The sequence below is a fragment of the Terrabacter sp. Soil811 genome (assembly GCF_001429655.1).
In the GTDB taxonomy this organism is placed as follows: domain Bacteria; phylum Actinomycetota; class Actinomycetes; order Actinomycetales; family Dermatophilaceae; genus Terrabacter.
In genome coordinates this window covers 115,825-173,495 of the sequence record NZ_LMSX01000008.1, presented here as the reverse complement: position 1 = coordinate 173,495, position 57,671 = coordinate 115,825, and the positions used below count along the sequence as shown (strand labels likewise).

Sequence of the window (57,671 nt, the reverse complement as noted above, 5' to 3'; positions counted from 1 at the left end):
AGCAAGTCGGGCAACCGCAACGGCTACGTCCTCGAGCTCACCGAGCTCGGGAACGACCACACCGCAATGACGTTCACGTGGGACCTCTTCCTCGTCTGCGGAGACCCCGCAGCGCCGGAGACGTACTTCGCGGGCTACGACAAGTCCAAGGTGAGCCCGATCAGCTGCCCCGACAACGTCGCCTTCGACGCCGTCGGCAACCTCTGGATCTCGACCGACGGCAACGTCCTCGGCTCCAACGACGGCCTCTTCCGGGTGCCGGTCTCCGGACCCGACCGCGGACGCGTCGAGCAGTTCCTCACCGTGCCGTTCGGCGCCGAGACGTGCGGCCCACTTGTCACCGAGGACCAGCGCTCGGTCTTCGTCGCCGTGCAGCACCCCGGTGAGACGGACGGCGCGACCTTCGAGACGCCGTCGAGCACCTGGCCGCACACCGACGGCTTCCCGCGCCCGAGCGTGGTCGTCTCCTACCGCCGCTGACCGAGCGGCACGACGCACGAAGGCCCGGCACCGTCAGGGGTGCCGGGCCGTCGTGCGTGACACGTCGTGACCACGAGTTGGTATGCCGTCCGGCGTCGCTCAGCGGGTGCGCGTCGGCAGGTGCGTGCGTGGGGCCATCCGCGGCCCGCGGCGCGGCCGGTGGTGCCCCGCGAGACCGAGCAGGTGCTGCACGCGGTAGCGGTGCCCGCGGTAGGGCTCGAGCAGCTCGGCGAGGCCGTCGTCGTCCACCGGGGTCCCGGTCAGAGCCCACCCGATGTCCTTGGCCACGTGGTAGTCGCCGAAGGACACGGAGTCGGGGTCGCCCAGCGCTCGCTGCGCCACCTCGGCGGCGGTCCACACCCCGACGCCCGGCAGGGCCCGCAGGCGACGGTGTGCCTCCGCGACGGACACGGACGCCCCCTGCTCGAGCCGGCCGGCATACCCCGCCGCCCGCACGACGGTGCGCGAGCGCGCGCCGTCGACGGACGCCTGCAGCCACGCCCACGACGGGACCGCCGCCCACCCGGCTGCCGTCGGCGGGGCCATGAGCCCCGGGAAGGGTCCGGGGGCCGGCTCGCCGAAGCGACGCACGAGCACGCGGTAGCCCGAGAACGCCTCCTGACCGGTCACCTTCTGCTCGATGACCGCCGGAGCGAGCGCGTCGAAGACGAGACCCGAGCGTGGCACCCGCCAGTGGGAGAAGCGCCGCCACGCCTCGGCGACGAGGTCGTGGTGGGGCTCGAAGCCCGAGGGGTCGTCGTCGTCGCCGAGGAGACCCGGCACGGCGTCGAGCAGCCACGCCGCTCCCGGACCCCACGCCTGGGCCTGCACCTCGGAGTCCCCGGGACGGCACACGAGGTGGAGGGTGCCGACGCCGTCGGGCGTCTGCGCCGCCCGCGTCACCGTGCCGTCGCGTCCGAAGCGTGAGGTCGGGTCACCCGAGCCCCGGCGGAAGACGCCGAGCTGGGCACGCAGCGCGATCTCGCGGTCGCTGCGCCACAGGCGGGTCGGGGCTTCGGGCACCACAACATCCTCGCCTACACTCGGCACCGTCGCCGCACGGGACGACCCGTCCGTCGACGAGCGACTCACACCCCCGCCCCACCGGCCCCACCGGCCGCCGCCGACAGACCGACAGGAACGAGGAACGATGGCCCGCGAGACGAGCCGAGACCGCCGCGAGCGCGTCGCCGAGATGCAGGCCGCCCAGAAGAAGGCCGAGCGCCGTCGCCTCTTCGTCGTGATCGGCGCCTGCGTGGCCGTCATCGCCATCATCGGCGCGGCCGTCGCCTGGGCGATCATCGGTGAGCAGAACAAGAAGGACGAGGCGCTCCAGAACATCAGCGGCGACGTCGCCGCCGCCTCGTGCGACCCCATCACCAACGACCCCGCGAGCGGCTCGAGCGACCACGTCGGCCCGGGCACCAACCAGCCGGACGTCACGAAGATCACGTACTCCACGGTCCCGCCGTCGAGCGGCAAGCACTTCGCCGTCCCGGCCGTCGACGGGCGTCGCGTCTACACCGTCGCGGACGCCCCGCAGATCGAGACGCTGGTGCACAACCTCGAGCACGGCTACACGATCCTCTGGTACGACCGCTCCGTCGAGAAGGAGCAGGCAGCCGCGTTCCAGGCCCTGTCGACCAAGGTCAACGCCATGAAGGAGTCGGCCAACAAGTTCCTCATCAGCCCGTGGGACCCCGCCCACGGCGCCTTCCCCGCGGGCAAGAAGTACGCCCTGTCCCACTGGGCCGCCGACGTCGACCAGGCCAGCGGCAAGGTCGGGGCCCAGATGGGTCACCGTCAGCTGTGCGGAGGACTCAACACGACGGTCGTCGAGGACTTCGTCAAGAAGTACCCGTGGAGCTCTGCCCCGGAGCCCGGCGCCGCCTGAGCCCTCCCCCGTTCGCCTCCCAGCCCCCGGTGACCCACCGGGGGCTGGGTGCGTGTGCAGCGGGTTACCCTGCCGTCATGACGATCACCGGCGAGTACGTCCCCAGCCCCAGCGAGTGGGTCCGCAAGCAGGTCGAGACGATCGAGAGCACGGGCACCACCGAATCGGTCGACATCATGGGCCTGCCCGTGGTCATGCTGACGATGCGCGGCGCGAAGACCGCGGCGATCCGCAAGGTGCCGCTCATGCGCGTCGAGCACGACGGGTCGTTCGCCGCGGTGGCGAGCCAGGGCGGGGCACCGGCGCACCCGAACTGGTACCACAACCTCCTCGCCCACCCCGACATCGACCTCCAGGCCGGCACCGAGACGTTCCCCGTGCACGCCCGCGAGCTCGAGGGCGAGGAGCGCGAGCAGTGGTGGCAGCGGTGCGTCGCGGCCTACCCGCCCTACGCGGAGTACCAGACGAGGACGGACCGCCTCATCCCCGTCTTCGTGCTCGAGCGCCGCTGAGCGTCCGCGCGCGACGGGTCGGACCGCGACGGGTCAGACGCTGACGTCGCTCTCGGCGGCGGCGTGCCGCTCGGTGATGAGGTGGTGCGAGCGGGCGTAGAGCCACCCGCCGAGCGCTGCGACGACGTCGACGATCGTGACGATGAAGCGCGACATGATCGCGACGGCGGCCGCCGCCGGCGTCGGCATGGCCGTGGACAGGATGAGGGTGAGCAGTCCCTCGCGCGCACCCAGTCCGGCCGGCAGGACGATCGTCAGCATGCCGAGCGACACCGACAGGGCGTAGCCCGTCATCGCCGCCGTCGTGAGGTCGGGGTGCGGCGAGGCGTCCCCGGCGACCGCCCGGGCGAGCAGCAGGGTGTGCACGCCGAAGGCGACCCACACGAGGACGAAGATGACGACCGCGCGCATCACGGCACCCGCCGAGAGGCCGTGCTCGAGGGGCTCGCGCTTGATGGTGCGCAGCATCTTGTCGATGATCGCGTTGAGCAGCTTGGGCACGCAGAGCACGACGAGGATCGGGATGCCGAGGAGCAGCCACCAGTCGAAGCCCGACGAGGTGCTCGTGAGCAGGAACGACGCCGCCGGGAGCCCGACGAGCAGGCCCGTGAGCAGGGCCAGCCCGAGCGCGAGCAGGCCGGTCACGGCGGTGCGCCGACGCGGCACCTTGAGGTGGCTCGCGATGTCCGCCTGCACGAGCACCGACCACAGCGAGCCCGGGAGGTACTTGCCGAGCTGGCCGACGAAGTAGACGCCGGACGCGGGCGCGAGGTGCAGGTCGGAGCCGAGGTCGCGCAGCAGCGTCTTCCAGCCGATCATCGTCAGCCACGTGCCGATGCCTGCCGCGAGCGTCGACCACAGGAACGTCGTCCACGAGATCTTGTCGAGGTGGACGGACACGTCGGCCCAGTTGTGGACGACTGCGTAGACCACGGCTGCGAGCGTGATGAGCGCGATGGCCACGCGCAGGACGGTGAGGATCTTCTTACGGGTCATGTCGCACCCATCATCGCAGCGTCATCCGGGTGCTCAGCGCCGTCGCAGCGTGAGACGCACGAGGCCGTATGCCGCGTCGTCGGCCCGGGCGCGTGACGCCGCTTCCCGCATCCGGGCGTTGACATCGCCGTCGAGGTCGCCGATGAGCACGAACCCGAGGTCGTGGGCGCGGGCCAGGATGCCACGCACGTCGGCGGGTCCGACGGCCCCCTCGGCCGCGCGCGGGCCGATCGGGACCGTGACGACGAGGAGGCCGCCGGAGCGCAGCGCCCACGAGGCCTGCTCGAGCACGTGGTCGACGTCGTCGGCGTCGCAGCCATGGGGGTGGATGCGGACGATGACGTCGAGGGATCCGGTGTCGACGTCGAGCGCCGCCACGCTCGGGTGCGAGCCGGTGAAGTCGATCTCGACGGGGGCGAAGCCGACCGCGCGGGCCCACCGGGAGAGGAGGGAGCGCGTGCCGCCCTCGTCGACGATCACGGCGCTCCGGCGGCCGTCGTCGCGCACCCGCAGGATCGCGGCGAGACTGCCGAGGGCCGCCCACGCCGAGACGCTGTCGAGGGATCGCGGCAGGCCGAGGATGCGTGAGAGCCGGCGGGCGTCGTCGGCCTCGTCGGGCTCGCCCAGCACGTCGGTCGCGAGCACCCACTCGGGAAGGTCGTCGGGACGGAGCGAGACGAGCGGACGCCGCGCCGCCACGGCCCGGGTCGCGGTGCGACGGGCCCGGCCGGCGACGCTGCGAGCCCCGCGACCCAGGACGCGGCGGGCGTGTGGGAGCAGGCCCTGCTCCGCCGGCCCGTCGTCGTCCCTGGGGTGGAGGTCGTCGGGGTCGTCTGGGTCGTCGGGGTCGTCGGGGTCGTCGGGGTCGTCGGGGTCCTCTGCAGGCACGCCGGGCTCGTCGACGGGGAAGCCCGGGTCGCCGAGCAGCACGCTCTCGTCGACGGAGAGCGCCTCGAGGGTTCCGAGGTAGTGCGCCCACGGTCCCGACAGGTCGGGGGTCTGCACGCCCTCGGCGAGGCGGCGGCGGACGTCGGGGTCGCCGAGACGGCGCAGCGCACCCGCGAGCGCTCGCTCGTCCTCAGGCGGGACGAGGATCCCGTTGACGCCGTCGGCCACCTGCTGGGAGAAGGGGGCGATGTCGGAGGCGAGGACGGGCAGCCCGTGGGCGTGGCCGAGGATGACGTTCTGCGAGGCCGTCGCCGAGCGGTAGGGCAGCGCGAGCACGTCGTGGTCGGCGAGGAGCGAGGCGAGCGCGTCGGCGGGGACGTAGCCGTCGCGGATCTCGACCCGCCCGGCGAGCGCCGGGTCCGAGGCGAGGCGGCTGATCACGCCGCGGTTGGCGCCCCAGATCTCACCGGCGATCGTGAGGGTGACCTCGGGCACGGTCCGCATGGCGCGCAGGAGCACGTCGATGCCTTTGTACTCCCGGATCAGGCCGAGGGCGAGCAGGCGGGTGGGACCGGGCCGCGGTCCGCGGTGGATCGGGTCGCCCCCGGGGAGGTGGGGCGGGAGGTCGGCGACGGAGACTCGTCGGGCCCCCAGCTCGTGGGCCACCGTGGCCTGGTCGGCGCTGTGCACGAGCACGGAGTCGACGCGCGAGAAGAGCACTGACATGAGCCGGGCATCACCCGGGTGCGGCTCGTGCGGCAGGACGTTGTGGCAGACGACGACCGACTGAGGGCGCGGACCATCACCACCCGGCACGGCGCCAGCGGCCCGCAGCAGCGCCAGGTGGGCTGGGACGACGGGAGGCATGACGTGGACGACGAGGATCGCGTCGACATCGCGCAGCCGCCGACCGGCCCGCACCCACGTGTCGGGCCGAGCCCAGCTGAGCGCCCGGATCGTCCGCGGGAACGGAGGCACCTCGGGCACCCCGTCGGGCACGGACGCATCGGCGTGGTGCAGCTTCGAGGGGTAGAGGTGTGCCCACGACACGAGCGTGACGTCGTGCCCGGCGTCCGCGAGGTGGTGGGCGAGCATCGTCGTGTGCGCGGCGACGCCGCCCTTGTGCGGGTGGGTCGGGCCGACGATCGCGATGCGGAGCGCGGCCGAGCCCGTCGAGTCGTCCGTCATGGTGCCCCGACTCTAGTTCCCGGCCCCGGCTCCCGGGCGTGCTGCCGCGCGCGCCTCGCGTGTCGGTCAGGGCACCGACGGCGCTCTACGCTGGGCGCATGCAGAACGAGGACGTATGGCTGGTCGTGCCGCTCTACGACGAGGCAGCCGTCATCGCCGACGTCGTGCGCGAGGCCCGCGCCGTCTTCCCCAACATCGTGTGCGTCGACGACGGGTCGCACGACGGGTCGGCCGACCGTGCCGAGCAGGCGGGTGCGGCCGTCGTGCGCCACCCCGTCAACCTCGGGCAGGGCGCGGCCCTGCAGACGGGCTTCGACTACGCCCTGGGCGACCCGGCCATGCGCTACGTCGTCACCTACGACGCCGACGGCCAGCACCAGATCCACGACGTCGAGGTCATGGTCGACCGCATCCGGCAGGGCGACGTGCGTGTCGTGTTCGGCTCACGCTTCCTCGACGAGCGCACCGACGCCTCGGCCTCGAAGCGGCTCGTCCTGCGGGCCGCGGTCGCCTACACGAACTTCACGACGGGCACCCGACTGACCGATGCGCACAACGGCCTGCGCGTCCTGCACCGTGACGTCGTGCAGCGCCTCGACATCACCCAGAACCGGATGGCGCACGCCTCCGAGATCGTCGCCCAGATCGGCTCGATGCGCTTCGACGGCGCGAAGGTCGCCTACGCGGAGGAGCCCGTGCACATCCTCTACACCGACTACTCCAAGGCCAAGGGCCAGTCGCTCTGGAACGCCGTCAACATCCTCGCGGAGCTGATCTGGCGATGAGTCGACAGAGTGTCATCCAGATCCTGCTCATCGCCGCGGTCCTCGCGATCGCCTGGCGGCTGCTCATCGGCTCGGGACAGCGCACGCAGGCGCTGCGTCGCCTGGGGCTGCTCTTCCTGCTCGGCCTCGTCATCTACTCGATCATCGACCCGAGCAAGACGTGGACCAACCTCGCCAAGGCGTTGGGGATCGGACGCGGCGCCGACCTGATCCTCTACGGGCTGGTCGTGGCCTTCCTCGGCTTCGTCGTGACGACCTACAAGCGCTTCCGTGCGATGGAGACGCGCTACACCCGCCTGGCGCGCCGCATCGCCCTCGACGAGGCGGGGTCCGCAGCCGAGCACGTGAAGTCGACAGGAACGGCTGTCACACTGTCCGGCGAAGTTCCCCCGTCCCCGAGCGTGAAGGCAGCCGATGCCGACTGATCCGAGCACTCCGCGTCGTCCCGGCCATGACGACGCCTACGTCGTCGACACCCGGCGTGGCCCCAAGCGACCCGGCGGCGCGGCCGTCGCCGCTTCGCGCATCGACGAGAGGGACGCCGGACCGGACACCCCGGCGCGTGAGCCCCGCTACCGCTGGCGCCGAGGACGCATCGCGCTCGTCGTGCTGCTCGTGCTGCTCCTGGCCTGGATCGGCTTCATGGTCTGGGTGCCGATGCAGGCGTGGGGGGCCGTCAACAAGGTCGACAACATCCCCGCTGGCGAGCGGCCCACCGACACGTCGGGCTACAACTACCTCCTCGTGGGCTCCGACAGCCGTGAGGGGTTGACCAAGGAGCAGCGCAAGAAGTACGCGACGGGCAACGCGGCCGGCAACCGCACCGACACGATCATGCTCGTCCACGTCTCCGAGAGCGGCGGCAAGCCGGTCATGGTCTCGCTCCCCCGCGACTCCTACGTGCCCATCCCGGGGCACGGCTCCAACAAGATCAACGCCGCGTACTCCATCGGCGGACCCAAGCTGCTGACCGACACCGTCGAGCAGGTCACCGGCATCCACGTTGACGGCTACATCGAGATCGGCCTGGGTGGCTTCGCCGCCGTCGTCGACAGCGTCGGCGGCGTCGACCTCTGCGTGCCGCGCGACATGAAGGACAAGAAGGCCGGCATCGACCTCAAGAAGGGCTGCCAGACCCTCGACGGTGGCAATGCCCTCGGCTACGTCCGCTCCCGCTACGAGGACCCGCTGGGCGACATCGGGCGCGCCGCCCGGCAGCGCCAGTTCCTCGGCGCGCTCATGAAGAAGGCCGCGACGCCCTCGACCGTGCTCATCCCCTGGCGCTACAAGAGCTTCGCCGACGCCTCCGCAGCGGGCCTCGCGGTCGGCCAGGACACGGGGATCGTGGACGCCGTCCGGGTGCTCCAGGCCATGCGTGCCGTCAGCAACGACGAGGGCCTCTCCCTGTCCGTGCCGACCTCCGACCTCGCCTACCGCACGAGCGCCGGCGCCCTCGCCGTCAAGTGGGACACCGAGCGCGCCAAGGCGCTCTTCAAGGCCCTCAAGGACGACGAGCCATTGACCGAGCCGCCAGCCGGCACCACCGTCGAAGGAGCGAAGAACAGCTGATGGCCGACCTGCTGCCCGCCGACGTGCTCGCGCGGATGGTCGCCGCGGACCCGGGCCGGCCGCGCCTGACGTGGTACGACGACGAGCCGGGACCGACCGCGGGCGAGCGCATCGAGCTCAGCGCCCGCGTCCTGGCCAACTGGGTCGCCAAGGCTGCGAACCTCCTCCAGGACGACGCCGCGGCGGGCCCCGGCACGACGGTCGGCATCGACCTCCCGGCGCACTGGCGCTCGCTCTACTGGGCCCTCGCGGCGTGGTCGGTCGGCGCGACGGTCGTCGTCGGCGACGCGGCCACCGGGGCCGACGTGCTCGTCACCGGCTCCCCCGCTGCCGCCGCCGGCCACGGAGGTGACGCGGTGCTCGTCTCGCTGCCGGCCCTGGCCCGTCGGCACCCGGAGGCCGACGATGCGGGTGGCGCCGTCGACGAGGCCCGCGAGCTGGCCACCCACGGCGACCTCTTCTCGCCGATGTCCGACGCCGAGCCCGGCGACGTCGCGCTGGCGGCGGACGGCGTCGACACGGCATACGGCGCCGTCGTCGCGCCCGAGGACGGCTGGGGCACGTCCCCGCGCGTCGTGCTCGGCGGCGCCCTCGAGCCGGTGCTGCGCCGGGCGCTCGCCGCCTGGGCGGTCGACGGGTCGGTCGTGCTCGTGCGCGGTCAGCGCGACGACCTCGCAGACCGCTTCGCCTCGGAGGGCGTCACCGTCGACGCCCGCGAGAGCGCCTGAGCGACAAGGCTCTACGCCGACAGCCGGTCGAAGAGCGACCAGGTCCGGGACGCGACGACCCCGGTGCTGGCGAGGCCCGCCCGCGCCTGCACGGCCTTGACGGCCTCGCGCGTCGCCAGGTCGAAGACGCCCGTCTGACGGACGCCGAGCAGGCGCTGCACGGCGACGACCTGAGGTCCCGTGTCACCCGCGCGCAGCACCGTCGAACGGTCGGCCACGAAGGGGAAGTCACGGGCCTCGAGGACGTCCCAGAGCTCGGGGGTCATGACCCCGGTCTGTGGCAGCGCGAGCGAGCGCTGCAACGAGACGACCTTGTCGCGTGTGACGGAGCCGAAGACACCGTCGACGGCGAGGCCGCCGAGCGCCCGTTGGAGGACGCGCACCGCGGCGCCGCGCGACCCGGTCGCGAGCGTCAGGCTCTTGTATGCCGTGTAGCTCGTGGCGATGTCGACGCTGGCGACCCCGGCGCTGCTGCGTGACGACGTGCTGGCATAGGTGGTCATGGCGAGGTCCCTCCCGGCCGTGGTGGTGCTGGTGACGAGCGCGACGGTGCTCGTCGTCGCCGACCAGCCGCGCGTGTAGAGCCGCTGTTGCGTGGCCGAGTCGGCGACACCGGTCTGCGGCAGCCCGGCGAAGCGCTGGTAGGCCGTCACCCGGGCGCGCGTCAGCGTGCCGTAGTAGCCGGTCGTCGGCAGCGAGCCGAGCCTGGCCTGGAGCGTCTTGACCGCCGCCGACGTCATCCCGAACCGCAGGGTCGGGTAGGCCTTCGTCGTCGTGCCGGACGCCGCCGCGGTCCCGGTCCAGCCGCGCACCCAGAGTCGGGCCTGCGTCACCGGGTCGGCGACTCCGGTCTGCGGCAGGCCGACGAACTTCTGGTACGCCGTCACCCGAGCCTGGGTCAGGCTGCCGTAGTAGCCGGTGGTCGGCAGCGAGCCGAGCTTGCCCTGGAGGGTCCTGACGGCGGCCGAGGTCGTCCCCGGCTTCAGCGTCGGGTAGGCCGCGGTCACGCTCCGCCACCCGCGGGCCGCGAGGATCTCCTGTGTCCGCAGGTCGGCGACGCCGGTCCGCGGCAGCCCGACGAAGGTCTGGTAGGCGACGACACGGGCCTTGGTCTGGTCGCCGAAGTAGCCGGTCGTGGGCAGGTTGCCGAGCCGGACCTGCAGCTGGCGCACCGCCTCGGAGCGCATGCCGTAGGAGAGCAGCACGGGCTTCGTCGTCACGGGCGTCGACGGCGTCGGGGTGCTGGGCGGGGTCGTCGGCAGCGTCGTCGCCGCCGGCGGGAGCGAGGTGAGGTAGCTGCGGGTCGCGACCCCCGTCCACCACGACGTGCGGCCGGCCGCCCCGTCGTAGTTGAAGCTGAAGTGCACGTGGTCCGTGTGCGGCGATGAGCCGTAGTACGGCGCCCAGCCCCGCTCCGTCGCGTAGGAGCGCCACATCTTGCGGTCGTGGATGATGTACATGATCCCGAAGCGACGGGCCATGGCGCCCTTGACGCCGTTCTTGTCGGGGGCGGTCAGCCACGCGAGCACCGACTGGGCGACGGCCTCCTGCGAGGGGTTGTCGACGTTGAGCATCCAGTCCCAGGCCCGCCCGTCGTAGTGCTCCGACGGACCGCTGCCGCAGGCGCGCCCGATGAGTCCCGTCGAGCCCATCCCGTAGTGAGAGGTCATGAGCCGGGCGAACGCGAGCACGCCAGGACGCGCCACGGGGTCGCAGACCGTCTGCTCCTGGTAGGGCACGTACACGTCGAGGGTGCTCGGGAGCGTCCGGGTCGGCGGCGCCTGGACCGCCGCAGCCGGGCTCGCCGTCATGGGCACGGTCAGCGCGGGAAGAGCGAGGACGAGGCCCAGTCGGTGTCGGCGCAAGGCCATGGTGAACCTCTTGTCAGGGGAGGGAGCGGGTTTACTCCCGCACCATTTATGCACTCCAGTCACACCCATCACAAGGCGGTTCGACGAATTACAGACGTGTTCTTCGCTGGGGGTCTCAAATGACACGACTGTCATTCCCTCCCCCGCACGCCGTACGGCATACGTGCTCGGCGACCACAGGTCGGCGCGCTCGTGTGGGACGACCCCACGGCACCCGGGCGCGACGGCGCGGATAGAGTCCGACCCATGGACAAAGTCGTCTCCACCCCCCAGGAGGCCATCGCCGGGATCAGCGACGGAATGTCGCTCTCGGTCGGCGGTTTCGGTCTCTGCGGCATCCCATCCGTCCTCATCGCGGCGATCCACGACGCCGGCCTCACCGACCTCGAGGCCGTCTCGAACAACTGTGGCGTCGACGACTGGGGCCTCGGCATCCTGCTGCGCGACAAGAGGATCCGCCGCATGGTCAGCTCGTACGTCGGTGAGAACAAGGAGTTCGAGCGGCAGTACCTCTCCGGCGAGCTCGAGGTCGAGCTGACGCCGCAGGGCACGCTCGCCGAGCGCCTGCGCGCCGGCGGGTCCGGCATCGGCGCGTTCTTCACGATGACGGGCGTCGGCACCCAGATCGCCGACGGCGGACTGCCCTGGCGCTACGACGACTCCGGCACCATCGCCGTGGCGTCCCCGCCGAAGCAGACCCAGGACTTCGATTGGATGGGCGAGACGAGGACGTTCGTCCTCGAGCAGGCCATCACGACCGACTTCGGGCTCGTGCGGGCCGCGAAGGGCGACCGCCACGGCAACCTCGTCTTCAACCAGTCCGCCCGCAACTTCAACCCGCTGTGCGCCATGGCCGGCCGCGTCACCGTTGCCGAGGTCGAGGAGCTCGTCGAGCCCGGCCAGCTCGACCCCGACGAGATCCACCTGCCCGGCATCTTCGTGCAGCGCGTCCTCCCGCTGACCCCCGAGCAGGCCGCTGACAAGCGCATCGAGCGCCGCACCGTCCGCCCGCGCACGACCACCGAGCAGGAGGCCTGAGATGGCTCTGACCCGTGAGCAGATGGCGGCCCGCGCCGCCGCCGAGCTGGCCGACGGTGCCTACGTCAACCTTGGCATCGGCTTGCCGACGCTCGTGCCCAACTACGTCCCCGACGACGTCGAGATCGTGCTCCAGTCCGAGAACGGCATCCTCGGCGTCGGCGCCTACCCGATCGACGGCGAGGAGGACCCCGACCTCATCAACGCCGGCAAGGAGACCGTCACCCTGCGCAAGGGCGCGGCCTTCTTCGACTCGGCGACGAGCTTCGGGATGATCCGCGGCGGCAAGGTCGACGCCGCCATCCTCGGCGCCATGCAGGTCTCGCAGGGCGGCGACATCGCCAACTGGATGATCCCCGGCAAGATGGTCAAGGGCATGGGCGGCGCGATGGACCTCGTGCACGGTGCCAAGAAGGTCATCGTGCTCATGGAGCACAACGCCAAGGACGGCTCCTACAAGATCGTCAAGGAGTGCTCGCTGCCCTACACGGGGCGCGGCGTCGTCCAGCGCATCATCACCGACCTCTGCGTCCTCGACGTCACCGAGACCGGGCTCGTGCTGCGTGAGCTCGCGCCCGGGGTCACCGAGGCCGAGGTGCGCGAGAAGACCGAGCCCGAGCTCACGGTCGACCTCCAGCCGGCGCCGTCGCACGGCTGAGCCCCGGCCTCCGGACCACCGGGAAAGGCGCGGTCACGAAGGTCGTGACCGCGCCTTTTCCCATTCACCGGCAGGCGCCGGAATTTACCGTCCGCTGTCATTCACGGGACAGGCGATGCCGCATTTCCTGTGAATTCGGCTGGCACGGTCACGAATTGGCCACCAAGGCCTTGCGTTCACTCCGATAAATGGGACATTTGGGACCATTGCGTCTTCCGACCCAGGAGTGACTCCCGTGCGCCCCATCCCCACCTCGTTCGCCGTCGTCGCGCTGACCGCCACCTTCATGGTGGTCCCCACCGTGACATCCGGCGCCACGCCGCGCCCCGTCTCACCGGTCGTCCACGACGTCGCCGTCCCGGCCGTCGCGGGCGTCGGCACGGGCACCGCGAAACGGTCCGCGACCGTTTCCGGGACCGCCGCCGCCACCGGTGACCGACACGGCGCGGGCGACCCCGTCGTGGCCACGAAGCAGGTCCAGGGTGTCGACTTCGACCTCGCCGGCGTCACCTTCGACACGACGCCACCCGCCGGTACCCACGTCGAGGTGCGCACCCACGGGGAGAGCGGGTGGTCGGGCTGGACCGACCTCGGCCTCGACGGCGACGGGCCCGACCCCGGCTCGGCCGACGCCCGCCACGCGCGCCCGGGCACCGAGGCCGTGGCCGCGGCGGGCTCGGACGGGATCGACATCCGGGTCACCACCCCCGACGGCACCCTCCCGCGCGGTCTCCGGGCGAGTCTCGTCGACGGCGGCCGGTCGAGCGCGGACGACGCACTCTCCGCCCCCGCTGGTTCGGCCGTCGCGGCCGTCACCCGACCGACGATCATCTCGCGCGCGCAGTGGGGCGCAGACGAGAGCCTGCGCACGTGCGACGCCGAGCGCCTCCCCGGCTTCAAGGCCGTCGTCGTGCACCACACGGTCAACTCGAACACCTACACCGCCGACCAGGCGCCCGCCATCATCCGCTCGATCTACGCGTACCACACGGAGAGCCAGGGCTGGTGCGACATCGGCTACCAGATCCTCGTCGACCGTTTCGGCCGTGCCTACGAGGGCCGCAAGGGCAGCCCGGCCGGCTTCGTCCAGGGCGCCCAGGCCGGCGGCTTCAACGCCGAGACGACGGGCATCTCGGTCATCGGCGACTTCACGTCGGTCCCCTTCCCGGCCGCCACCCAGAGCACCGTGACCAAGCTCGTCGCCTGGGAGGCCGACCGGTCCCTCTTCGACCCGACGTCGTCGGTGACGCTGACCTCCAGCGGCAACTCGAAGTTCGACCCGGGCCAGAAGGTGACGCTGCCGCGGACCATCGGACACCGCGACCTCAGCCTGACCGGCTGCCCGGGCGACACGGCATACGCCAAGCAGCTGCCGACGATCCGCAGCAACGCCGGCGCGATCTGGCGTGACGGGCAATGGAACCCGATGGCCCCGCGGGCCGCGTCCGAGACCTACCCTCGCCCCACGAACGGTGTCCTGACGTTGGCGGGCCACGGATTCGGCCACGGCGTCGGCCTCTCACAGTGGGGTGCCTACGGCGCGGCCACGAAGGCCCTGACGTGGCAGCAGATCGTCGGCTTCTACTACCCCGGCACGACGCGCACCGCCCAGGCCGACCCGACGCTGCGCGTGTGGCTCTCGGCCGTCGGCACGTCGGGCACCCAGTTCTCGAAGGTCAGCGGCATGGTCATCTCGGACGGCAAGCGGCAGTCCACCCTCTCGAGCGCGTACCGATGGCGCATCGTCCCGGAAGGCTCGGCCCTGACGCTGCAGGCGAACTCGGGCGCGGGCTGGTCCACCGTGACGACATGGCGGGGCTCGACGCTGCCGCTCACGGTGAGCCGCCCCTCCACGTCGTCGGTCCGGGTGCTGCTGCCGAGCGGCACCCAACGGGAGTACGCAGGGTCGGTCCGCGTCGTGCCCGTCTCCGGGAAGGCATACGCCGTCAACCTCGTCGGCTCCGAGCGCTACACACGCGCCGTGGTGCCCGTCGAGATGTCGGCGAGCTGGCCCGCAGCAGCCCTGTCGGCGCAGGCCGTGGCCGCCCGCACGTATGCCGCCCACTCGCGTGCCGCTGCCGGCTCCCGCGTCTACGACATCTGCGACGTGTCGTGCCAGGCGTACAACGGCATCGCCGACTACAGCTCGGCAGGCACCCTCGTGCGCCGCTACGAGGACACGCGCTCGACGAACGCCACGACGGCCACGGCCGGGACCGTCCTGACCTACGGAGGCAAGCCCACCTTCACCCAGTACTCCGCGTCGAACGGTGGGCGCACGGTCAGTGGCGGCACGGCCTACCTCCCGGGCAAGACCGACCCCTACGACGGCGCGGTCGCCTCGTCGTCCAACCCGCACTCGTGGACTGCCACGCTCCCGGTCGGTTCGGTGGAGCGCGCCTACCCGACGATCGGACGGTTCGTCCGCCTGACGGTCGGTCCCCGGGTCGGTGGCGGCGGCAGCGGGACATGGGGAGGACGTGTCGCCTCCGTCACGCTGACGGGGTCGGCATCGACAGTGACGGTGTCGGCGGACGCCTTCCGCACCTCGCAGAAGCTGCGGAGCACGTGGTGGGTCGTGACATCGACACCCCCGTGGTCGACGAACTTCTCCCCTCGTGACGTCACGGGCGACTCCCTCGCGGATGTACTTCTGCCATCGGGCGGCGCGATGAAGACCCTCTCGTACACCGGGTCCCTGAGCTTCACCGTGAGACAGATCGCGGGGAGCGGCTTCGCCGACATGCGAGCGACTGCCCTGATCGGACCGTGGACCCAGGACAACCTCGGCGATGTCGCCGCCATCGACAAGGCGGGACAGGTGTGGGTCTATCCGGGCCTGGGCCGCAGCAACCTCAATGCGGGGCGCACGCTGCTCGCGTCGGGATGGACCGGCGCCAGCCACATCCTGCCCGTGGGCGACTTCGACGAGGACGGCTACACGGACTTCGTCACGCGGTGGACCGACGGCAGAGTCGTGCTGCACCGAGGGAACGGAGCCGGCGGCATCCGGAGCAGTTCGACCATCGCGTCGGGCTGGAGCCGGCTGACGCAGCTCAGTGCCGGCGAGTTCACGGGTGACGGACATCCGGATCTCCTGTGCGTCCGGGCGTCCGACGGCGCCCTGGTGCTCTACCCGGGCTCGGGATCCGGAACCCTCGGTGCTGCACAGGTCATCGGTCTGGGCGGGTGGAACGCCATGAGCGCGGTCCGCGGCGCGGGTGACATCACCGGTGACGGCCGCGACGACATCCTGGCCCGACGCGCGAGCGACGGGAGGCTGCTCGTCTACCGCGTCCAGGGAGCGGCTCGGCTCACGTCTCCGCTCTCCGCGGGGACCTACGCGTCGACGGCCGCCTGGGGGCAGTAAGGCTGCCGTCGGCGGGGGCCCGGGACCGGGTGCATCGGTCCCGGGCCCCTTCCGTGGCGGTGTGCGAGCGCCTCAGCCGAGGCTGGCGATGTGCTCGATGAGGCCGGTCGTCGACACCGACGGCGTGCGCGGCAGGTAGACGACCTCGCACACGTCGCCGACCCAGTCGAACTTGCCGGCCCAGTCGTCGCCCATGACGAGGACGTCGGCACCGTGCTCGACGATGTAGTCGCGCTTGAGCTCGAGGGACTCCTCGACGAAGACCTCGTCGACGACCTTGAGCGCCGAGATGATCTCGAGGCGCTCGTCCTGGTTGAAGACGGGCGGGCGACCCTTCTTCGCGATGTTGAGCGCGTCGGCCGAGACGCCGACGACGAGGCGGTCGCCGAGCTCGGCAGCTCGCTGGAGCACTCGGACGTGCCCGACGTGGAAGACGTCGAAGGTCCCGAAGGTGATGACGGTCCGGTGGGTCACTCTTCTCCTAGGGCAGGTGGACGGGGTGGGAGACCCAACGCGTCGTCAGCGAGGGTACCGGTCCGGGTGCTCAGCGACGAGTCGCCGCGGACTCGGCGGAGCGCACCGCGTCGGCCAGGGTCGTCTGGGCGAGACCACTGCCGTCGCTCACGGGTCCCCCGTCGGTGACGGCTGCCGCGAGCGCCTCGGCATCGAGAGCGGCGAGCACGACGCCGGCCGGCCGGGGCGCGGTGTCACTGGCGACGACGGTGGCTCCGGCCGCCTGGGCCTCCCGGACGATGACGGAGTCACCGTCCCAGCTCGTGGGCCGCAGGAACGTGCCGACGCGGGACAGGACGGCCGACACCTCGTCGGCGCTGGAGTCGAAGGCCACGGTCAGCCACGGCTCCACCTCGCCGAGACGACGCAGCGCCTCGACCTCCGGGGATTCGTGGCCGTAGGCGAGGACCGTGAGCGTCGCGTCGCTCCAGCGCTCACGCACGCGACGGACCGTGTCGATGCCGAGCTGGGCGTTGTAGTGCGCCAGACCGGCGTTCGTCGCGAGGGCGAGTGCGTGGGGCTGCCGCTCGTACGGGCTCGGCACCGGAGCCGCGGACGAGTCGAAGGGCGTCACGACGGTGATCCGCGCACGCAGCGCGGCGGGGAGGATGGCCCCGATCTCGTCGTTGACCGCCCAGATCTCGTCATAGGCGTAGAGCGCGAGCACCAGGGCCCGACGGCGCCAGGCGGTCATCCGCGCGACCTGCCCCCCGGTCGAGCCGGAGTGGAGCACGAGGACGGTGCGGCCCGACAGCAGTGCGAAGACGGGTGCGAGCAGCATGGCCCGCCACAGGCGGGTCAGGTGCAGCAGGTGAAGCGACCGGTGGGTGAGCCGCGGCAGCATCGAGGCAGCGCGCCGCGCCGATCCCGTGTCGACGTAGGACACCGGGATGCCCTCTGCCCGAAGGACGCTCGTCAGCTGGGCGTGGCTCGTGCGCACCCCGCCGACCTCGCCGTGCTCCTGGGCCCACTGGAGCACCGGAAGCGGCGCGACCGACGCCTCGCTGCCGGTCATCAGTCGAGCCTCGAGCTGGACAGCACGCCCAGCAGATGGCCCCCGGCCGTGATGACGATGAGCGGCACCATCGCGATGACGAGGACCTGCGTGCCGAGCAGGTCGCCGTGGACGGCGTCGACGACGGCAGCGACGAGCGCGAGGATCGAGGCCTCGACGGCGACGAAGGCCCTGAAGATCGGCACGTAGTCGAAGGCGCGTCGCAGGCGCGCCATGCCCGACGCCTTGGGGCGGGCCGTGCCCTCGACGTCCTCGAGCGGCGGGCGTCCGGTCTTGGCGCGGGCCACGTGGACGAGGTCGGTGAAGGCCTTGTTGAGCAGGACGCCGAGCGCCACGAGCATGCCGAGCGCCGTCCAGCCCCCGACGTCGCCGGGCGCCGACAGGCTCCACCCGTCGGCTCGGAGGCCGATCGCGACGGGGATCGCCCCCTCGGTGACGTAGTGCCCGATGCGGTCGAGGTAGATGCCGGCGGGCGAGAACCGCTGGCGCCACCGGGCGACCTCACCGTCGGAGCAGTCGAGCAGGATCTGCAGCTGCATGGCGAGGACCGCGACGATCGGCCCGACGAGACCGCCGAACGGGATGGCGAGCGCACCGACGAGGCCGGTGAGGATCATCAGCCACGTCACGCCGTTGGGCGAGATGTGCGTCGGGAGGAGGGCGCGCGTCGCGTAGATCGAGAGGTGACGGATGTAGAGCGCGCCGGCCCAGTGCTCCGCGTTGTAGCGGGCGATGTGCTCGGGCGGCTGCGCGACGGCCTTGAGCTCGGCGATGCTCGGACGGTCGTTCGTCGGGTCGTGCGTCGGGTCGTGCGTCACGAGGAGCCATCCTGCCGTGTCGACCCGTCCGCTGCCGCATCGGTGGCCCCACCGGAGGGGGCCGACCCGATGACCGCGCGCCACGCGCGGGCGGACTCGGCGGCATACGCCACGATGAGCAGGACCGCGCCGACGAGCAGCGGCACGGCCGGCCGGTCGGTGAAGCCGCCGATGATCGCGAGGACGACGACGCGGCCCTCGACCCCGAGGGTGGCGCGGACGAGGGCGTGCGGCGTGCCGCGGCCGGTCTCGCGCAGCCGGTAGACGTTGTCGTAGACGTGCCAGCACACGGCCGCCAGCCACGCGTACGCGGCGGCGCGGGCGACCGGGTCACCGCCGGCGGCGAGGAGCAGGGCCGCCGCCTCGACGGCGACGAGCAGGCCGGGCAGCTGCCAGGCGAGCCGCCCGCGCCCGGTCGGTCGCGGCACGATGGCGAGGTCGACGAGGTGCGGCAGCGTGGGGTCGGGCTGGTCGGCGCGGAAGTGGTCCCGCCCGGTCAGGGCCTTGCCGAGGCGCCCCACCTGGGTCCACGCGAACGCGATGGCTGACGCGACCCCGAGCGCCCACAGCAGGAGGGCAGGGCTGTAGAGGAGGAGCCCCACCGACATGACGAGGTAGCGCTCGGCGATGGGCAGGTGCAGCACCTGCTTGACGTCGCGGACGAGACGGGCGCGGCCCGTCGGCGCGGCCGGCACGTCGGTGCGGGCCCCCTGCGCTCCCCCGTCGCCGGGCACGTCGAGCGCCCGTGGCACGACGGGTCGGGCTGAGAGGGCACGGTGGCGGGTCGCGTAGGCGAAGTCCTCGGCGTGACGGACGGCGAGGAGGGCCAGCACGACGATGGCGAGCCACCACAGGTCGTCGCCCCGGCGCGCTGCGACCCACGCCACGGCCGCCACGAGCGTGAACTCCTTGATGCGGTCGCTGACCGCGTCGAGCCACCCGCCGAGGGGGCTGTAGCGACGCGTGAACCGGGCGAGCTCGCCGTCCACGCAGTCGACGACGAGCGAGGCCTGGAGCAGGACGGCGGCGAGCACCCACGTCCAACGCGTGTCGACGGCGGCGAGGGCGCACGCCGCCAGGCCGAGCAGGAGGCTGACGAACGTCACGACGTTGGGCGTCCAGCCGCGCCCGAGGCCGTATGCCGTGAGGCGACGTGAGAGCGGACGGATCGCGTGCGTCGAGAAGACGCCGTCATTGCCGCGCGAGGCGGCGCGGAGGCGCTGCTGCCACGCGGAGCCGACGACGCCGGGACGCTGCTCGTGGCCGCGCTCGACGGTGACGTGGGCCAGGGGTGTCGCGGCGACCGGGACCACGGCGTCGCGGACGACGGCGAGCACCGCCAGGTCGAAGACCTGGATGCCGGGCTCCCCTGCCGACTCGCTCGTCGCTGCCGCCCGAAGGACCTCGGCCACGCGGATGCGGTCGGACGCGGCGACGCGCAGGATGCCGGCGGCATACGTCGTCGGTCCGCTCACGACGTGCCGCACGGTCCCGACGGAGGTGACGCGTCGGGACACGGGGTCGACCCGCACGGGGGCGAAGCCGCCCGGCGCCACGTCGGAGGCGTCACCGCGCAGGTCGGTGACCGGGCCGTCGACGACCGCGGTCGAGGTCACGTCGCGCGGTCCGTCGAGCAGGTCGAGGAGGGCGACGGGGCTGATCCGCACGTCGTGGCTGACCACGACGAGCGGCACGTCGCTCGCGGCCGCGGCCACGTCCGCTGCGGCCAGCAGGTCCGAGGAGACCGTGTGCGCGTCGACGGGCGCGGAGTGGCGGGCGAGGCCGAAGGGCTCGAGCGACTCGAGCAGGTCCGACGCCGGGGCACCGCCGACCACGAGGAGGTCGCCACCGGAGGACCGGCCGTGCACGGCCCGGGCACGAGCGTCGCCGACGAGCGGGCGCTCGTCGAGCCTCACGAAGCGGCGTCCGCGTCGGCGTCGGCGTTGTACTGGGCGATCACCTCGTCGATGGGACCGTCGCTCTTGAGCTGGCCCGACGCGAGGTAGAGGCCGCGCTCGGCGAAGCGACGCAGGTCGTGCTCGCTGTGCGACACGAGGAAGAGCGTCTTGCCGCCCGAGAGCATGTTCTCCATCCGCTCGTAGCACTTCTCGCGGAAGGCGCGGTCGCCGACGGCAAGGACCTCGTCGACGAGCACGACGGGCTGGTCGAGGGTGGTGATGAGCGCGAAGGCGATGCGCACCTGCATGCCGGAGCTGAAGTGGCGGAACGGCATGTCCATGCCGGCCTGCACCTGGGGGCCGGCGAAGTCGACGATCTCGTCGAAGCGGGCGTCGATCTGCTCCTTGGTCAGGCCGTGCAGACCCGCAGCGAGGTAGACGTTCTCGCGCGCCGTGAGCTCGCCGAGGAAGCCACCGGTCAGCTCGATGAGCGGGGCGACCCTGCCCCGGACCGTGGCGTGCCCCTCGTCGGGGAGCATGACGCCGGCGATCATCCGCAGGAGCGTGCTCTTGCCGCTGCCGTTGCCGCCGACGAGACCGACGGCCTCGCCCCGGGCGACGTCGAAGGAGATGTTCCGCAGCGCCCAGAACGTCTCGCTCGGCGCGCTGTTCTGTCGCTTGAGCACCATCTCGCGCAGCGACATGCGCCGACGACGGGAGCGGTAGAACTCGATCCCGAGGTTGCGCACCTCGATCACCGGCTTGGCCATCAGATCTCCTTCAGCACGGCCGGCTCGAGCCGCTTGAACACGAAAGCCCCCACGAAGAGCAGCACGACCGTCAGCACGACGGCCGAGCTGACCGACAGGATGTTCATCTCACCCTTGAAGAAGCCGGACCGGAAGAGCTCGAGGATGCCGCTCATCGGGTTGAACAGGAGCAGCTTCTGCAGCACCGGCGGCGCCATGTCGGCGCTGTAGAGCACGGGGGTGGCGTAGAAGCCGAGACGCAGCACGATGCGGACGACGCGAGCCATGTCGTTCACGAGCACGGTGACCGGCGCGAGGATCATGCCGATGCCCACGGACAGCAGGAAGGTCAGCACGAGCGAGACGGGCAGGAGCACGATGGTCCAGTGCAGCTTCGTCTGCCCGGTGATCATGTAGAAGATCGTGAAGGCGGCGATGACCGGGAGGGTCAGCACGAACTCGACACCCTTGGCGAGGACGACGCGCACGACCCACAGCTCACGCGGCAGGTTGGCCGACCGCACGAGGCGCGCCTCCGACAGCAGCGCCCGCGACGTCTCCGTCATGTTCTGGGCGAACCACTGCCACAGGAACAGACCGGTCACGAGGTGCAGGAAGTAGGGCTGGTGGCCGCCTCGACGTGCCTGGAAGATCACGGTGAAGACGACCAGGTAGATGAGGGCCATCAGCAGCGGGTCGAGCACCGTCCACACCCAGCCGAGCACGCTGCCGGCGTACCGGACGCGCAGGTCGCGCTCCACGAGGGTGCGCACCACCTGACGGTTGGCCATGAGGCCACGGAACTGGGACACGCCGATCATGCGCGCAGACCACCTTCTCCTTCGTGCTGTCTCGAGGCCTCTGCATCCAGGGCCGGGCTGGGCGGTCCCCCACCCGATCCTCGCCGAAGTCTAGGGGTGCTCGCCATGTGTCGCGTCCACGGCCGCTACGGGTCCGTGCCGGGGCACTCTCGGGTCGGTCTAGGTCTGGCGCACCATCCGGGTGAGCCGCGCCTCGATGAGATCGGTCGAGGCCCGCACGAACCGCTGCGTCGCTGCGCCGGGGCTCGTGTCGCCGAAGTAGTGCCGCACGACCCCGGCCCGGGAGTCATCGGACGCCGACATCGCGTCGTCGAGGATGCCGATGATCTCGCGGGCGCGGTCGACCTCGACCATCGGCACGCTCGTGTTGAGCCGGGTCGGCTCGACGTCGGCGCGCGGGTTCGCGGGACGCGTCAGCACGAGCGGCTTGCCGGTGGCGAGCCAGTCGAGGGCCACGGCCGAGATGTCGGTGATGCACGCGTCGAGCCGGGCCAGGTGCCAGCCGAACGCCGTCTCCGTGTCGACGAGGTGCCCGGCCGCGGGGTCGGCGTGGTTGGCCTCCGCGACGAGGCGGGCCAGGTGCGTCGACGCCGTGCCGTATGCCGGGTCGAACGTCCCCGAGCGCGGGTGCGGTCGGTAGACGATCCGGAGCCGGCGGTCGGCGAGCAGGCTGGTCAGCAGTGCTGCGCCGTGGGTCGCGATGGAGCCGTAGGCCATGCTCTGGCGGTCGCCCTCCCAGGTGGGGGCGTAGAGGATCGTGGTGCGCCCGTCGTCGGGCAGCTGCGGCGCCTCGTAGGTGACGTCCGCCTGCGGCCGACCGATCTCGACCGCTCGCGTGGCGACGTCGAACTCGACGAGTGCACCGCTGAGGCGCTCGGCGGCGGCCGGTCCCGCGATAAAGACCCGGTCGTAGGCCTTGAGCTGGTTGGAGGCCATGTAGGACTTGTCGCTCTCGCCGTGGCTCACGAACACGTGGGCCGGCTCGGCGAAGCGCAACATCTGGAAGTTGCGGACGTTCTGGTTGACGTAGAGGACGAGACCGATCTCGTGGGCCGCCATGAACGCCTCGATGTCGGTGACACGAGGTCCGTGCAGGACCGGGAGCGGGCACTCGTCGAGGAGCAGGCTCGTCGTCTCGGGCATGCGCGAGATGACGACGACGGGCTGCGTCTTGGCCAGCTCCTGGAGGGGGGCGTACCACTGCCGGATCTGGTAGAGGTTGACCGGTTCGTCGGAGAAGTAGACGGCGCAGCGGAACGGGGCGTCGGTGCCGCGCTCGAGGCCCGAGCGCTCCATCCGCGCGGAGAGCTTGCGCTTGGCCATCTGGCGGCGGACGGCCTGCTGGCCCAGCTGAACCAGCAGCTTCGCGTTGTCGAGCACGATCGACGTCCCTTTCCGATGAGGTGTCGTGTGAGGAGAGGTCGGGCGGGGTCGCCCGCGGATCAGCGCTTGAGGCTGCTCGGGCTCGTCAGGAACCCTATGCCCCACGACCAGTGCATCGTCGCGAGGACGACGGGCGTCGCGGCCCGGGTCGCCGCCGACTCGCCCCTGCTGATGGCGAGTCCGCCGGCCGTCACGCCCGCGGCGTACGCCGCCGGGACGATCCAGGCGGGCGGCCACACGAAACCGGCGATCGTGGCCACCGTCGTGACGCCGACCATCGTCGGCGGTGCGAGGTAGCGCGGGTTGATGGTCCCCTCGTGGTGCCTCGCGACGACCCGGCGCCACCGTCCGTAGTGGAAGTACTGCTTGGCGAGGGCCTGGACGGATGCGCGGGGGCGGTAGGTGACCTTGAGGTCGGGCGTGAACCACACCTTGCCGCCCGTCTCGCGGATGCGGTGGTTCATCTCCCAGTCCTGCGCGCGGGCGAAGTGCGGGTCGTAGCCGCCCACTCGCTCGAGCGCCGCGCGACGGAAGACACCGAGGTAGACGGTGTCGGCATCGCCGGGCTCGCCGCCGGTGTGGAAGCGGGCGCTCCCGACGCCGAGCGGGCTGCGCATCGCGGCGGCCACCGCGCGCTCGAAGGCCGACGTGCCCTGGGCGTCCATGATCCCGCCCACGTTGTCGGCGCCGACCCGGAGCAGCTCGGCAACCGCGACGCTGATGTAGTCGTCGGGGATCTCCGCGTGACCGTCGACGCGGACGATGACCGCGCCGGTGCTGGCGCCGATGGCGGCGTTGAGCCCGTCGGGCGTGCGCCCACTCGGGTTGGCCACGACGTGCACGCGGGCATCCGCGGCCGCGAGGTCGGCGGCGACCTCGTCGGTGCGGTCCGTCGAGGGCCCGAGCGCGAGGACGATCTCGAGCGGTCCGGAGTAGTCCTGCGCGAGGATCATCGCGACGGCGTCGCGAAGGTGCCTCGCCTCGTTGAGGATCGGCATGATGACGCTGACCGAGGGCTGGGGGTCAGGAGTCAGGTCCACAGGCGTCCTTCTCGTCGTCGGGTGTCATGGCGCGATGGCCCGGCCTCCCCGCGCGAGCGGCGCCCAGCCTACTTGAGGACGTGACGGGCCATGACCAGGCGCTGGACCTGGTTGGTGCCCTCGTAGATCTGGGTGATCTTCGCGTCACGCATCATCCGCTCGAGCGGGAAGTCGCTCGTGTAGCCCGCCCCGCCGAGCAGCTGCACGGCGTCGGTCGTGATCTTCATCGCGACGTCCGAGGCGTAGCACTTGGCGGCCGCACCGAAGAAGGTGAGGTCCTTGTCGCCGCGCTCGGACTTGGCGGCCGCGACGTAGACCATCTGGCGGGCGGCCTCGAGCTCCATCGCCATGTCGGCAAGCATGAACTGGATGCCCTGGAAGTCGGCGATGCGCGTGCCGAACTGCTTGCGGTCCTTGATGTAGGCCACCGCCTGGTCGAGAGCGCCCTGGGCGATGCCGACGGCCTGGGCGCCGATGGTGACGCGCGTGTGGTCGAGCGTGCGCAGGGCGATCTTGAGGCCGTCGCCGACCTCACCGACGACGCGGTCGCCGGGGATCCGGACGTTGTCGAAGATCAGCTCGCGCGTGGGGCTGCCCTTGATGCCGAGCTTGCGCTCCTTTGCGCCGAAGGTGAAGCCCGGGTCGGACTTCTCGACGACGAAGGCCGTGACGTTGCCGCCGCGAGGTCCGTCGGGGTCGGTGACGGCAAGCACCGTGTAGTACTCCGACACACCGGCGTTCGTGATCCACGACTTCTGGCCGCTCAGCACCCAGCCGTCGCCGTCCTGGCGGGCCCGGCACTTCATCGACGCGGTGTCGGAGCCGGCCTCGCGCTCGGACAGACCGTAGGAGAAGGTCGTCTCGCCCTTGGCGAGGGGCGGCAGGTAACGGGCCTTGACGTCGTCGTTGGCGGCGAGGATGAGCGGGAGCGAGCCCAGCTTGTTGACGGCCGGGATGAGGGACGCGGAGGCGTCGACCCGGGCGACCTCCTCGATGACGATGCACGTCGCGAGGGCGTCGGCACCGACGCCGTCGTACTCCTCGGGCACGTGCGGAGCGAAGAAGTCGGAGGCGACGAGGGCGTCGTGCGCCTCCTGGGGATAGCGCGCCTCCTCGTCGACGACGGCGGCGTACGGGGCGATCTTGTCCTCGGCGACCGCGCGGACGGCCTCCCTCAGGGCCTCGTGGTCCTCGCTGGTCCGGAACAGGTCGAAGTCGGCATTCGTGCTCACGAATCGTCATCCTACTCGCGAGTTCGGTTTAGTAGGACGTCCTAGTGATTCACGCCACGGCGCCGTCGACAGCATCAGAACGGTGGTGGGTCGCCGTCCGTCCCGAGCATGCTCGGCCGGCTCTTCGGATCCGGTGGGTCCGGTGGATCCGGTGGATCCAGCGGGGCGATGCCCGCGCGCCAGTTCTTGGGGTGGGTGGTGTAGGTGCGGCCGGTGAGGGTGGTCCAGGTGAGGCCGTCGTCGGGGGTCGGGGTGGAGGTCCAGATGCCGTCGGTCTTGAGGTTGTGGNCGCGCCAGTTCTTGGGGTGGGTGGTGTAGGTGCGGCCGGTGAGGGTGGTCCAGGTGAGGCCGTCGTCGGGGGTCGGGGTGGAGGTCCAGATGCCGTCGGTCTTGAGGTTGTGGTGGAGGCGGTGTTTGGCGTGGAGGTTGCCGACGCGGGTGGGTCCGGTGGGCCAGGGGGTCTCGTGGTCGAGGTCGCAGCGGGTGGCCGGGACGTGGCAGTCGGGTCCGCGGCAGACCCCGTCGACGGCYTGGACGTGCTCGACCATGGCGCGCGTCGGGCGGTAGCTGCGGGTCGGGCGGGWSAGGGCCCGGCCGGTGGGCAGGTCGACGGGCAGGGTGGCCCAGACGGATCCGGGGCGGGTCAGGGTGGCCCAGACGGATCCGGGGCGGGTGATGATCTCGCGGGCGTGGGTGGCGGTGACCCAGCCGTGGCCGGGGAGCTCGCAGGCGGTGTCGGCCTSSCCGGTGGCGACCTCGAACGGGACGACGATCCACGCCAGCGCCGCCGCCTCACCCGAGATGGTCCCGGGCATGGCTCCGGATGCCCTGCCGGACGCGGTTCCGGACGCGGTTCGGAACGCCTCCCGGGGCGCCACGTCGACGGCGGGTCCGGGCGCGGCAGGGAGTGCTGCCCCGGGGTGGCCGGGTCGGTGCAGCAGGGCGTCGGTGRCGAGGTCGGCGCGGAGCTGGTCGAGGCTGCGGGCATCGCCCGCGCCGCGCAGCCCCCGGGCGGTGGTGTCGAGGCGGTCCATGACCGCAGCGACGCTCGCGGCGTCGGTGGTCACGGTCAGCCAGCCCATCCCGTCGTCGGTGAGCCGGCCGAACACCCCGCGCCGGGCCCTGGCGTGCGCGTGCCGTTCCTGGGCGCCGCGGGCATCGACCGACGCGACCGCNCCCATCCCGTCGTCGGTGAGCCGGCCGAACACCCCGCGCCGGGCCCTGGCGTGCGCGTGCCGTTCCTGGGCGCCGCGGGCATCGACCGACGCGACCGCCCGTCGCAGGCGGGCGGTGAAGGTCCGTTGCGGGACTGGCTGCCCGTCCCGGGACGGGGCGAGCACCGCCTGCGCGACCGACGTGACGTCCGCGTCCGGGAGCTGGGCGGTGTCGGAGACGACCTGCAGCGCCCGGTGCAGCGACAGCCGACCGGCGCGCAGCGCACCGAGGACGACCCGGTGCCGGCGGGGTTCGGTGGCCAGCGCCAGCCGGCGGGCGACCTCCCCGGCGCCGACCCCGGTCGCGAGGGCGATCTCCTCGGTGACGACCCGCTCGGGCGAGACCCGCGCGGACACCCGGGCGACGGCCCCGACCGGGAGGGCGTCGACCTGTTGGGCCTCGATGCCGGCCAGCGCGCCGNTGACGACCCGCTCGGGCGAGACCCGCGCGGACACCCGGGCGACGGCCCCGACCGGGAGGGCGTCGACCTGTTGGGCCTCGATGCCGGCCAGCGCGCCGTACGCGGCGAGCAGGTCGGCCTCGAGGCGCGCCTTGGCGACCTCGAGCGCCTCGATCTCGGCCAGCACCCGCTCCCCGGCCCGCGCCAACCCCTCCAACGCCACCGCCGCAGCCGCACGCTCACCGGCCGCCACCCGGGCAGCATCACCGGTGCGCCCCGTCCCGCACGCCACCGCAGCACCGGGAACGCAGGTGAGTGCGGCATCCGCGCGCCAGCGCTCCAGCACCGGCTCCAGGGACCGGGACAATCGGCCACGGTCGCCCGTCCACGCGACCCGCAGAGTCGTCCACCGCCCACCCGCCGGCACACCGGAGGACTCCACCAGCGACGGCGTGTACGGCACGGTGAGCCTCCTCTCGGTGATCCTTCGATGCATCAAGCAGAACAGGTGTTCGAACGACTTTCAAGAGGTGCAGCGAATCTGTGGACAACGAATTCGGTTCGCCTGCAGAGCAATCCGACCCTCCGACCGAGAGGCCGATGGTCCGGGGTGTCCTCCGCGGCGTCCGCGCATAGGGTCTCTGCATGGCGCGCAGGAAGCTCACGGTGACCGGCACCCCGGTCGGGGACATCGAGATCGCGGTCGTCACGCCGGTCGGAACGCGCCGGGCCGACCCGCTCCCGCTGCTCGTCGCCCACGACGGGCCGGAGTACTCCCGCCGGGCCCATCTCCTCGCCGTCCTGCGGGCCGCGACGGAGGCCGGGCGCGTCCCGCCGAACCGCGTCGTCCTGCTCGAGCCGGGCCCGCGCAACGAGCGGTACGCCGCCAACCCGCTCTGGGCGGAGGCGCTCACCGAGCACGTGCTCCCGACGGTCGGGACGGCATACGCCATCGACGGGAGGCCGAGCCTCATGGGAGCGAGCCTGGGAGCGCTCGCCTCGCTCCAGGCGGAGTGGTTGCACCCGGGGACGTTCGGAGGACTCTTCCTGCAGTCGGGGTCCTTCTTCCGCAAGCGCGTCGACGACGAGGAGGAGTTCGAGTTCTGGGACCGCGTCACGACCTTCGTGACCAACGTCAGGCGGGTCCGGCGGCGACGCACCGACGCGCACATCGTCATGACGTGCGGCACCGCGGAGGGCAACCTGACGAACAACCGCCAGATGGCGCAGACCCGCGCCGCGAGCGGCCACGACGTGTCGTTCACCGAGCTGCCGGGCCGCCACGACTGGCGCTCGTGGGAGGCGGCCTTCGACCCCTACCTGCTCGACCTGCTCGCCCTTCCGGACACCCGCTGACCGGCGACAGATGCCGCGGTTCCTGCAAGGATCGCAGTCGATGACCCGACCCCCGACGGTAGGAGCAGCACGATGACCGACACCGCACAGCAGGACCAGTCCGCCGCATCGAGCACCTCGTCGACGAGGACGCATCTCGTGGGTCTCCTGCTCGGCGCCGAGGAGGACTGGCCCACCGCCTTCGAGGCGTTGCTCGCGCTCGTCGGACCCATCACGACCGACGACGGCGTCACCCACGAGCTGACGAGCGAGCGCCTCACCATCGAGCCGTTCGACCTGCGCCAGCCGGTGCGCACCGAGCTCGTCATCGACCGCCTCGCCTACTGGTACTACCACCCGCGCGAGTGGCTCAAGAAGGCCGCGCTGATGGACGACACCTACCTGCTCAACAGCCCCTTCACCTTCCAGTCCATGGAGAAGCACAGCGCCTACGTCGCCCTGATGCGCCTCGGGCTCAAGGTCCCCGAGACGTGGCTCGTGCCCTACAAGCACCCCGTCGACAACGTCCGCTGGGCCTACACCTCCGCGAAGTACAACCGCCCGTTCGACCTCAAGGCGATCGCCAACCAGCTCGGCTACCCGATGTACATGAAGCCCTTCGACGGCGGCGGCTGGCGCGGTGTCTCCCGGATCAACGACGAGACGGACCTCGTGAAGGCCTACGACGAGTCCGGCGAGATGCTCATGCACCTGCAGTCGACGATCGAGTACGACCACTTCGCCCGGGCCTTGTCGATCGGTCCCGAGACGATGGTCATGGACTTCCGGCCCGAGCAGCCGATGCACAACCGGTATGCCGTGAGCTACGACTTCCTGTCACCGTCGGCCGGCAAGCAGACCGCGGCCATCAGCCGCATCGTCAACGCGATGTTCGGCTGGGAGTTCAACTCGTGCGAGATGCTCGTCAAGGGTGACGACGTCTATCCGATCGACTACGCCAACGCCTGCCCCGACGTCGCCGTCACATCGCTGCACTACTACTTCCCGTGGGCCATCAAGGCGCTCGTGCGGTGGTCGACCTTCTGCGTCATCACCGGTCGCCGCGGCCCGATGGACCTCGAGATGCGCCGCTACTTCGACGTCGCCGACCGCGACGACCTCACGGACGCGGAGAAGCTCGACGAGTTCCTCGCGATCGCCGACGAGTACTTCGACACGGCCGCCTACTGGTCGTGGTGCGAGCGGTACCTGCCGCACCTCGACGCGGCCGTGCTCGAGTGGGTGCAGTCCGACGTCTTCGCCAACCTGCTCCGGTCGACGGTCGTCACGACCTACCCGGCGCACGAGCGCGACCGGTTCATGGCCCACTTCGGCGGCCTCATCGGCCTGTGGGTCGCGGACGAGAAGGCGCGGCTCGGGCTCTCCTAGCCGAGCGAGCCACCGATGCCCGCGACGAGGTTGATCGTCGCGGCGATGACGATGGTGCCGTAGAGGTAGGCGAGCAGCGTGTGCCCGAGCACGACCCGGCGCACGTCCGAGCTCTTGAGGTCGGTGTCCGACACCTGGTAGGCCATGCCGAGGTTGAAGGAGAAGTAGGCGAAGTCCGAGAACGTCGGGTCCTCGTCCTGGTTGAAGTCGATGGGTGGGCGCGGGCTCGCGTAGTAGACGCGGGCGTAGCGCAGCACGTAGACGGTGTGGACGCAGAGCCAGCCGACCGCGACCGCGCCGACCCCGACGACCGCGTCGACGACCTCGGCGCCGCCCAGGGCGCGCCCCCCGACGAGGAGGATCGTCACGCCGGCGAGGCTGGCCAGCCCGACGAAGATGACGACGACGTCGTACCAGGCGGCGTCGCCGTCGCGACCCTGCACCTTCTCCCGTGTCGCGGGAGCGTCGTGGCCGAGGATGTGGATGAGCAGCGGCGCGGCGAAGGCGAGCCCGGCGACGACGAAGCCGGAGAGCCCGTGGACGAGGAACCCGTGCGCGGGCCCCAGCGGCACGAGGAACCCCGCGAGCACCCCGACGAGGACGGCGAGCGCGAGACGACGTCGGATGGTGGGCACCTTCGGAGGCTACCGCCGGGCGGGGCCTCGAGGCTGGACGCCGGCTGGTGGTGCGCTGGTGGTCGGCTGGGTGCCCGGTCGGGGTATGTCTACGGCTGGCCCCGCTCGACGGCCGCCCCCCTCACGCCCCGAGCCCTAGGATCCCCACCATGTCCGACACGCCCAGCGCTCGTCGCAGCCTCACCGTCGTCTACAACCCGGTCAAGGTCGACGACCTCGTCGCCACCCAGGAGCTCGTGGCCAAGGCCGCGGCCCGGCACGGCTGGGAGGACCCCTCGTGGATCGAGACGACCGAGCAGGAGACCGGCGAGAAGCAGGGCCGCGAGGCGGTGCGCGCCGGCTCCGACGTCGTCGCCTCGCTCGGCGGTGACGGCACCGTCCGCGCGGTCGCCTCGGCGCTCGTCGGCACCGACGTCGCGCTCGGTCTGCTCCCCGGCGGCACGGGCAACCTCCTCGCCCGCAACCTCGGCCTGCCCGTCGACTCCCTCGAGGACGCCGTCGAGGCGATGCTCGGTGGCACCGACCGCCGGATCGACGTGGGCCTCATGCGTGTCGCCGACGCGGCGATCGAGCCGCGGGAGAGCCACGGCACGCACGACGGCGGGTCGAAGGTCGACGACGACGAGGAGGTCTTCCTCGTCATGGCCGGCCTCGGCCTCGACGGCCAGGTCATGGCCGGCACCAACGAGAAGGTCAAGGCCGCCGTCGGCTGGGTCGCCTACGTCTTCAGCGCGCTGCGCCAGGTCTTCAGCCGCGGCTTCCGCGTCGAGGTCGCCTCGAGGGGCGGCTCCGGCGTGACGGGCGAGAGCGGCGACCACGAGCGCGACCACGACGAGCACAGCGGGTCGGTGAGCCGGCACGCGTGCACCGTCGTCATCGGCAACTGCGGCACCCTCCAGGGCGGCATCGAGCTGATGCCCGAGGCGAAGATCGACGACGGCATCCTCGACGCCGTCGTCGTCGCGCCCAAGGGCGCCCTCGGCTGGATCTCCGTCATCTCCGACGTCGTGACCCGGCACCGCGCCGGTCACGGCCGGCTCGACCGCTTCCGCGGCCGCGAGTTCACCGTGACCGCGGGCCGACCCGTCGAGGCGGAGATCGACGGCGACCCGATCGGCGAGCACGTCTCGCTCGGCATCCGCATCCTCCCCGACTCCCTGGTGGTCCGGGTTGGCTGAGCGACGTCCTGACGGCCGGCGACCCGCGGGTCGCGGCCGCCGCCTGCTCAAGGCCGTCGGGTTCGGGCTCGCCTTCGCGGTCCCCGTCACGGCCCTCGCGTTCGTCGTGCGCGAGAAGTTCCTCCCCGTCATCGAGCTCGACGAGCGGCTCATCGTCGCGGCGACCGACATCACCCGCGACAACCCGTGGCTCAAGACCGTCCTGCTCGTGTGGCAGGAGGCCACCCAGCCGAAGTGGGTCTACATCGTCGCGTCGGCCGTGTGTCTCGTCGTGTGGCGCCGCCACCGTGAGCTCGCGACCCGGTGCCTCTGGGCCTTCCTCACGATGATGGTCGCGTGGAACCTCCAGCTCGTCCTCAAGGAGGTCGTCCGGCGGGCCCGCCCCGTCGTCAGCGACCCCGTCTCGCACGCCCCCGGCTACAGCTTCCCCTCGGGCCACGTCGCCAACGCCGCGGCCATCGCGACGGTGATGACGTTGCTGCTCTGGCCGTTGCTGTCGCCGGTCGCCCGCCGCTGGCTCGTGGCCGGCCTGACGGCATACGTCGTCCTGACGGCCCTCGACCGCGTCTTCCTCGGCGTGCACTACCCCTCAGACGTCCTGGCCGGGATCCTCTTCGGCATCGGCCTGGGCACGGCGTCCTACGTCGGCTACCTCGGGTGGAACCCCCAGAGTCCGGACGAGTCCCCTCCGCCGGAGGGGGACGTCGGGCCCGAGTCATCGAAAGGCAGCACGTGAACCACACCTTCATCCACCGTTACGAGATCGACTCGTCGCGACCGACCGTGGGGTCGGCGCTCCGTGACATCGCGCTGCGGGTCCTCGCCCCCGCCGTGGTGCTCTTCGGTCTCATCGTCGGGCTCGGCTTCCTCATCGTCGGCCCCCTCAAGGACCTCCCGTGGGAGAACGACCTGAGCAAGTCCGTCGCCGCAGGCCGCACCGCGACGATGAACTCGATCACGGCGGTCTGGTCGCACATCGGCAACACCGAGATCGTCATCGGCGTCTGCGTCGTCATCGTGGCCCTCGTGTGGTGGCGCACCAAGCAGTGGTGGTATGCCGTCATCCCCGCCATCGCGATCGCCGCTCAGGCGAGCGTCTTCGTCGCCGCGACGACCCTCACCGACCGCAAGCGCCCGACGGTCGAGCACCTCGACCCGGCGCCCCCGACGTCGAGCTACCCCAGCGGGCACATGGGCGCCTCGACCGCGCTCTACCTGACCTTCGCGCTCATGGCCCAGCGCATCGAGACGGTGTGGCTGCGCCGCGTCGTGACCGTGGTCTGCGCGATCGTGCCGCTCCTCGTCGGCTACGCCCGGCTCTACCGCGGCATGCACCACCTCGTCGACATCCTCGTCGGGATGGTCAACGGAATCGTGTGCGCGCTGCTCGCGTGGAACTACCTGCGCCGTCGGACGACCGGTGACCGCGCGACCTCCGCCGTGCGCGAGGCCGTCTCTCGCTGACGCGACCTCGACCCGCGAACGGCGATGGCCGGGAACCCGAATCGGGCTCCCGGCCATCGCCGTTCGCGTTCCCGCGGCGCTCTAGCTCGGGGACACCTGCGACCGGTGCAGCCGCCACCCGAGGATGAGGATCAGGCCGCGGCGGGGCGTCGTCTGCGGGTCGACGACGGGTCGCTGGGCGCGCCGGGTCCGGCGACCGAGGTCGGCGGTGCGCTGGCGGGCGATGGCCTCGTTCAGGTACGTGTTCATGGTGTCCTCCTGCACTCGTGATGCGTGAACACACAGAGCAGCAGGAGGCGCCCGTGATGCACCCGCCACGGAAACGGCCCCGAGTGCCCGGAAATGTCCGGGCGCTCGGGGCCGTCTCGACAGGGCGCGTCAGGCGCCGTGGCTCACACGTCGGCGTGCCGGGCACGTCCGAAGCAGTAGACCCCGAAGGCGATGAGACCGAGCGCGACGAGGGCGAGCAGCACCGGGCCGCCCGGGGCTCCGAGCAGGTTGCGCAGCGCACCGTCGAGGCCGCGGGCCTCGCTGGGCTTGTGCCGCACGGCGGCGAGGACGAAGAGGCCTCCGACGATGGCCAGGGCGATGCCCTTGGCGATGTAGCCGACGCGTCCGGCCTTGACGATCCACTCGCCCGGGTGGGACTCGAGGTCCTGGAGGAACTTCTTCTTCCACCCCTTGACGACGTGGTAGACGCCGACGCCGATGACGGCGAGGCCGAGAAGGGCGACGAGCCACTGGCCGGCCGGCTGCTTCATGAGCGTCGCGGTGAAGTCGGTCGTCTGGCTCTTGCTCGACGAGCCGCTGCCGCTCGCGAACCGGAACGCGGTCCACGCCAGTGCGAGGTAGACGACGGCCTTGCCGGCCGCCTTGAGGCGGTCGCTCGTCTCCCAGCCTCCCGAGATGGCCTCCGTGATTTGCCAGAGCGCGAGGCCGAGCCACGCGATGACGGCGACCCAGAGCAGGAAGAGACCGAACCCGTTGTCGGCCATCGAGCCCAGGGCGCCGGACTGGTCGGCGCTCGTGCCCTTCGAGCCGAAGGCCAGTCGCAGGGCGATCGCGCCGATGATGATGTGGAGCACGCCGTTGACGGCGTAGCCGATGCGCGCTGCCGTCTCGAGCGCCGGGTGGTCACCCGCGCGCGCTGAGGCGGCCTTGACGTCTGTGGAGTCCATGCACGTGATCCTGTCGGTAGAGGGGTCCCCGATGGGCCACTGGGGAACATACCCACGTCGGGCAGGGAATTGGCACGTCGGACGCGGCCTTCTCGGGCGGAGGCGTCAGACGAGGCGCAGGTGTCGACGGCGGCCGCGGTGGCGCGCCGTGCGCCGGCTCCCGGTGGGGCTGGTCACCGGCTCCGGCTCGGGTTCCGGGTGCCGGAGCCGGGCGAGCTCGGCCCGGCGTTCGAGGTCGGCCTCGCGCTGGGCGAGGAGGGCGCTGACGATGTGCGGAGAGAGCATGGTGGGGATCCTTCGAGGTCGCTGTCGTGCTGACCTCTCCACCGTCGGTCTGAGGCCCGCCCCGCCACATCGGAAGGATGGCGTATGCCGTCCCTCCGGGTGCCTCAGATCCGTGGCGGTCCCGCTCGAACCCCGCTCAGGTGAGGTCGAGCACGCGGCGGATCTCGGGCCACGCGCGCTCGCCGAGCTCGCGGTCGGCCGCCTCGGTGCCGCCCCGGGCCATCCGCTGGCCGCCGCCGGGAACGGGCTCACCCGGCAGCACGACGCGGTGCCCGGCCCGGGGGTGGGTCACGAGCGTCGTGGGCAGGTCGAGGGCGCGTCGCCGGGCCTGCACGGCCTCGGCGTAGGTCACCGACGGCCAGACCTGGTCGTCACCGCCGGCCACGAGCAGCACGTCGCCGAAGAAGCGCTCGACGGGGATGGTCGCGGCCGCGACCCGGTCGGCGGCGGCGCGGAGGCTCTGGGCGTAGACGGGGGTGAAGGCCGGAGGGTCGCCGACGGGCTCGGCCGTGTCGTCGTAGGGCACGAACGGGAGCGGCTCACCGGCCCGCGACCACGACGAGTGCTGCGGGCGCAGCTCGCCGTCCGGTCCGGCGCCGACGTTGGCCCACACGACGTGGCTCGGCGCGAGCGCGACGACGGCGTCGACGGCCGGGTCGTCGGCGGCATACGCGAGGAAGGCCTCGGCCGTCTTCGAGACGCCCATGAGCACGACGCGGTCACAGCGCTCGCCGAGCAAGGCGACGGCCGGCGCGAAGGCCTCGAGGGGGTACTCCCAGATGCCGGCGGGCTGCCCCTCGCCGCCGAACCAGCGGTAGGTCAGGGCGGCGGTGACGCCGGCGCCGGCGAGCAGCCGCGCCCGGTCGCGCTCGACGCGGCCGCTCGATCCCGACAGCACGAGCACCCCCGTGCCGTTGCCACCGTCGGCAGGGGCGACGAGGACGCCGTCGTGGTCGTAGGGGTGTGCGCGCAGGGTCACGGGTCAGCCGCCGAGGCGCTCGAAGGCCGTGACGGTGAGGACGGCAGCGCCGGCCTCGTCGCTCGACGCGAGGTCGACGAAGGCCGTGATGCCCCAGTCCTGGTCGTCGTCGGGGTCGACGACGACCTGGCGCAGCCGCCACTCGGTGGGCGTGCACTCGACCTGGAGCAGCGCCGGTGAGCGGGCCCCCTGGTCGGTCGCGATGGCGTCGTGGTCGTCGTAGTAGGCGCCGAGCGCGTCGTTCCACGCCTGCGCGTCCATGACGACCTTCTGCGGTGGGTCGGTGAGCTCGGCGACGCGGGCCTCGAGGTCGCCGAGCGCCTCCCACTCGTCGCGGGACGCGAGCTCGACCCGGTGGAACATCGCGTTGCGGATCATCACGGTGAACGCCCGCTCGTTCCCGGTGATCGGCCGCGCCGGCGGGGCGATGTCGGTCTGGGCGAGCACGGCGTCGCTCGGGTTGACGAGGTCCTCCCACTCGTCGAGCAGGCTGGAGTCGGTCTGGCGCACGAGCTCGCCGAGCCACTCGATGACGTCCTCGAGCTCCTCGGTGCGGTTGCCCTCGGGGATGGTGTGGCGCAGGGTGCGGTAGGCGTCGGTGAGGTAGCGCAGGACGAGCCCCTCGGACCGGGACAGGCCGTAGTAGGAGACGAACTCGTTGAACGTCATGCCGCGCTCGTACATCTCGCGGACGACGGACTTCGGCGAGAGGGCGTCCTGCGAGATCCACGGGTGGCTCTGCCGGTAGGCCGTGAGGGTCACCTCGAGCAGCTCGGCGAGCGGCTTGGGCCAGGAGACCTCCTCGAGGCGCTCCATCCGCTCCTCGTACTCGACGCCGTCGAGCTTCATCGCCGCGACGGCCTCGCCGCGCGCCTTGAACTCCTGCGCCCACAGCACCTGCCGCGGGTCCTCGAGGATCGCCTCGATGACCGAGACGAGGTCCTTGGCGTAGGTGTCGCTCTCGGGGTCGAGGGTGTCCATGACGGCGAGCGCGAAGGGGGCGAGCGGCTGGTTGAGGGCGAAGTCGCGCTGGAGGTCGATCGTCAGGGCGTGCCGACGGCCGGAGTCCTCGGCCGACGCCAGTCGCTCGACGACACCGGACGTGATGAGCTCCTTGGCGAGCACGAGCGCGTGCCGCTGGAGACGCCGCTGGTCCTTGGCCTCGTGGTGGTTGTCGGAGAGCAGACGCGCGGCGTGGGCGACCGGGTTGCCTTCTCGCGCCAGGATGTTGACGAGCATCGAGTGCGAGACCTTCATCCGCGGCTGCAGCTGCTCGGGCTCGGCGACGATGAGCCGCTCGAACGTCTCCTCCGACCAGTTGACGAAGCCGTCGGGCGCCTTCTTGCGCTGGATCTTCTTCTGCTTCTTGGGGTCGTCGCCGGCCTTCTCGACGGCGCGGAGGTTCTCGACGACGTGGTCGGGGGCCTGGGCGACGACCCAGCCGCGCGCGTCGAAGCCGGCCCGGCCGGCCCGGCCGACGATCTGGTGGAACTCACGCGCCTTGAGCAGGCGCTGCTTCGTGCCGTCGAACTTCGTCAGCCCGGTGAGCAGCACGGTGCGGATCGGCACGTTGATGCCGACGCCGAGCGTGTCGGTGCCACAGATGACCTTGAGGAGGCCGTCCTGCGCGAGCTGCTCTACGAGGCGGCGGTACTTCGGCAGCATGCCCGCGTGGTGCACTCCGATGCCGTGCCGGACGAGGCGGGAGAGAGTGCGTCCGAAGCCCGCCCCGAACCGGAAGCCACCGATGCGCGCGGCGATCGCCTCGCGCTCCTCGCGCGTCGTGATCTTGACGGCCATGAGGCTCTGGGCGCGCTCGAGCGCGGCCGCCTGCGTGAAGTGGACGACGTAGACGGGCGCGCGGTCCTTCTCGAGGAGCTCCTCGATGGTCTCGTGGAGGGGGGTGACGGCATACGAGAACTCGAGGGGGACGGGACGCTCGGTGCCGCTGATGACGGCCGTGGAGCGGCCGGTGCGCCGGGTCAGGTCGTCCCTGAACATCGTGACGTCGCCGAGCGTCGCCGACATGAGGACGAACTGTGCCTGAGGCAGCTCGATGATCGGCACCTGCCACGCCCACCCGCGGTCGGGCTCGGAGTAGAAGTGGAACTCGTCCATGACGACCAGACCGACGTCAGCCGAGCTGCCCTCTCGCAGAGCGAGGTTCGCGAGGATCTCGGCGGTGCAGCAGATGATCGGGGCGTCGGCGTTGACCGACGCGTCGCCGGTGATCATGCCGACGTTGTCGGCGCCGAACTGCTCGCAGAGGGCGAAGAACTTCTCGGAGACGAGCGCCTTGATGGGTGCCGTGTAGAAGGAGACGCGGTCGTCCGCGAGGGCGGTGAGGTGGGCGGCCGTCGCGACGAGCGACTTACCCGAGCCGGTCGGCGTCGCCAGGATGAGGTTGCTGCCGCTGAGGATCTCGAGGAACGCCTCCTCCTGGTGCGGGTAGAGGGTCAGGCCACGCTCGGTCGTCCACTCGGTGAAGACCTCGTAGAGGCCGTCGGGATCGGGGTCCCGCGGGATGCGCTCGCTGAGGTTCTTCGTCACCACGTGAGTATGCCGCCGGGCCGGGACGTGTGCCGAATCGTCGGTATGCACCGGGCCGGTGGTGTCAGAGTAGGACTCGTGCAGATGGACGCCAGCGCAGTCGTCGAGCCCTTCATGAACGGGATGCGCCTGCTCGCGACCGGGGTTCCCGGCGGCTACCAGAAGGTCGGACGCGGTGTCGTCCTCAACGTCATCGGCCTGCCCTCGGCCTCGACGAACACCATTCACGTGCGGAGCCCGGACGCCGAGCGCGACGACGCGGAGGCGTATGCCGACGAGCTCGCCGGCGCGGACCTTCCCTTCGTCGTCCGTGAGCGTCCGGGTGCGCCGTCCTGGGTGGGAGACCTCGCCGCCCAGCGTGGTCTGAGCCGGCGAGCGGACTTCCCGATCATGGTGATGGACGAGCCCACGATCCTGACCCTGACGGCTGGGCCTCGGGAGGACGTCGACGCCATCGTGGAGCTGGACGGCGACGCCCTCGACCTGCTGCCTCGGGTGGCCGAGGCGTTCGCCCTGGGGAACGAGCTGCCGCGAGGACTCTACGACCCCCTCGTGGGCCGCCCCATGGTCGACAGCCGGGCTCGGCGGTCTATGCGACCTTGGCCGGTGGGGCCGTCACCTCGGTCGGCATCCGGCTGCAGGTGCCCGGAGCCGTGGGGGTCTTCGGGATCGCGACGCCTCCCGAGCATCGCCGTCGCGGCCTCGGGAGAGCCGTCACCGCACGAATCCTGGCCGACGGGGTTCGAGAGGGTGCCAGCCTGGCGTTCCTCGGTGCGTCGCCGATGGGCTTCGGCATCTACCAGCGGCTCGGCTTTCGTGTGGCGGAGCGGTGGGCTTCCATCTCCCCGGCTGACGTCCGGTTGGTCAGGTATCGCGGTCCGAGCGAACTGAGCGGGCGAGGGCAGCGGCTTCGCCACGGTTGCTCACGCCGAGCTTGGCGATCACGTTGCCGACGTGCACGCTGGCGGTCTTCTCGGTGATGAACAGGGCGGAGGCGATGGCTCGGTTCGTCGCTCCGCGAGCGACGTGGTCGAGCACCTCGCGCTCGCGCGGCGTCAGCCGGTCGAGGGTTCCGGGTTTGTCGACGTCGACCGGGAGCGGCACGCGAAACCGTCTGGCAGCCAGGGCGAGTAGCCCGCGGCCACGGAAACGGCCGGTAGTGAGAGGGCGGTGGCCGAGACGACGGCGACGAGTCGATGGCGAGCGGACATGTCGTGTTGCTGGACCAGATGCGGCGGACCTTCCGCCGACCACTCCACGATCGGCGGGGGCGCACCCACCCACATCGGCACTTCTCCCAGACCTCGCACCGGTGATGCCTACGTCTCGTGCCGCACCTCTCAGCGGTCCGACCGCCCTGCTCGGTCGGGGACGAGCAGGAGGACGACGGCGCCGATGAGTGCACCGAGCACCGTCTCGAAGAGGCGGTCGCGCAGCAGCGGCCCCGCCGGGGCGGTGTGGACGAGCTGGCCCATCATCAGGGCGAGCGGGGTGATGAAGAGGAGCGCCACGGCGTAGTTGCGCCCGACGACGAGCTCGGTGAGCACCTGCAGCACGACGATGACGAGCACCGCCCAGACCCCCTGCGGTCCCCACGCGAGGATCGGCGCCGCGACCGCGAGACCGAGCACGGTGCCGACGACGCGGTGCACGCCGCGGGTGAGGCGGGACGTGAGGTCCGGACCCGAGAGGACGGTCACGGCAGCGACCATGGCCCAGTAGGGGTGCTGCCAGCCGAGTGCGGTCGCGACCGCCCCGGCGACGAGGAGCGCGACGACGTGCCGGACGAGGTGGGCGCGGGCTCCGGGTGCCTCGAGCGCGTCCCGGAAGCGCGGTGCGGGCAGCTGCGGCCGGTGCCAGCGGTCGCGGTGCCCGAGGGCCCCGACGTGGGCGATGACAAGCGACACGAGCACGCTCGCCGCGGCGACGCCGGCCGCGACCGGGACGGTCGTCGGGACGGCCGGCACCATGGCGCAGACAGCGAAGGCGAAGACGAGGAAGAGCGGCCCCGGTGGGTGCCACCGGTAGGCGTCCGAGGTGAGCGAACCGGCAGCTGCGAGGAGCGCGCCGAGGACCACGACGAGCCAGCGCGAGGCTGGTGCGAGCGACACGACGACGCCGAGCGTGACTGCGAGAGTGAGGAACCCGCCGGCCACGACCTGCATCCCGGCACGTTCAGGGCGGGCGTGGTTGCGTCCGTAGAGCGAGGTGAAGGCACCGAAGGCGGCATACGGCGTCCACTCGACGCGACCCACCAGCACGAGCACGAGCAGCGGCACGAGGACCGACAGCCCGGCGCGGAGCGCGACCCGGTGGGCGCCGCCGTGCGGTCCCCACTGCAGCAGTCCCTGCCAGGGCGGTCGGGGTGGGGGCTGGTTCATCGGACTCCACTCTAGGACTCGCCCGGATCCGGGTAGGACTACCCATCGACGCGGCCCACCCGGAGGGCGCAGAATCGCGCTGACCGGGCACGCAGCCCGGTCTCTCCAGGGGAAACAGGGGAACACCACATGAAGAAGCCAGCAGTCGCCGCTGCCCTCGCGGCAGCGGTCGCCCTCACCGGAGCGCTCGCGAGCGCGCCCGCGCAGGCCGTCACGACGGGCGCGAGCGCCCGCAACGTCATCGCCAAGGACTTCCCGGACCCGGGCTTCGCGAAGTTCACGACGCGCGCCCAGGGCACGAAGTACTACCTCTACGCGACGGGCGGCGGCTTCCGGGTCGCTCGCTCGGCCTCGCCCGGCTCGGGCTTCGCGGTCGTGGGCAACTCGATGAACGCCCGTCCGGCCTGGACCTTCGAGGCGACCGACAGCTCGCCTGCGCAGCTGTGGGCCCCGCACGTCTTCCAGACCGCGACGGCGCCCGGCTCCGAGCGCTTCACGATGTACTTCGCCGCCCGCCGCGAGGCCCCCGGCACGGCGAACCACAACAAGCACTGCATCGGCGCGGCCCGCTCGTCGTCGCCCACGGGCCCGTTCAGCCCGGTCTCGACGCCCCTCATCTGCCCGCCCGCCGGCTACTCCGAGGCCATCGACCCGGTCGAGTACCGCACCCGCTACGGCAACCGCTACCTCGTCTACAAGATCGGCAACTACAGCCCGCGCCGCTTCCAGATCATGGCCGTGCGCGTCGACAACTCGGCCGGCACGACGCTGGCCGGCTCGCCGAAGGTCGTCCTCAGCGCGAGCCGCATCGGCTCGGCCGTCGCGGAGGCGCCCGACGTCTACCGCGACTCCGCCGGCAAGGTGCACCTCTTCGTGTCGCGCAACGGCTACAAGGACTGCACCTACGCCACGCAGGTCTGGTCGGGCAACGACCTCTTCGCCCTCGGCAACCCGCGCTGGGTCGGCGGCATGGGCATCTCGACGACCGACCGCTTCTGCGGTCCCGGCGGCGCCGAGGTGATCAACGACGGTGGTGTGCTCCGCGTCGCCTTCCACGTGCGCAAGAGCTACGACCCGCTCGTCCGGCCGGCGTGGACCGGGGTCCTCAAGTGGAGCGGCGGCAACCCGTACCTCTCCTGACGCGACGGACAGAGTTCACCACGCCCATTTGGTCGCCGGCGTGTCTAAGGTGGGTTTCGACCCCGTGTCTTGTGGGAATGAAGAGATTCGAGAGGTCGTGACACTCCGGCCGGCGTGCCCGCACGCCGCGAAAGGTGGCGTTCGATGGAGGCGAAGAAGACGTTCCTGTCTTGGCCGGTGATCCGGCAGGCGCGGTCCGGGGACTTTCTCGGACGCGGTCCGGCGGTGACGTCCGAGCGCACCCGCGGTCTGCAGCCCCGCACCTCGACGGCCGACCGCGTCGTGCAGAGCGTCTGCCCGTACTGCGCTGTGGGCTGCGGCCAGAAGGTGTATGTCAAGGACGAAAAGGTCGTGCAGATCGAGGGCGACCCGGACTCGCCGGTGTCGCGGGGCCGCTTGTGCCCCAAGGGTTCCGCGAGCGAACAGCTTGTCAACAACCCCGGGCGGGTGCGCCACGTGCTCTACCGGCGGCCGGGTGGCACCGACTGGGAGCCCATGTCGCGCACCACAGCCGTCGAGATGATCGCGCAGCGCTTCGTCGAGAGCCGCCGCTCCGGCTGGCAGGACACCGACGAACACGGCCGTCCGCTCCGGCGGACCATGGGCATCGCCTCGCTCGGTGGCGCGACGCTCGACAACGAGGAGAACTACCTCATCAAGAAGCTGTTCACCGCAGCGGGCGCCATCCAGATCGAGAACCAAGCGCGTATTTGACACTCTTCCACGGTCCCCAGTCTGGGGTCCTCGTTCGGACGCGGCGGCGCCACGCAGTACGTGCAGGACCTGTCCAACTCGGACTGCATCGTCATCCAGGGCTCGAACATGGCTGAGTGCCATCCGGTCGCTTACCAGTGGGTGACCGAGGCGCGCCTCAAGGGGGCGAAGGTCATTCACGTCGACCCGCGCTTCACACGTACGTCGGCGACGTCCGACAAGCACATCCCGATCCGCGCGAGCAGCGACGTCGTGCTGCTCGGTGCGCTCATCAACCACATCCTCGCCAAGGAGCTGTACTTCGAGGAGTACGTCGTCGCGTACACCAACGCCGCCACGCTCATCAGTGATGAGTTCCAGGACACCGAGGAGCTCGACGGCCTCTTCTCCGGCTACGACGACGAGAAGGGGGCGTACGCGCCGGACACCTGGGCCTACGCGACCGCGGACGAGGGCGGCGACGACCCGTCGCCGGGCACCATCGGTGGGCCTGCGGCTGGCCACGAGAGCGGTGGGGGCCACGAGCACGGGCACAGCAAATCCGAGCGCGCGGCCGGTGACGAGCACGGTTCCGGCGGGCCCGCCCTCGAGCACGCCAGGGTGCTGCGCGACGAGACCCTTCAGGACCCGAGGTGCGTCTTCCAGATCCTCAAGCGGCACTACGCGCGCTACACCCCCGAGATGGTCGCCGAGACGTGCGGCATCAGCGTCGACGACTTCCACTACCTGGCGAAGGCGGTCACCGAGAACAGCGGCCGAGAGCGCACCACCGCGTTCGTCTACGCCGTCGGCTGGACCCAGCACACGCTGGGCGCGCAGTTCATCCGTACGGCCGCGATCATCCAGCTGCTCCTCGGGAACATGGGACGCCCGGGCGGCGGGGTCATGGCGCTGCGCGGCCACGCGAGCATCCAGGGATCGACCGACATCCCGACGCTGTACAACATCCTGCCGGGCTACCTCGCGATGCCGGTCGCGGGCCTGCACGACACGTGGGACGACTACATCGGGGCGATCGGCAGCAAGGAGCAGAAGGGCTTCTGGGCGAACGCCGACACGTATGCCGTGAGCCTGATGAAAGCCTGGTGGGGAGACGCGTCCACGGCCGAGAACGACTGGGCCTTCGACTACCTTCCGCGTCTCTCCGGCGCGCACGGCACGTACCAGACGACGATGGCGATGCTCGAGGACCAGGTCGAGGGCTACTTCCTCCTCGGCCAGAACCCGGCTGTCGGGTCCGCGCACGGACGCATGCAGCGCCAGGCGATGTCGCACCTCAAGTGGCTCGTCGTGCGCGACTTCGCGATGATCGAGTCGGCGACCTTCTGGAAGGACGGCCCCGAGATCGCCACGGGCGAGCTGCGGCCCGAGGACGTCCAGACCGAGGTGTTCTTCCTGCCTGCGGCGGCCCACACGGAGAAGTCGGGCTCGTTCACCCAGACCCAGCGGATGCTGCAGTGGCACCACAAGGCGGTTGCCCCGCCCGGCGACGCCCAGAGCGAGCTCGAGTTCTTCTACGAGCTGGGCCGGCGCGTCCGCGAGCTCCTCGCCGACTCGACCGACCCGCGAGACCGGCCGCTCCTCGACCTCACGTGGGACTACCCCCTCGGCACCGACGGCGAGATCGACGCCGAGGCCGTGCTCGCCGAGGTCAACGGTCGGCACCGAACGGGGGAGAAGGCCGGCCAGCCACTGTCGTCGTACACCGAGATGAAGGCCGACGGCTCGACAGAGGGCGGCTGCTGGATCTACACCGGGGTGTATGCCGACGGCAAGAACCAGGCAGCCAACCGGCGTCCGGGCCGCGAGCAGGACCTCACCGCGCTCGACTGGGGCTGGGCCTGGCCCGCCAACCGGCGCATCCTCTACAACCGTGCCTCGGCCGACCCCGACGGCAACCCGTGGAGCGAGCGCAAGAAGTACGTCTGGTGGGACGTAGACGAGCAGAAATGGACCGGACACGACGTGCCCGACTTCCCGCCGACGAAGGCGCCGAGCTTCCGCCCGGAGCCCGGCACCGGCGGCCCCGACGGCTTGGCCGGCGACGACCCGTTCATCATGCAGGCGGACGGCAAGGGCTGGCTCTACACGCCCAAGGGCATGCTCGACGGGCCGCTGCCGACGCACTACGAGCCGCAGGAGTCCCCTGTCCAGAACCCGCTCTATACGCAGCAGTCCAATCCCGCTCGCAAGGTCTTCCCACGCAAGGACAATCTGTGGAGCCCGTCCGGCGATCAGCCGGGTGCCGACGTCTACCCGTACGTCTTCACCACCTACCGGCTGACCGAGCACCACACGGCGGGCGGGATGAGCCGCTTCCTGCCCTACCTGTCGGAGCTGCAGCCGGAGTTCTTCTGCGAGGTCTCGCCTGAGCTCGCCGAGGAACGTGGTCTCGAGCCCGGCGGCTGGGCCACGATCGTCTCGGCCCGCGCGGCCGTGGAGGCGCGTGTGCTCGTCACCGAACGGATGAGACCGCTCATCATCCGCGGCCGCACCGTCCACCAGGTCGGCCTGCCCTACCACTGGGGCGTCGGCAGCGCCGCCGTCGTCAGCGGTGACGCCGCCAACGACCTGCTCGGTGTCGCCCTCGACCCGAATGTGCAGATCCAAGAGAGCAAAGCCGGCTCGTGCGACATCGTGCCGGGGCGCCGACCGACCGGTGAGGCCCTGCTGCGCTACATCGCGGAGTACCAGTCCCGTGCCGGCTCGACGGTCATGACGAGCAACGAGCTGCGCACCGGTCATCCCCGGTCCGTCCCTGATCCGGCCCCCGACCCGGCTCCCGACCAGAAGGAGGGCTGAGGCGTGGCGTTCTGGCGCAACCAGCTGTCCGGCCCCACCGATCCGGCGAGCGACGCGGCGTGGGCACGGGTGGAGCCCCGCAAGGGCTTCTTCACCGACACCTCGATCTGCATCGGGTGCAAGGCCTGCGAGGTGGCCTGCAAGGAGTGGAACGGCATCCCGGAGGACGGCCTGGACCTGCTCAACCAGTCCTACGACAACACCGGTGCCCTCGGCGCCAGCACGTGGCGCCACGTCGCCTTCGTGGAGCAGGACAGCCACCGCATCGAGCAGGCGCGCGAGTCGGGGCGTCGTCTCGTCCAGCTCGGCATGCCGACCGTCCGCGACGGTTCGGCGACGGGGACGGCCACGGCGACGGCCACGGCCGAAGCGCCCGGTGACGTCCGGTCCGGCGCGGCCGCCGCGCCCGGACCCACCGACACCGCTGTACCGGACCTGCGCTGGCTCATGGCATCTGACGTGTGCAAGCACTGCACGCACGCCGCGTGCCTCGACGTGTGTCCGACGGGGTCGCTCTTCCGTACCGAGTTCGGCACCGTCGTCGTGCAGGACGACGTGTGCAACGGGTGCGGCTACTGCGTCGCCGCCTGCCCCTTCGGGGTCATCGAGCGGCGGCGCGGCGACGAGGGCCACGAAGGCGGACGCGAGTCGCACGGCATCAGCATCAACTCCGGGGGCGCCGACCCCACCCAGAACGGCGAGGTCAAGAACGTCGGCATCGCCCAGAAGTGCACGCTCTGCTACGACCGCCTCGGTGAGGGGCAGACGCCCGCGTGCGCCCAGGCCTGCCCGACGACGTCGATCAAGTTCGGTGACCTGGCCGACATGCGGGCCACCGCCCAGGCCCGCGTCGCGGAGCTGCACGAGCTCGGCTACACCGAGGCCCGGCTCTACGGCACGGACGAGAACGACGGCGTCGGGGGCACGGGGTCGGTCTTCCTCCTGCTCGACGAGCCGGAGGTCTACGGCCTCCCGCCGGACCCGCGCGTCACCACGGCCGACCTGCCCGACATGTTCCGCAAGGCCGGCCTCGCGGGGCTCGCCATGCTGGGCATGGCCGCCGCCGCCTTCGTCGGGAGGAAGCGATGACGACCAACCCGTTCGACGCCGACCGCCCGCCGGAGCGCGAGCGGCGCCGAGGCGACGCGAGCCACGGGAACGCGCGCGACGCCGCCAAGCAGGCGGGGAGCAACGGTGGGCGGCGTCGCCGGGACGAGTCGCTGATGGTGCCCGACGTCACGTTCGACAGCTACTACGGCCGGCACATCGTCAAGCCCGCGCCGTGGGAGAAGGAGGTCGCGGCGTACCTCTTCCTCGGTGGCATCGCAGGGGGGTCGGGGCTGCTGGCAGCCGGGGGCAAGGCACTCGGCTACCCGGCGCTGCGGCGGGCAGGGCGGGTGGCTGCGGTCGGTGCTGCGGCCCTCGGTGGCGCGGCCCTCGCCAAGGACCTCGGCAAGCCGAGCCGCGCCCTCAACATGATGCGCACCGTCAAGCTCACCTCGCCGATGTCGGTCGGGTCGTGGATCCTCACCGCATTCGGAGGGTTCTCCGGACTCGCCCTCGCGTCGGAGCTGGGGCAGGCGCTTCTCGACCGTCGTTCCAGCACGGGCCGGCCCGGCACGGCGCTGGCTCGGGTCGCCCGGGCGCTCGAGATCGCCGACGGGCCGGCGACGGTGGGCTCGGCCCTCTTCGCGCCCCCGCTCGCGGCATACACCGCCGTGCTGCTCGCCGACACCGCCACACCGACCTGGCACGAGTCCTACCGTGAGCTGCCCTTCGTCTTCGTCAGCTCTGCGAACGCGGCCGCGTCGGGGCTCGCCCTGCTCACCGTCCCGGTCGGGCAGAACGGACCTGCGCGCCGGCTCGCTGCCATAAGCGCTCTCGTGGAGACCGTGGCGTTCGAGCGGATGCAGGACAAGCTCGGTCCGACGCTCTCCGAGCCGTTGCGCACCGGCAAGGCCGCCCGCCTGCTCAGGGCGAGCAAGGTGCTCACGATCGTGGGGGCGGCGGGGGCCGTGACCGTCGGGCGCACCCGCGTCGGCGCCGCCCTGAGCGGCCTGGCCCTCATGGCCGGCTCCGCGTGCACGCGATTCGGCGTCTTCGAGGCGGGTATGGCGTCTGCAATCGACCCGAAGTACACCGTCGAGCCACAGCGCGAGCGCCTCGAGGCGCGCCGGGCGAAAGGCATCGTCGACGACTCCATCACCACGGCGCACTGAGGCGCCATCCCCGACGACGCAACGACGCGCCGCCGGTCGACCGGAAGGGGAAGTGCCGTGAGCAGGACCGACACAGGGCCGGAGATCGCCGGCCGAGGCGCGAACCGGTGGGTGATCCTCGTGTGCGCCGTCCTCGTGCAGCTGTCCATCGGCTCCGTCTACGCGTGGAGCGTCTTCGCCAAGGCGCTGCAGAGCGACGCGGCGTTCGGGTGGTCGAAGTCCAAGGCTGCCGTCCCGTTCAGCGTTGTCATCGGGATGATCTTCATCGGCAGCTACGTCGGCGGTCGTCTCCAGGACGCGCGCGGCCCCCGCCTCGTGGCCATGACGGGCGGTGTCATCTACGCCGTCGGGGTCATCCTCGCCTCGTTCGCCCAGTCGCCCGACGCCTTCTGGCTGCTCGTACTCGGCTACGGCGTCCTCGGAGGCTTCGGGCTCGGCATGGTCTACATCGTCCCGATCGCGATGCTGCAGAAGTGGTTCCCCGACAAGCCGGGACTCATCACGGGTCTCGCCGTCGCCGGCTTCGGCTTCGGCGCCGTCGTCACCGCGCCCGTGGGTCAGGCGCTCATCGACCAGTCCCCGAGCGTGCCCACCAAGGCGTTCCTCTGGCTCGGCATCGGTTACCTCGTCATCCTGCTCGTCTGCACGTCCGTCTTCCGCAACCCTGCGGTCGTGCCGGATGGGACCACAGGGGCGGCCACGGCCGCCCGGAAGGTCGACAGCGGCTCGGCGGTGTCGCGTGACTTCACGCAGAGCGAGGCCTTGCACACGAAGCAGTGGTACCTGCTCACCGCGATCCTCACGATGAGCGTCACGGCGGGGATCTCGCTCATCGCCGTCGCCGCCGGCACGGCCAGTGACGTCGCCGGCTACACCGCCACCGCCGCGGCTGCTCTCGTCGGCGTGCTCGGCCTCTTCAACGGCGCGGGCCGGATCTTCTGGGGCTGGCTGTCCGACCTCGTCGGCAAGATGCCGGCCTTCCTCGGCATCCTCGGCGTCCAGGGCGTGTGCCTGCTGCTCATCCCCCACGCCGCCAACAAGGCCCTCTTCGGCGTGCTCGCCGCGCTCGTCTACCTCTGCTACGGCGGCGCTTTCGGCACCATGCCGTCGACCGCCGGCGCGTTCTTCGGCGTGCGGAACGTCGGCGCGATCTACGGCCTGATGCTCATCGGGTGGAGCATCGGTGGGGTCGTCGGCCCGCTGCTCATCGCCTCCCTCATCGGCAGCGAGAAGGCGTACAACGTCGGCTTCACGGTCATCGGCATCATCACCCTCGTCGCGCTGGTGCTCCCGCTCATCACGAAGAAGCCGAGGCGCGACGCAGTCGGCGCGGCCGGCAACCGTGACACCCGCAGCAGCCGGGGCACCACGGGCACCGCGGACACGGCGGACACCGCTCCGCGCTGAGGTCGGCTCACTCTCGAACGTCGGCGGGGCCGGCCGCGAGCGGCAGGCCGGAGGCGAGCCACGCCTCCACCCCGCCGACGACGTCGGTCGACCGAGCGAGACCGATGCGGCGCAGCGACTCTGCCGCGAAGGAGCTGCTGTAGCCCTGGCGGCAGATGACGACGACCCGGAGGTCGGGACCGCACGCCTCGGGCACCCGTGACGGGCTCGTGGGGTCGAGTCGCCACTCGAGGACGGTGCGGTCGATGACCAGTGCGCCCGGCAGGTCCCCCTGCCGGGCGCGCTGGGCTGCCGTGCGCGTGTCGACGAGCAGGGCGCCCGTGCGCATCTCGGCCCACGCCTGCTCGGGCGACAACCGCTCCACCCCCTCGCGGGCCTGGGCGAGGGCCTCGTCGACGCGGGTCATCGCACGGTGAGCACGTGGTCGCCGCGCGGCACGAGCTCGCCGACCACACGGCCCCCGGGCACCTCGCCTGCGACGAGGAGGCCGCCACTGGTCTGGGCATCGGCGAGCAGCACGAGCTCGTCGTCATCCACGCACGCGTGGAGGTGCGGCCGCACCCAGTCGAGGTTGCGACGGCTGCCACCGGGGACGAAACCTGCGTCAAGACTCTCTCGGGCCCCGTCGAGGTAGGGAACCGAGGCGGCATCCACGACTGCCGACACCCCCGAGGCACGGGCCATCTTGTAGAGGTGGCCGAGCAGACCGAACCCCGTCACGTCGGTGGCTGCGCGGATGCCGGCAGCGACCGCGGCGGCGCTCGCGACGTCGTTGAGCGTCACCATCGACTCGACGGCGTGCGCGAAGACCTCACCCGTGGCCTTGTGGCGGTTGTTGAGGACGCCCACCCCGAGGGGCTTCGTCAGACTGAGCGGCAGTCCCGCGACGGCGGCATCGTTGCGCAGCAGGCGGTCCGGGTCGGCGATGCCGGTGACGGCCATGCCGTACTTGGGCTCAGGGTCGTCGATGCTGTGCCCACCGGCGACCGGGCACCCGGCGAGGCGTCCGACCTCGAGCCCACCCCGAAGGACCTCCGCGGCGAGCTCGAGCGGCAGGACGTCGCGCGGCCACCCGAGCAGGTTGACGGCCAGCACCGGGCGGCCACCCATGGCGTACACGTCGGACAGCGCGTTCGCAGCGGCAATGCGCCCCCAGTCGTAGGGGTCGTCGACGACGGGGGTGAAGAAGTCGGCCGTCGCCAGGACGGCGAGCCCACCGTCGATGCGCACCGCCGCTGCGTCGTCGCCGGAGTCGAGGCCCACGAGCAGGTCGGGGTGGCTCGTCCCGGTCAGGCCGCGCACCATCTCCTCGAGCTCGCCCGGGGGGATCTTGCAGGCGCAGCCGCCACCGTGCGCGAACTGGGTCAGCCTCACCGCTGTCACGTGCTCCACGTCAGCGCTCATACCCACACCGTAGGTCGGCGCAGCGTGCATGCGGTGTGCTGGGTACGGTGACCCGTGGAGGTGTCTGGGCACCTGGTGGTCCCCTCGGTCTTCAAAACCGGTGAGACCGAGCATCTCGGTCTGGCGGGTTCGATTCCCGTCCACCTCCGCCAAACCACTCGTGAGGAGGCCGGCGTGACGCAGAGCGACCCCCGTCGGCGGATCCCACGCACCGACGCGCTCCTCGCCGACCCGGTGCTCGCCGCCGCGGTCGAGCGGCACGGCGCCGACACGGTCAAGGCCGCCGTCCGCGCGGCGCAGGCGCAGGCGCGGGGCGGTGAGATCGCGCCCTCCCAGGTCATCGAGGCCGCACGAACGGCCCTGCCGGCGCGCCCCACGACCTTGCGCCCGCTCCTCAACGCCACCGGTGTCGTCGTGCACACGAACGTCGGTCGGGCCCCTTTGTCGGCGGCCGCGGTCGAGGCCGTGGTCGCTGCGGCCGGCTACGTCGACGTGGAGTACGACGTGACCACCGGCGCACGGGCCCGGCGCGGGCGGGGAACCCTCGGCGCTCTCCGGGACGCCGTGCCCGCAGCGGGTGACGCTCTCGTCGTCAACAACGGGGCCGCGGCGCTCGTGCTCGCCACGACCGCGCTCGCCGCTGGCCGCGAGGTCGTCGTGAGCCGCGGGGAGATGGTCGAGATCGGTGACGGCTTCAGGCTGCCCGACCTCATCGCGTCGACGGGCGCACGCCTGCGCGAGGTGGGCACGACCAACCGCACGACGGTCGACGACTATGCAGCCGCGCTGGGCCCCGACACCGGTTGCGTCCTCAAGGTGCACCCGAGCAACTTCCGGATCGAGGGCTTCACGAGCGCCACCCCCGTCGATCAGCTGTCGCAGCTGACGACGCCCGGTGGCCTCCGTGTGCCGCTCGTCGTCGACATCGGCAGTGGCCTGCTGCGACCCGACCAGCTCCTGCCCGACGAGCCCGACGCCGCCTCCGCCATCGCGGCTGGGGCCACGATCGTCACCGCGAGCGGCGACAAGCTGCTCGGCGGCCCGCAGGCCGGTCTCGTGCTCGGCGACGCCGAGAGCGTGGAACGCCTGCGCCGCCACCCCCTGGCCCGCGCCCTCCGGGTCGACAAGCTGACCCTCGCGGCCCTCGAGGCGACCCTGCGCGGTCCGGTGCCGCCCGTCACCGCCTACCTCCACGCGGATCGTGACGACCTGCGTGCGCGCACCGAGCGCCTCGCCGAGGCGGTCGGCGGCGAGGTGGTGGTCGTGGAGGGACGCGTCGGCGGCGGCGGAGCCCCCGGCGTACCACTGCCCGGGTATGCCGTCGCCCTTCCCGAGGCGTGCGCCGAGCGCCTGCGCGTCGGTGACCCCGGGGTGGTCGCCCGGGTCGAGCGTGGCCGCTGCCTCGTCGACCTCCGTTGTGTCCCGACGGAGTCCGATGCCGATCTGGCGCGGGCAGTACGCACGGCGCTGACGCACGGCGGGTGACGTGCACGTCATCGCGACGGCCGGCCACGTCGACCACGGGAAGTCCACCCTCGTGCGCGCGCTCACGGGGATCGAACCGGACCGCTGGGCCGAGGAGCACCGCCGTGGGCTGACGATCGACCTCGGCTACGCGTGGACGACCTTGCCCTCGGGGGAGCAGGTCGCCTTCGTCGACGTGCCCGGCCACGAACGCTTCATCGGCAACATGCTGGCCGGCCTGGGGCCCGCTCCCGCAGTGCTGCTCGTCGTGGCCGCCGACGAGGGCTGGCGGCAACAGACGACCGAGCACCTCGCCGCCGTCGATGCGCTCGGCGTCACCCACGGACTCGTCGTCGTGACGCGAAGGGACCTGGCCGACCCTGCCCCGGCGCTGGCGGATGCGCTTGCACGCGTGGCACGCTCGTCGCTCGCCGGGAGCGAGGCCGTGGTGGTCTCGGCCCGCACGGGCGAGGGGCTGGCAGACCTGAGGGCGGCCATCGACTCGCTCGTCGGGGCTCTGGACCCGCCGGCGGCCGATGGCCGGTTGCGGCTGTGGATCGACCGGTCGTTCACGATCCGCGGGGCAGGCACCGTCGTCACGGGCACGTTGGGCGAAGGCACGATCCGTGCGGGTGACGAGCTGGTGCTGCACGACGCCGCTGGGCGATCGCGGCACGTCACCGTGCGCGGCCTCCAGTCGCTGGAGCGGAGCCACGACGTCGTCCCCGCCGTCGCCAGGGTGGCCGTGAACCTGCGCGGTGTGCCAGCCGAGGAGGTGCGTCGCGGCGACCTGCTCCTGGCACCGGGCGCATGGCCGACGACCGCCCAGCTCGACGTCCGGCTCACCGGTGAGGTGCCGGATCGCCTGTCGGCACACCTCATGGTCCACGTCGGCACGCACGCGGCCGAGGCGCGTGTGCGCCCCCTCGGCGGCCCGGCCGCGCGCCTCACGTTGCCGTCCTTGCTGCCCCTCGTCGCCGGCGACCGCCTCATCCTGCGTGACCCCGGCTCCCGACAGCTCCACGGCGCCCTCGTCGTCGACGCCGACCCACCACGGCTGCAACGGCGCGGCGCCGCTGCCGCTCGGGCAGACGTCGTGGCACGCCAGGGCAGTCGACCGGACCTCGGGCAGGAGGTCGGACGACGCGGTGCCATGACCGTCGAGGCCGCCCTCGCCCTCGGCAACCGGGTGCCCGGCGGCAGCCGCCCGGCGGCGTCGGTCGCCCGGCACGGGCAGTGGCTCGTGTCCGACGCAGCCTGGCGGGAGTGGGCCGATCGTCTGCGAGCAGCAGTGCAGCGCAAGGCTGCCGGCGACCCGCTCGATCCGACCCTGACGCTCGAGGCCGGTCGTGCCGCGGCGGGCGCGCCCGACCGGGCGCTCCTGGCCGACCTCACGGCATACGCAGGACTCGCGGTGCGTGACGGGCGCGTCGGCCTGCCCGGGCACTGGGAGGCGCTGCCGGAACAGGTGCAGGCCGCCCTGCGCACGTTGGAGGCCCGGCTCGGCGACGAGCCGTTCGCAGCGCCCGAGCAGCGCGAGCTGCAGGCCCTCGGTCTCGGCCCGCGCGAGGTGGCTGCGGCCGTGCGAGCCGGTCGCCTCGTGCGCCTCGACGACGACGTCGTGCTGCTGCCCACCGGTCCGGCCCGCGCGATGCGCGTGCTCGCCGGGCTGCCGCAGCCGTTCACGACGAGCGAAGCCCGGGTCGCGCTCGCCTCCACCCGGCGCACCGTCATCCCTCTGCTCGAGCACCTCGACGGCCGCGGTTGGACACGCCGTCTCGACGGCTCGCACCGCGAGGTCCGCAGGCCGGACCGGCCGGCGCCGTCGTGACTACGCTGGTCATCGTCTCGTGAAGGAGGCACCGACGATGGACCCACGACACCCCGTCCCGCCGTTCACCGAGGAGACCGCGCGCCAGAAGGTGCAGGCCGCCGAGGACGCCTGGAACACCCGTGACCCCGAGCGCGTCGCGAGCGCGTACACCGAGGACACCGAGTGGCGAAACCGCGACGAGCACCTCGTGGGTCGCGAGCAGGTGGTCGACTTCCTGCGCCGCAAGTGGGACCGGGAGCGGGAGTACCGGCTGCGCAAGAACCTCTGGGCGTTCGAGGGCCACCGCATCGCGGTGCGCTTCCAGTACGAGTCGCGAGATGCCGACGGACAGTGGTGGCGCTCCTACGGCAACGAGCAGTGGGAGTTCGACGACCTCGGGTACATGCGCCGGCGCGAAGCGAGCATCAACGACGTGCGCATCGACGAGTCGGAGCGTCGGGTGACGCCGGGCGAGGGTGAGCTGCCGCCCTTCTGACCACGGCGACGCCGTCGTGTCGGCGCGGGATGGCAGGCTGACCCCGATGGCGAAGGGCAAGCGGGCCGACGTGCTCGACCGATTCTCTCCGGCGACCGCAGCGTGGTTCCGGAGCAGCTTCAGCGCGCCCACGACCGCCCAGGCCGGCGCGTGGGACGCGATCAGCTCGGGCCACCACACCGTCGTCGTCGCCCCGACGGGCTCCGGCAAGACCCTGTCGGCGTTCCTCTGGGCCATCGACCGGATGGCGAGCGAGCCGGTCCCCGAGGAGCGGCTCGAGCGGTGCCGTGTCCTCTACGTCTCGCCGATGAAGGCGCTCGCGGTCGACGTCGAGCGCAACCTGCGCGCGCCCCTCGTCGGCATCGGCCACGCCGCGACGCGGCTCGAGCTGGCGCCGCCCGACATCACCGTCAGCGTCCGCTCGGGCGACACCCCGGCCAACGAGCGCCGGGCCTTCGCCCGGGCGCCCACCGACATCCTCATCACGACGCCCGAGTCGCTCTTCCTCATGCTCACCTCGTCGGTGCGCGAGGCGCTCAAGGGCATCGAGACCGTCATCATCGACGAGGTCCACGCCGTCGCCGGCACGAAGCGCGGCGCGCACCTCGCGCTCAGCCTCGAGCGCCTCGACGCGATCCTGCCCACCCCCGCCCAGCGGGTCGGCCTGTCGGCGACGGTGCGTCCCGTCGAGGAGGTGGCGCGCTACCTCGCGGGCGGTCGCCCGGTCGAGATCGTCCAGCCGGAGTCGACGAAGCAGTGGGACCTCGAGGTCGTCGTGCCGGTCCCCGACATGGGCGAGCTGGGCGGCGCGCCGGCCGAGATCTCACCCGGCGTGCCCGACCTCTCGGGTCCGGCCGCGGGCCAGGCGCCACAGGCGAGCATCTGGCCGCACGTCGAGGAGCGCATCGTCGACCTCATCGCCGAGCACCGCTCGACGATCGTCTTCTCCAACTCGCGCCGCCTCGCCGAGCGGCTCACCTCGCGCCTCAACGAGATCTGGGAGGAGCGTCTCGCCGAGCAGGAGGACCTCCCGGTCCCGAGCTTTGCTGCCCTCTCGACGCGGCCGCCCGCTCAGGTCATGGCCCAGGCGGGGGTCTCTCGCGGGGCGCCGGCCGTGCTCGCCCGTGCCCACCACGGGTCGGTGAGCAAGGAGCACCGGGCCACCATCGAGGAGGACCTCAAGGCCGGGCGCCTCCCTGCCGTCGTCGCGACGAGCAGCCTCGAGCTCGGCATCGACATGGGCGCCGTCGACCTCGTCATCCAGGTCGAGAGCCCGCCGTCGGTGGCGAGCGGGCTCCAGCGCGTGGGTCGGGCGGGCCACCAGGTGGGTGCCGTGAGCCAGGGCGTCATGTTCCCGAAGTTCCGCGGCGACCTCGTGCAGACCGCCGTCGTCGTCGAGCGCATGCGCGCCGGCGCCATCGAGTCCCTGCGCGTCCCGGCCAACCCCGTCGACGTGCTGGCCCAGCAGGTCGTCGCGATGTGCGCCATGGACGACTGGACCGTCGCCGACGTCGAGGCGCTCGTGCACCGCACGGCGAGCTTCGCCTCCCTCCCGCGCTCGGTCCTCGAGGCGACGCTCGACATGCTCGCCGGCCGCTATCCGTCCGACGAGTTCGCCGAGCTGCGCCCGCGCATCGTCTGGGACCGCGTCACCGACACGCTCTCCGGCCGCCGGGGCGCCCAGCGCCTCGCCGTCACGAGCGGCGGCACCATCCCCGACCGGGGGTTGTATGCCGTGTTCCTCGCGTCCGGTGAGGGGCCCGGTCGCCGGGTCGGCGAGCTCGACGAGGAGATGGTCTACGAGTCGCGGGTCGGCGACGTCTTCACCCTCGGCACCTCGACGTGGCGCATCGAGGACATCACCCACGACCGCGTCCTCGTCACGCCGGCGCCGGGACAGGCGGGCAAGCTGCCCTTCTGGAAGGGCGACCAGCAGGGCCGGCCGGCCGAGCTGGGGCGCGCCCTCGGCGGGTTCGTCCGCGAGATCGTGGGCCTGACGCCCGAGCGGGCCCGCGCGCGGGTCACCGCCGCCGGACTCGACGAGTGGGCCGCCGACAACCTCATCGGCTACCTCACGGAGCAGAAGGAGGCGACGCGGCACGTCCCCGACGACCGCACCATCGTCGTCGAGCGCTTCCGTGACGAGATCGGCGACTGGCGTGTCGCGGTGCTCTCGCCCTTCGGCGGCCAGGTCCACGCACCGTGGGCGCTCTGCGTCGCGGCACGCATGCGCGAGCGCTTCGGCATCGACGTCCAGGCCATGCACGGCGACGACGGCATCGTCTTCCGCCTGCCCGACCTCGAGTTCGACGACGGCGCTGCGGTCGGTCAGCAGCTCGTCGAGCTCGTCACCCTCGAGCCCGAGGAGGTGAGCGAGCTCGTGACGCAGGAGATCGGCGGATCGGCCCTGTTCGCAGCGCGGTTCAGGGAGTGCGCGGCGCGGGCGCTGCTGCTGCCCCGCCGCCGACCCGACAAGCGCCAGCCGCTCTGGCAGCAGCGGCAGCGTGCCGCCCAGCTGCTCGAGGTGGCGAGCCAGTACCCCACCTTCCCCATCGTCCTCGAGGCCGTGCGCGAGTGCGTCCAGGACGTCTTCGACGTGCCGGGTCTCGTCGAGCTCATGGGCGACATCCGCTCGCGCGCGGTCAAGGTCGTCGACGTCGAGTCGAGCCAGCCCAGCCCCTTCGCCAAGTCGCTCGTCTTCGGCTACGTCGCGCAGTACCTCTACGAGGGCGACTCACCGCTGGCCGAGCGCCGGGCCGCCGCCCTCGCGCTCGACCCGTCGCTGCTCTCCGAGCTGCTCGGTCAGGGTGAGGCGCTCGCGCTGCGCGACCTGCTCGACCCCGAGGCCGTCGCACGCACCGAGGCCGAGCTCCAGCGGCTGACACCAGAGCGGGGTGCCCGTGACGGCGAGGACGTCGCCGACCTGCTCCGGGTGCTCGGCCCCTTGTCGGTGCGCGACATCGTCGCTCGTGCGGCCGAGGGCTTCGAGCCGTCGGCCGTCGAGGCGGCCCTCGCCGAGCTCGAGGCGGCCCGTCGCGTCATCGCCGTGCGCGTCGGCGGCGAGGAGCGCTGGGCTGCCATCGAGGACGCCGCGCGACTGCGCGACGCCCTCGGCACCGCGTTGCCGGTCGGCGTGCCGCAGGCCTTCCTCGACCCGGTGCCCGACCCGCTCGCCGACCTCGTCGCGCGCTTCGCCCGCACCCACGGGCCCTTCGCGGTCCAGACCGTCGCCGCGTGGTGGGGCGTGGGTCCGGCGGTCGTCCACGACGCGCTGCGCCGTCTCGTCTCGGCCGGTCGGGTCGTCGAGGGCGAGCTGCTCCCCACCGAGAACGGCGGCGGCCACGGCCCCGAGTTCTGCGACGCCGAGGTGCTCCGGCTGCTCCGGCGCCGCTCGCTCGCCGCGCTGCGCCACGAGGTCGAGCCGGTCGCCCAGCCCGACCTCGCCCGCTTCCTCCCGCAGTGGCAGGGCGTCGGTGGCGGCCTGCGCGGCCGAGAGGGCCTGCTCCGCGCCGTCGAGCAGCTGACCGGAGCGGTCGTCCCGGCGAGCGCCGTCGAGTCGCTCGTGCTCCCTGCGCGCGTCGCCGACTACCGCCCGGCGCTGCTCGACGAGGTGATGAGCTCGGGCGAGGTCGTCTGGCGCGGCCACGGCTCGCTGCCCGGTGACGACGGCTGGGTCAGCCTCCACCTCGCCGATGCCGCGCACCTGACGCTGACCCCACCCGAGGTCGTCGACCTCACCGACGACGAGCAGGCCGTCCTCGAGGCCCTCGAGAGCGG

The 57,671-nt window shown here is 71.9% G+C and carries 48 protein-coding genes and 1 tRNA gene (2 of these 49 only partly in view); 26 read left to right on the top strand and 23 right to left on the bottom strand.

Features of this window, described 5'->3' with window-relative positions:
• Nucleotides 1–480 carry the final stretch of a PhoX family protein gene (locus tag ASH01_RS11310; RefSeq protein ID WP_056775753.1) on the top strand. It extends 1,575 nt beyond the left edge of the window, so only the last 480 of its 2,055 coding nucleotides appear in the window; its start codon lies off the left edge, out of view; it ends in the stop codon at nt 478–480.
• A 99-nt stretch (nt 481–579) separates the two neighbouring features.
• On the opposite strand, the gene ASH01_RS11305 is transcribed toward ASH01_RS11310, so the two are convergent.
• A complete protein-coding gene (locus ASH01_RS11305; protein WP_056775751.1) occupies nt 580–1,506 on the bottom strand; it encodes a DNA-3-methyladenine glycosylase family protein in 927 nt (308 codons plus the stop codon).
• 124 nt (nt 1,507–1,630) lie between these two features.
• On the opposite strand from ASH01_RS11305, the gene ASH01_RS11300 reads away from it, so the two are divergent.
• The gene (locus ASH01_RS11300; RefSeq protein WP_056775749.1) at nt 1,631–2,374 is read left to right on the top strand and encodes a DUF3105 domain-containing protein; all 744 of its coding nucleotides are present in this window, start codon (nt 1,631–1,633) and stop codon (nt 2,372–2,374) included.
• Between the two features lie 77 nt (nt 2,375–2,451).
• Nucleotides 2,452–2,886: a nitroreductase family deazaflavin-dependent oxidoreductase gene (locus tag ASH01_RS11295; RefSeq protein ID WP_056775748.1), complete on the top strand. Its 435-nt coding sequence runs from the start codon at nt 2,452–2,454 to the stop codon at nt 2,884–2,886.
• A 33-nt stretch (nt 2,887–2,919) separates the two neighbouring features.
• Here ASH01_RS11295 and ASH01_RS11290 read toward each other — a convergent pair whose 3' ends face one another.
• Together ASH01_RS11290 and ASH01_RS11285 are read right to left on the bottom strand one after the other, a co-directional pair.
• Nucleotides 2,920–3,882 (bottom strand): lysylphosphatidylglycerol synthase domain-containing protein, encoded by a 963-nt coding sequence (locus ASH01_RS11290; RefSeq protein WP_056775746.1) that lies wholly within the window; start codon nt 3,880–3,882, stop codon nt 2,920–2,922.
• A gap of 33 nt (nt 3,883–3,915) precedes the next feature.
• Nucleotides 3,916–5,958, bottom strand: a complete 2,043-nt coding sequence (locus tag ASH01_RS11285) for a glycosyltransferase family 4 protein (protein ID WP_056775744.1) — start codon at nt 5,956–5,958, stop codon at nt 3,916–3,918.
• A gap of 98 nt (nt 5,959–6,056) precedes the next feature.
• On the opposite strand from ASH01_RS11285, the gene ASH01_RS11280 reads away from it, so the two are divergent.
• The 4 genes from ASH01_RS11280 to ASH01_RS11265 are packed head-to-tail and all read left to right on the top strand — an operon-like array spanning nt 6,057 to nt 9,040.
• Nucleotides 6,057–6,743: a glycosyltransferase family 2 protein gene (locus ASH01_RS11280; protein WP_056775742.1), complete on the top strand. Its 687-nt coding sequence runs from the start codon at nt 6,057–6,059 to the stop codon at nt 6,741–6,743.
• On the top strand, nt 6,740–7,168 hold the full coding sequence (locus ASH01_RS11275; protein ID WP_056775741.1) for a DUF2304 domain-containing protein: 429 nt from the start codon (nt 6,740–6,742) through the stop codon (nt 7,166–7,168). Before ASH01_RS11280 ends, ASH01_RS11275 begins: the two co-directional genes overlap by 4 nt.
• Nucleotides 7,158–8,312 carry an LCP family protein gene (locus tag ASH01_RS11270; RefSeq protein WP_056775738.1) on the top strand — a complete coding sequence of 385 codons (1,155 nt, stop codon included), beginning with the start codon at nt 7,158–7,160 and terminating at the stop codon, nt 8,310–8,312. Before ASH01_RS11275 ends, ASH01_RS11270 begins: the two co-directional genes overlap by 11 nt.
• Nucleotides 8,312–9,040: a TIGR03089 family protein gene (locus ASH01_RS11265; protein ID WP_056775736.1), complete on the top strand. Its 729-nt coding sequence runs from the start codon at nt 8,312–8,314 to the stop codon at nt 9,038–9,040. The genes ASH01_RS11270 and ASH01_RS11265 overlap by 1 nt, the downstream gene beginning before the upstream one ends.
• Nucleotides 9,041–9,051: 11 nt before the next feature.
• On the opposite strand, the gene ASH01_RS11260 is transcribed toward ASH01_RS11265, so the two are convergent.
• Nucleotides 9,052–10,911, bottom strand: a complete 1,860-nt coding sequence (locus tag ASH01_RS11260; RefSeq protein WP_056775733.1) for a peptidoglycan-binding domain-containing protein — start codon at nt 10,909–10,911, stop codon at nt 9,052–9,054.
• 246 nt (nt 10,912–11,157) lie between these two features.
• Between ASH01_RS11260 and ASH01_RS11255 the strand changes: the two genes are divergently transcribed.
• The 3 genes from ASH01_RS11255 to ASH01_RS11245 all read left to right on the top strand — a co-directional run bounded on the left by ASH01_RS11255 (nt 11,158) and on the right by ASH01_RS11245 (nt 15,977).
• The gene (locus ASH01_RS11255; protein WP_056775732.1) at nt 11,158–11,949 is read left to right on the top strand and encodes a CoA transferase subunit A; all 792 of its coding nucleotides are present in this window, start codon (nt 11,158–11,160) and stop codon (nt 11,947–11,949) included.
• A 1-nt stretch (nt 11,950) separates the two neighbouring features.
• Nucleotides 11,951–12,607: a 3-oxoacid CoA-transferase subunit B gene (locus ASH01_RS11250; protein WP_056775730.1), complete on the top strand. Its 657-nt coding sequence runs from the start codon at nt 11,951–11,953 to the stop codon at nt 12,605–12,607.
• A 235-nt stretch (nt 12,608–12,842) separates the two neighbouring features.
• Nucleotides 12,843–15,977, top strand: a complete 3,135-nt coding sequence (locus ASH01_RS11245; protein ID WP_056775729.1) for a SpoIID/LytB domain-containing protein — start codon at nt 12,843–12,845, stop codon at nt 15,975–15,977.
• Nucleotides 15,978–16,049: 72 nt separating this feature from the next.
• On the opposite strand, the gene ASH01_RS11240 is transcribed toward ASH01_RS11245, so the two are convergent.
• The 9 genes from ASH01_RS11240 to ASH01_RS11200 form a co-directional block, all read right to left on the bottom strand.
• Complete coding sequence (locus ASH01_RS11240) at nt 16,050–16,451, bottom strand: adenylyltransferase/cytidyltransferase family protein (protein WP_020144383.1); 402 nt, start codon at nt 16,449–16,451, stop codon at nt 16,050–16,052.
• A 70-nt stretch (nt 16,452–16,521) separates the two neighbouring features.
• Nucleotides 16,522–17,505, bottom strand: a complete 984-nt coding sequence (locus ASH01_RS11235; RefSeq protein WP_056775727.1) for a glycosyltransferase — start codon at nt 17,503–17,505, stop codon at nt 16,522–16,524.
• Nucleotides 17,505–18,323 carry a CDP-alcohol phosphatidyltransferase family protein gene (locus ASH01_RS11230; RefSeq protein ID WP_056775724.1) on the bottom strand — a complete coding sequence of 273 codons (819 nt, stop codon included), beginning with the start codon at nt 18,321–18,323 and terminating at the stop codon, nt 17,505–17,507. The genes ASH01_RS11235 and ASH01_RS11230 overlap by 1 nt, the downstream gene beginning before the upstream one ends.
• A complete protein-coding gene (locus ASH01_RS11225; RefSeq protein WP_056775723.1) occupies nt 18,320–20,239 on the bottom strand; it encodes a DUF5941 domain-containing protein in 1,920 nt (639 codons plus the stop codon). Before ASH01_RS11225 ends, ASH01_RS11230 begins: the two co-directional genes overlap by 4 nt.
• Entirely contained in the window at nt 20,236–20,991 is a 756-nt protein-coding gene (locus tag ASH01_RS11220; RefSeq protein WP_056775721.1) for an ABC transporter ATP-binding protein, read from the bottom strand. Before ASH01_RS11220 ends, ASH01_RS11225 begins: the two co-directional genes overlap by 4 nt.
• Nucleotides 20,991–21,791 carry an ABC transporter permease gene (locus ASH01_RS11215; RefSeq protein ID WP_056775719.1) on the bottom strand — a complete coding sequence of 267 codons (801 nt, stop codon included), beginning with the start codon at nt 21,789–21,791 and terminating at the stop codon, nt 20,991–20,993. Before ASH01_RS11215 ends, ASH01_RS11220 begins: the two co-directional genes overlap by 1 nt.
• 159 nt (nt 21,792–21,950) lie before the next feature.
• Nucleotides 21,951–23,171, bottom strand: a complete 1,221-nt coding sequence (locus tag ASH01_RS11210) for a CDP-glycerol glycerophosphotransferase family protein (protein ID WP_056775718.1) — start codon at nt 23,169–23,171, stop codon at nt 21,951–21,953.
• Nucleotides 23,172–23,233: 62 nt separating this feature from the next.
• A complete protein-coding gene (locus ASH01_RS11205; protein ID WP_082619771.1) occupies nt 23,234–24,214 on the bottom strand; it encodes a glycosyltransferase family 2 protein in 981 nt (326 codons plus the stop codon).
• Nucleotides 24,215–24,282: 68 nt separating this feature from the next.
• On the bottom strand, nt 24,283–25,446 hold the full coding sequence (locus tag ASH01_RS11200; protein ID WP_056775716.1) for an acyl-CoA dehydrogenase family protein: 1,164 nt from the start codon (nt 25,444–25,446) through the stop codon (nt 24,283–24,285).
• A 2,260-nt stretch (nt 25,447–27,706) separates the two neighbouring features.
• On the opposite strand from ASH01_RS11200, the gene ASH01_RS11190 reads away from it, so the two are divergent.
• Entirely contained in the window at nt 27,707–28,417 is a 711-nt protein-coding gene (locus ASH01_RS11190) for an alpha/beta hydrolase (RefSeq protein WP_082619752.1), read from the top strand.
• A gap of 72 nt (nt 28,418–28,489) precedes the next feature.
• Nucleotides 28,490–29,785, top strand: coding sequence for an ATP-grasp domain-containing protein (locus ASH01_RS11185; protein WP_056775712.1), 1,296 nt, complete (start codon nt 28,490–28,492; stop codon nt 29,783–29,785).
• On the opposite strand, the gene ASH01_RS11180 is transcribed toward ASH01_RS11185, so the two are convergent.
• Nucleotides 29,782–30,420 carry a DUF1345 domain-containing protein gene (locus ASH01_RS11180; RefSeq protein WP_056775710.1) on the bottom strand — a complete coding sequence of 213 codons (639 nt, stop codon included), beginning with the start codon at nt 30,418–30,420 and terminating at the stop codon, nt 29,782–29,784. The genes ASH01_RS11185 and ASH01_RS11180 overlap by 4 nt on opposite strands.
• A 149-nt stretch (nt 30,421–30,569) precedes the next feature.
• Here ASH01_RS11180 and ASH01_RS11175 point away from each other — a divergent pair, with 149 nt between their 5' ends.
• Genes ASH01_RS11175 through ASH01_RS11165 form a run of 3 tightly spaced genes read left to right on the top strand, consistent with a single transcriptional unit; the run spans nt 30,570 to nt 33,062 of the window.
• Nucleotides 30,570–31,598 carry a diacylglycerol/lipid kinase family protein gene (locus ASH01_RS11175; protein WP_056775708.1) on the top strand — a complete coding sequence of 343 codons (1,029 nt, stop codon included), beginning with the start codon at nt 30,570–30,572 and terminating at the stop codon, nt 31,596–31,598.
• Nucleotides 31,591–32,334, top strand: coding sequence for a phosphatase PAP2 family protein (locus tag ASH01_RS11170; RefSeq protein WP_056775706.1), 744 nt, complete (start codon nt 31,591–31,593; stop codon nt 32,332–32,334). Before ASH01_RS11175 ends, ASH01_RS11170 begins: the two co-directional genes overlap by 8 nt.
• Entirely contained in the window at nt 32,331–33,062 is a 732-nt protein-coding gene (locus ASH01_RS11165) for a phosphatase PAP2 family protein (protein WP_056775704.1), read from the top strand. Before ASH01_RS11170 ends, ASH01_RS11165 begins: the two co-directional genes overlap by 4 nt.
• Nucleotides 33,063–33,143: 81 nt before the next feature.
• Here the strand turns inward: ASH01_RS11165 and ASH01_RS23000 are convergent, their stop codons facing one another.
• From ASH01_RS23000 to ASH01_RS11145, 5 genes are all read right to left on the bottom strand, one after another.
• Entirely contained in the window at nt 33,144–33,311 is a 168-nt protein-coding gene (locus ASH01_RS23000; RefSeq protein WP_156415547.1) for a hypothetical protein, read from the bottom strand.
• Nucleotides 33,312–33,454: 143 nt separating this feature from the next.
• Nucleotides 33,455–34,240 carry a DUF1206 domain-containing protein gene (locus tag ASH01_RS11160; RefSeq protein ID WP_056775702.1) on the bottom strand — a complete coding sequence of 262 codons (786 nt, stop codon included), beginning with the start codon at nt 34,238–34,240 and terminating at the stop codon, nt 33,455–33,457.
• Nucleotides 34,241–34,345: 105 nt separating this feature from the next.
• On the bottom strand, nt 34,346–34,525 hold the full coding sequence (locus ASH01_RS11155; RefSeq protein WP_056775701.1) for a hypothetical protein: 180 nt from the start codon (nt 34,523–34,525) through the stop codon (nt 34,346–34,348).
• 136 nt (nt 34,526–34,661) lie between these two features.
• On the bottom strand, nt 34,662–35,504 hold the full coding sequence (locus ASH01_RS11150) for an acyl-CoA thioester hydrolase/BAAT C-terminal domain-containing protein (protein ID WP_056775699.1): 843 nt from the start codon (nt 35,502–35,504) through the stop codon (nt 34,662–34,664).
• Nucleotides 35,505–35,507: 3 nt separating this feature from the next.
• Nucleotides 35,508–38,057, bottom strand: coding sequence for a DEAD/DEAH box helicase (locus ASH01_RS11145; RefSeq protein ID WP_082619712.1), 2,550 nt, complete (start codon nt 38,055–38,057; stop codon nt 35,508–35,510).
• A gap of 638 nt (nt 38,058–38,695) precedes the next feature.
• On the opposite strand from ASH01_RS11145, the gene ASH01_RS24015 reads away from it, so the two are divergent.
• Complete coding sequence (locus tag ASH01_RS24015) at nt 38,696–39,034, top strand: GNAT family N-acetyltransferase (RefSeq protein WP_443081156.1); 339 nt, start codon at nt 38,696–38,698, stop codon at nt 39,032–39,034.
• Here the strand turns inward: ASH01_RS24015 and ASH01_RS23650 are convergent.
• Nucleotides 38,919–39,158 (bottom strand): helix-turn-helix domain-containing protein, encoded by a 240-nt coding sequence (locus ASH01_RS23650; RefSeq protein ID WP_056775695.1) that lies wholly within the window; start codon nt 39,156–39,158, stop codon nt 38,919–38,921. The two genes, ASH01_RS24015 and ASH01_RS23650, sit on opposite strands and share 116 nt — an antisense overlap.
• Before the next feature lie 236 nt (nt 39,159–39,394).
• A complete protein-coding gene (locus ASH01_RS11130; RefSeq protein ID WP_056775694.1) occupies nt 39,395–40,435 on the bottom strand; it encodes an FUSC family protein in 1,041 nt (346 codons plus the stop codon).
• A gap of 129 nt (nt 40,436–40,564) precedes the next feature.
• Between ASH01_RS11130 and ASH01_RS11125 the strand changes: the two genes are divergently transcribed.
• The 5 genes from ASH01_RS11125 to ASH01_RS11100 all read left to right on the top strand — a co-directional run bounded on the left by ASH01_RS11125 (nt 40,565) and on the right by ASH01_RS11100 (nt 48,717).
• Entirely contained in the window at nt 40,565–41,575 is a 1,011-nt protein-coding gene (locus ASH01_RS11125; RefSeq protein WP_056775692.1) for a glycoside hydrolase family 43 protein, read from the top strand.
• A 144-nt stretch (nt 41,576–41,719) separates the two neighbouring features.
• Nucleotides 41,720–45,091, top strand: coding sequence for a formate dehydrogenase (fdh, locus tag ASH01_RS11115; RefSeq protein WP_082619708.1), 3,372 nt, complete (start codon nt 41,720–41,722; stop codon nt 45,089–45,091).
• 3 nt (nt 45,092–45,094) lie between these two features.
• Complete coding sequence (locus ASH01_RS11110) at nt 45,095–46,180, top strand: 4Fe-4S dicluster domain-containing protein (protein WP_056775689.1); 1,086 nt, start codon at nt 45,095–45,097, stop codon at nt 46,178–46,180.
• Nucleotides 46,177–47,310: an NrfD/PsrC family molybdoenzyme membrane anchor subunit gene (nrfD, locus tag ASH01_RS11105; protein WP_056775687.1), complete on the top strand. Its 1,134-nt coding sequence runs from the start codon at nt 46,177–46,179 to the stop codon at nt 47,308–47,310. Before ASH01_RS11110 ends, nrfD begins: the two co-directional genes overlap by 4 nt.
• A gap of 57 nt (nt 47,311–47,367) precedes the next feature.
• Nucleotides 47,368–48,717, top strand: a complete 1,350-nt coding sequence (locus ASH01_RS11100; protein ID WP_056775685.1) for an L-lactate MFS transporter — start codon at nt 47,368–47,370, stop codon at nt 48,715–48,717.
• A gap of 7 nt (nt 48,718–48,724) precedes the next feature.
• Here ASH01_RS11100 and ASH01_RS11095 read toward each other — a convergent pair whose 3' ends face one another.
• Nucleotides 48,725–49,123 carry a rhodanese-like domain-containing protein gene (locus ASH01_RS11095; RefSeq protein ID WP_056775683.1) on the bottom strand — a complete coding sequence of 133 codons (399 nt, stop codon included), beginning with the start codon at nt 49,121–49,123 and terminating at the stop codon, nt 48,725–48,727.
• Nucleotides 49,120–50,121: a selenide, water dikinase SelD gene (selD, locus tag ASH01_RS11090; protein WP_056775681.1), complete on the bottom strand. Its 1,002-nt coding sequence runs from the start codon at nt 50,119–50,121 to the stop codon at nt 49,120–49,122. The genes ASH01_RS11095 and selD overlap by 4 nt, the downstream gene beginning before the upstream one ends.
• Before the next feature lie 56 nt (nt 50,122–50,177).
• Here selD and ASH01_RS11085 point away from each other — a divergent pair.
• The 5 genes from ASH01_RS11085 to ASH01_RS11065 all read left to right on the top strand — a co-directional run.
• Nucleotides 50,178–50,273: transfer RNA gene (locus ASH01_RS11085), tRNA-Sec, on the top strand.
• Between the two features lie 22 nt (nt 50,274–50,295).
• On the top strand, nt 50,296–51,606 hold the full coding sequence (gene selA / locus ASH01_RS11080) for an L-seryl-tRNA(Sec) selenium transferase (RefSeq protein WP_056775677.1): 1,311 nt from the start codon (nt 50,296–50,298) through the stop codon (nt 51,604–51,606).
• A 1-nt stretch (nt 51,607) separates the two neighbouring features.
• Entirely contained in the window at nt 51,608–53,416 is a 1,809-nt protein-coding gene (gene selB, locus ASH01_RS11075; RefSeq protein WP_056775676.1) for a selenocysteine-specific translation elongation factor, read from the top strand.
• A 37-nt stretch (nt 53,417–53,453) separates the two neighbouring features.
• Nucleotides 53,454–53,894, top strand: a complete 441-nt coding sequence (locus ASH01_RS11070; protein WP_056775674.1) for a nuclear transport factor 2 family protein — start codon at nt 53,454–53,456, stop codon at nt 53,892–53,894.
• 46 nt (nt 53,895–53,940) lie between these two features.
• Nucleotides 53,941–57,671, top strand: the 5' portion of a protein-coding gene (locus tag ASH01_RS11065; protein WP_056775672.1) for an ATP-dependent helicase. Its footprint extends 1,081 nt past the window's final position; only the first 3,731 of its 4,812 coding nucleotides appear in the window; the start codon lies at nt 53,941–53,943; the stop codon falls past the right edge of the window.

Excerpts from the sequence above, each read along its gene's own strand:
- ASH01_RS11095 (WP_056775683.1), bottom strand. The coding sequence starts at position 49,123 with ATGACCCGCGTCGACGAGGCCCTCGCCCAGGCCCGCGAGGGGGTGGAG.
- ASH01_RS11290 (WP_056775746.1), bottom strand. The coding sequence starts at position 3,882 with ATGACCCGTAAGAAGATCCTCACCGTCCTGCGCGTGGCCATCGCGCTC.
- ASH01_RS11125 (WP_056775692.1), top strand. The coding sequence starts at position 40,565 with ATGAAGAAGCCAGCAGTCGCCGCTGCCCTCGCGGCAGCGGTCGCCCTC.
- ASH01_RS11215 (WP_056775719.1), bottom strand. The coding sequence starts at position 21,791 with ATGATCGGCGTGTCCCAGTTCCGTGGCCTCATGGCCAACCGTCAGGTG.
- ASH01_RS11235 (WP_056775727.1), bottom strand. The coding sequence starts at position 17,505 with ATGACCGGCAGCGAGGCGTCGGTCGCGCCGCTTCCGGTGCTCCAGTGG.
- ASH01_RS11265 (WP_056775736.1), top strand. The coding sequence starts at position 8,312 with ATGGCCGACCTGCTGCCCGCCGACGTGCTCGCGCGGATGGTCGCCGCG.
- ASH01_RS23000 (WP_156415547.1), bottom strand. The coding sequence starts at position 33,311 with ATGAACACGTACCTGAACGAGGCCATCGCCCGCCAGCGCACCGCCGAC.
- ASH01_RS11220 (WP_056775721.1), bottom strand. The coding sequence starts at position 20,991 with ATGGCCAAGCCGGTGATCGAGGTGCGCAACCTCGGGATCGAGTTCTAC.
- ASH01_RS11285 (WP_056775744.1), bottom strand. The coding sequence starts at position 5,958 with ATGACGGACGACTCGACGGGCTCGGCCGCGCTCCGCATCGCGATCGTC.
- ASH01_RS11270 (WP_056775738.1), top strand. The coding sequence starts at position 7,158 with ATGCCGACTGATCCGAGCACTCCGCGTCGTCCCGGCCATGACGACGCC.
- ASH01_RS11300 (WP_056775749.1), top strand. The coding sequence starts at position 1,631 with ATGGCCCGCGAGACGAGCCGAGACCGCCGCGAGCGCGTCGCCGAGATG.
- ASH01_RS11155 (WP_056775701.1), bottom strand. The coding sequence starts at position 34,525 with ATGCTCTCTCCGCACATCGTCAGCGCCCTCCTCGCCCAGCGCGAGGCC.
- ASH01_RS11175 (WP_056775708.1), top strand. The coding sequence starts at position 30,570 with ATGTCCGACACGCCCAGCGCTCGTCGCAGCCTCACCGTCGTCTACAAC.
- selD (WP_056775681.1), bottom strand. The coding sequence starts at position 50,121 with ATGAGCGCTGACGTGGAGCACGTGACAGCGGTGAGGCTGACCCAGTTC.
- ASH01_RS11255 (WP_056775732.1), top strand. The coding sequence starts at position 11,158 with ATGGACAAAGTCGTCTCCACCCCCCAGGAGGCCATCGCCGGGATCAGC.
- ASH01_RS11190 (WP_082619752.1), top strand. The coding sequence starts at position 27,707 with ATGGCGCGCAGGAAGCTCACGGTGACCGGCACCCCGGTCGGGGACATC.
- ASH01_RS11275 (WP_056775741.1), top strand. The coding sequence starts at position 6,740 with ATGAGTCGACAGAGTGTCATCCAGATCCTGCTCATCGCCGCGGTCCTC.
- ASH01_RS11295 (WP_056775748.1), top strand. The coding sequence starts at position 2,452 with ATGACGATCACCGGCGAGTACGTCCCCAGCCCCAGCGAGTGGGTCCGC.
- ASH01_RS11280 (WP_056775742.1), top strand. The coding sequence starts at position 6,057 with ATGCAGAACGAGGACGTATGGCTGGTCGTGCCGCTCTACGACGAGGCA.
- ASH01_RS11250 (WP_056775730.1), top strand. The coding sequence starts at position 11,951 with ATGGCTCTGACCCGTGAGCAGATGGCGGCCCGCGCCGCCGCCGAGCTG.
- ASH01_RS11260 (WP_056775733.1), bottom strand. The coding sequence starts at position 10,911 with ATGGCCTTGCGCCGACACCGACTGGGCCTCGTCCTCGCTCTTCCCGCG.
- ASH01_RS11130 (WP_056775694.1), bottom strand. The coding sequence starts at position 40,435 with ATGAACCAGCCCCCACCCCGACCGCCCTGGCAGGGACTGCTGCAGTGG.
- ASH01_RS11185 (WP_056775712.1), top strand. The coding sequence starts at position 28,490 with ATGACCGACACCGCACAGCAGGACCAGTCCGCCGCATCGAGCACCTCG.
- nrfD (WP_056775687.1), top strand. The coding sequence starts at position 46,177 with ATGACGACCAACCCGTTCGACGCCGACCGCCCGCCGGAGCGCGAGCGG.
- ASH01_RS11070 (WP_056775674.1), top strand. The coding sequence starts at position 53,454 with ATGGACCCACGACACCCCGTCCCGCCGTTCACCGAGGAGACCGCGCGC.
- ASH01_RS11160 (WP_056775702.1), bottom strand. The coding sequence starts at position 34,240 with ATGGACTCCACAGACGTCAAGGCCGCCTCAGCGCGCGCGGGTGACCAC.